At 65.2% G+C, this 53,742-nt stretch carries 62 protein-coding genes, 2 other RNA genes and 1 pseudogene (2 of these 65 cut by a window edge); 39 read left to right on the top strand and 26 right to left on the bottom strand.

Annotated elements, in window-relative coordinates:
• The 3 genes in view from gnd to SMA01S_RS11795 are tightly spaced (each overlapping or abutting the next) and all read left to right on the top strand, a layout consistent with a single transcriptional unit that may run on beyond the window.
• Positions 1–566, top strand: the 3' portion of a protein-coding gene (gene gnd / locus SMA01S_RS11805; protein WP_066821976.1) for a phosphogluconate dehydrogenase (NAD(+)-dependent, decarboxylating). It extends 421 nt beyond the left edge of the window; 566 of the gene's 987 nt are visible here — the last part of the coding sequence; the start codon falls outside the window, past its left edge; the stop codon is at positions 564–566.
• Positions 563–1,387, top strand: a complete 825-nt coding sequence (locus tag SMA01S_RS11800) for a Cof-type HAD-IIB family hydrolase (RefSeq protein ID WP_066821973.1) — start codon at positions 563–565, stop codon at positions 1,385–1,387. The genes gnd and SMA01S_RS11800 overlap by 4 nt, the downstream gene beginning before the upstream one ends.
• Entirely contained in the window at positions 1,384–2,130 is a 747-nt protein-coding gene (locus SMA01S_RS11795) for an HAD-IIB family hydrolase (RefSeq protein WP_066821970.1), read from the top strand. Before SMA01S_RS11800 ends, SMA01S_RS11795 begins: the two co-directional genes overlap by 4 nt.
• A gap of 118 nt (positions 2,131–2,248) precedes the next feature.
• Here SMA01S_RS11795 and SMA01S_RS11790 read toward each other — a convergent pair whose 3' ends face one another.
• Positions 2,249–3,391, bottom strand: coding sequence for an aromatic ring-hydroxylating oxygenase subunit alpha (locus SMA01S_RS11790; RefSeq protein ID WP_066821967.1), 1,143 nt, complete (start codon positions 3,389–3,391; stop codon positions 2,249–2,251).
• A 62-nt stretch (positions 3,392–3,453) separates the two neighbouring features.
• Between SMA01S_RS11790 and SMA01S_RS11785 the strand changes: the two genes are divergently transcribed.
• Both SMA01S_RS11785 and SMA01S_RS11780 read left to right on the top strand, forming a co-directional pair.
• Positions 3,454–4,770 (top strand): AmpG family muropeptide MFS transporter, encoded by a 1,317-nt coding sequence (locus SMA01S_RS11785; protein ID WP_066821965.1) that lies wholly within the window; start codon positions 3,454–3,456, stop codon positions 4,768–4,770.
• A complete protein-coding gene (locus tag SMA01S_RS11780) occupies positions 4,770–5,531 on the top strand; it encodes a tetratricopeptide repeat protein (RefSeq protein WP_066821963.1) in 762 nt (253 codons plus the stop codon). The genes SMA01S_RS11785 and SMA01S_RS11780 overlap by 1 nt, the downstream gene beginning before the upstream one ends.
• A 123-nt stretch (positions 5,532–5,654) precedes the next feature.
• On the opposite strand, the gene SMA01S_RS11775 is transcribed toward SMA01S_RS11780, so the two are convergent.
• The 7 genes from SMA01S_RS11775 to SMA01S_RS11750 form a co-directional block, all read right to left on the bottom strand.
• On the bottom strand, positions 5,655–6,098 hold the full coding sequence (locus tag SMA01S_RS11775) for a DUF6628 family protein (RefSeq protein WP_174543122.1): 444 nt from the start codon (positions 6,096–6,098) through the stop codon (positions 5,655–5,657).
• Between the two features lie 67 nt (positions 6,099–6,165).
• A complete protein-coding gene (locus SMA01S_RS11770) occupies positions 6,166–7,494 on the bottom strand; it encodes a bifunctional folylpolyglutamate synthase/dihydrofolate synthase (protein ID WP_066821959.1) in 1,329 nt (442 codons plus the stop codon).
• 109 nt (positions 7,495–7,603) lie between these two features.
• Positions 7,604–8,461 (bottom strand): acetyl-CoA carboxylase, carboxyltransferase subunit beta, encoded by an 858-nt coding sequence (accD, locus tag SMA01S_RS11765; protein WP_066821957.1) that lies wholly within the window; start codon positions 8,459–8,461, stop codon positions 7,604–7,606.
• Positions 8,458–9,258: a tryptophan synthase subunit alpha gene (gene trpA, locus SMA01S_RS11760; RefSeq protein WP_066821955.1), complete on the bottom strand. Its 801-nt coding sequence runs from the start codon at positions 9,256–9,258 to the stop codon at positions 8,458–8,460. Before trpA ends, accD begins: the two co-directional genes overlap by 4 nt.
• Positions 9,255–9,431 (bottom strand): hypothetical protein, encoded by a 177-nt coding sequence (locus tag SMA01S_RS24570; RefSeq protein ID WP_157093914.1) that lies wholly within the window; start codon positions 9,429–9,431, stop codon positions 9,255–9,257. Before SMA01S_RS24570 ends, trpA begins: the two co-directional genes overlap by 4 nt.
• On the bottom strand, positions 9,428–10,669 hold the full coding sequence (trpB, locus tag SMA01S_RS11755) for a tryptophan synthase subunit beta (protein WP_066821953.1): 1,242 nt from the start codon (positions 10,667–10,669) through the stop codon (positions 9,428–9,430). Before trpB ends, SMA01S_RS24570 begins: the two co-directional genes overlap by 4 nt.
• A gap of 93 nt (positions 10,670–10,762) precedes the next feature.
• The gene (locus SMA01S_RS11750; protein ID WP_066821951.1) at positions 10,763–11,398 is read right to left on the bottom strand and encodes a phosphoribosylanthranilate isomerase; all 636 of its coding nucleotides are present in this window, start codon (positions 11,396–11,398) and stop codon (positions 10,763–10,765) included.
• Positions 11,399–11,427: 29 nt separating this feature from the next.
• Here SMA01S_RS11750 and SMA01S_RS11745 point away from each other — a divergent pair, with 29 nt between their 5' ends.
• The gene (locus SMA01S_RS11745) at positions 11,428–12,030 is read left to right on the top strand and encodes a P-loop NTPase family protein (protein WP_157093913.1); all 603 of its coding nucleotides are present in this window, start codon (positions 11,428–11,430) and stop codon (positions 12,028–12,030) included.
• Here the strand turns inward: SMA01S_RS11745 and SMA01S_RS11740 are convergent.
• The 4 genes from SMA01S_RS11740 to SMA01S_RS11725 all read right to left on the bottom strand — a co-directional run bounded on the left by SMA01S_RS11740 (position 11,997) and on the right by SMA01S_RS11725 (position 14,299).
• A complete protein-coding gene (locus SMA01S_RS11740) occupies positions 11,997–12,503 on the bottom strand; it encodes a GNAT family N-acetyltransferase (RefSeq protein ID WP_157093912.1) in 507 nt (168 codons plus the stop codon). The genes SMA01S_RS11745 and SMA01S_RS11740 overlap by 34 nt on opposite strands.
• Before the next feature lie 11 nt (positions 12,504–12,514).
• Entirely contained in the window at positions 12,515–13,189 is a 675-nt protein-coding gene (gene pyrF / locus SMA01S_RS11735; protein WP_066821948.1) for an orotidine-5'-phosphate decarboxylase, read from the bottom strand.
• A complete protein-coding gene (locus SMA01S_RS11730) occupies positions 13,186–13,548 on the bottom strand; it encodes a hypothetical protein (protein ID WP_066821945.1) in 363 nt (120 codons plus the stop codon). Before SMA01S_RS11730 ends, pyrF begins: the two co-directional genes overlap by 4 nt.
• A gap of 94 nt (positions 13,549–13,642) precedes the next feature.
• Positions 13,643–14,299 carry an alpha/beta hydrolase gene (locus tag SMA01S_RS11725; RefSeq protein WP_066821942.1) on the bottom strand — a complete coding sequence of 219 codons (657 nt, stop codon included), beginning with the start codon at positions 14,297–14,299 and terminating at the stop codon, positions 13,643–13,645.
• A gap of 104 nt (positions 14,300–14,403) precedes the next feature.
• Between SMA01S_RS11725 and SMA01S_RS11720 the strand changes: the two genes are divergently transcribed.
• The 4 genes from SMA01S_RS11720 to ffs all read left to right on the top strand — a co-directional run bounded on the left by SMA01S_RS11720 (position 14,404) and on the right by ffs (position 17,339).
• Entirely contained in the window at positions 14,404–15,477 is a 1,074-nt protein-coding gene (locus SMA01S_RS11720; protein ID WP_157093911.1) for a cysteine desulfurase family protein, read from the top strand.
• The gene (locus SMA01S_RS11715; protein ID WP_066821935.1) at positions 15,474–16,553 is read left to right on the top strand and encodes a cysteine desulfurase family protein; all 1,080 of its coding nucleotides are present in this window, start codon (positions 15,474–15,476) and stop codon (positions 16,551–16,553) included. Before SMA01S_RS11720 ends, SMA01S_RS11715 begins: the two co-directional genes overlap by 4 nt.
• Entirely contained in the window at positions 16,550–16,882 is a 333-nt protein-coding gene (locus SMA01S_RS11710; protein WP_066821933.1) for a 2Fe-2S iron-sulfur cluster-binding protein, read from the top strand. The genes SMA01S_RS11715 and SMA01S_RS11710 overlap by 4 nt, the downstream gene beginning before the upstream one ends.
• A gap of 359 nt (positions 16,883–17,241) precedes the next feature.
• Positions 17,242–17,339, top strand: an RNA gene (ffs, locus tag SMA01S_RS11705) — signal recognition particle sRNA small type.
• A gap of 1 nt (position 17,340) precedes the next feature.
• Here ffs and SMA01S_RS11700 read toward each other — a convergent pair.
• Positions 17,341–17,754, bottom strand: a complete 414-nt coding sequence (locus SMA01S_RS11700) for an NIPSNAP family protein (protein ID WP_218016882.1) — start codon at positions 17,752–17,754, stop codon at positions 17,341–17,343.
• Positions 17,755–17,919: 165 nt separating this feature from the next.
• On the opposite strand from SMA01S_RS11700, the gene SMA01S_RS11695 reads away from it, so the two are divergent.
• From SMA01S_RS11695 to SMA01S_RS11675, 5 genes are all read left to right on the top strand, one after another.
• A complete protein-coding gene (locus SMA01S_RS11695) occupies positions 17,920–18,309 on the top strand; it encodes a hypothetical protein (protein ID WP_157093910.1) in 390 nt (129 codons plus the stop codon).
• A gap of 312 nt (positions 18,310–18,621) precedes the next feature.
• Positions 18,622–20,253 (top strand): DNA polymerase III subunit gamma/tau, encoded by a 1,632-nt coding sequence (locus tag SMA01S_RS11690; protein WP_066821930.1) that lies wholly within the window; start codon positions 18,622–18,624, stop codon positions 20,251–20,253.
• Positions 20,250–20,573 (top strand): YbaB/EbfC family nucleoid-associated protein, encoded by a 324-nt coding sequence (locus tag SMA01S_RS11685; RefSeq protein WP_066589895.1) that lies wholly within the window; start codon positions 20,250–20,252, stop codon positions 20,571–20,573. Before SMA01S_RS11690 ends, SMA01S_RS11685 begins: the two co-directional genes overlap by 4 nt.
• A 207-nt stretch (positions 20,574–20,780) precedes the next feature.
• A complete protein-coding gene (locus tag SMA01S_RS11680) occupies positions 20,781–21,656 on the top strand; it encodes an alpha/beta fold hydrolase (RefSeq protein ID WP_066821922.1) in 876 nt (291 codons plus the stop codon).
• A 145-nt stretch (positions 21,657–21,801) separates the two neighbouring features.
• Positions 21,802–22,548, top strand: coding sequence for a class I SAM-dependent methyltransferase (locus tag SMA01S_RS11675; RefSeq protein ID WP_157093909.1), 747 nt, complete (start codon positions 21,802–21,804; stop codon positions 22,546–22,548).
• 74 nt (positions 22,549–22,622) lie between these two features.
• On the opposite strand, the gene mtgA is transcribed toward SMA01S_RS11675, so the two are convergent.
• From mtgA to SMA01S_RS11655, 5 genes and pseudogenes are all read right to left on the bottom strand, one after another.
• Positions 22,623–23,330: a monofunctional biosynthetic peptidoglycan transglycosylase gene (mtgA, locus tag SMA01S_RS24185; protein ID WP_084250261.1), complete on the bottom strand. Its 708-nt coding sequence runs from the start codon at positions 23,328–23,330 to the stop codon at positions 22,623–22,625.
• A gap of 117 nt (positions 23,331–23,447) precedes the next feature.
• Positions 23,448–24,641, bottom strand: a pseudogene (locus tag SMA01S_RS11670) (flavin monoamine oxidase family protein); the annotation flags it as partial.
• Positions 24,642–24,696: 55 nt separating this feature from the next.
• On the bottom strand, positions 24,697–25,374 hold the full coding sequence (locus SMA01S_RS11665) for a hypothetical protein (protein ID WP_066821920.1): 678 nt from the start codon (positions 25,372–25,374) through the stop codon (positions 24,697–24,699).
• Between the two features lie 116 nt (positions 25,375–25,490).
• Positions 25,491–26,393 carry an RNA polymerase sigma factor RpoH gene (gene rpoH, locus SMA01S_RS11660; protein ID WP_066809596.1) on the bottom strand — a complete coding sequence of 301 codons (903 nt, stop codon included), beginning with the start codon at positions 26,391–26,393 and terminating at the stop codon, positions 25,491–25,493.
• A 69-nt stretch (positions 26,394–26,462) separates the two neighbouring features.
• On the bottom strand, positions 26,463–27,413 hold the full coding sequence (locus SMA01S_RS11655) for an RluA family pseudouridine synthase (protein ID WP_066821917.1): 951 nt from the start codon (positions 27,411–27,413) through the stop codon (positions 26,463–26,465).
• Positions 27,414–27,431: 18 nt separating this feature from the next.
• Here SMA01S_RS11655 and SMA01S_RS11650 point away from each other — a divergent pair, with 18 nt between their 5' ends.
• The 13 genes from SMA01S_RS11650 to SMA01S_RS11590 all read left to right on the top strand — a co-directional run bounded on the left by SMA01S_RS11650 (position 27,432) and on the right by SMA01S_RS11590 (position 38,502).
• Positions 27,432–27,908 (top strand): M67 family metallopeptidase, encoded by a 477-nt coding sequence (locus SMA01S_RS11650; protein WP_084250254.1) that lies wholly within the window; start codon positions 27,432–27,434, stop codon positions 27,906–27,908.
• Positions 27,909–28,029: 121 nt separating this feature from the next.
• Entirely contained in the window at positions 28,030–28,674 is a 645-nt protein-coding gene (locus tag SMA01S_RS11645) for a histidine phosphotransferase family protein (protein ID WP_066821914.1), read from the top strand.
• A 57-nt stretch (positions 28,675–28,731) separates the two neighbouring features.
• Positions 28,732–31,047, top strand: a complete 2,316-nt coding sequence (locus SMA01S_RS11640; RefSeq protein WP_066821911.1) for a chemotaxis protein CheA — start codon at positions 28,732–28,734, stop codon at positions 31,045–31,047.
• The gene (locus tag SMA01S_RS11635) at positions 31,044–31,487 is read left to right on the top strand and encodes a chemotaxis protein CheW (protein WP_066821908.1); all 444 of its coding nucleotides are present in this window, start codon (positions 31,044–31,046) and stop codon (positions 31,485–31,487) included. Before SMA01S_RS11640 ends, SMA01S_RS11635 begins: the two co-directional genes overlap by 4 nt.
• 62 nt (positions 31,488–31,549) lie before the next feature.
• A complete protein-coding gene (locus tag SMA01S_RS11630; RefSeq protein WP_066589882.1) occupies positions 31,550–31,915 on the top strand; it encodes a response regulator in 366 nt (121 codons plus the stop codon).
• A 16-nt stretch (positions 31,916–31,931) separates the two neighbouring features.
• The gene (cheB, locus tag SMA01S_RS11625) at positions 31,932–32,984 is read left to right on the top strand and encodes a chemotaxis-specific protein-glutamate methyltransferase CheB (RefSeq protein WP_066822017.1); all 1,053 of its coding nucleotides are present in this window, start codon (positions 31,932–31,934) and stop codon (positions 32,982–32,984) included.
• Positions 32,978–33,796: a CheR family methyltransferase gene (locus SMA01S_RS11620; protein ID WP_066821905.1), complete on the top strand. Its 819-nt coding sequence runs from the start codon at positions 32,978–32,980 to the stop codon at positions 33,794–33,796. The genes cheB and SMA01S_RS11620 overlap by 7 nt, the downstream gene beginning before the upstream one ends.
• A gap of 54 nt (positions 33,797–33,850) precedes the next feature.
• Complete coding sequence (locus tag SMA01S_RS11615; RefSeq protein WP_066821902.1) at positions 33,851–34,540, top strand: N-acetylmuramoyl-L-alanine amidase; 690 nt, start codon at positions 33,851–33,853, stop codon at positions 34,538–34,540.
• Positions 34,533–35,162, top strand: a complete 630-nt coding sequence (locus SMA01S_RS11610; protein WP_066821899.1) for a class I SAM-dependent methyltransferase — start codon at positions 34,533–34,535, stop codon at positions 35,160–35,162. The genes SMA01S_RS11615 and SMA01S_RS11610 overlap by 8 nt, the downstream gene beginning before the upstream one ends.
• A gap of 10 nt (positions 35,163–35,172) precedes the next feature.
• Positions 35,173–35,540, top strand: an RNA gene (rnpB, locus tag SMA01S_RS11605) — RNase P RNA component class A.
• Positions 35,541–35,591: 51 nt separating this feature from the next.
• Positions 35,592–37,559 carry an energy transducer TonB gene (locus SMA01S_RS11600; RefSeq protein WP_066821896.1) on the top strand — a complete coding sequence of 656 codons (1,968 nt, stop codon included), beginning with the start codon at positions 35,592–35,594 and terminating at the stop codon, positions 37,557–37,559.
• A 41-nt stretch (positions 37,560–37,600) separates the two neighbouring features.
• The gene (locus SMA01S_RS11595) at positions 37,601–38,140 is read left to right on the top strand and encodes a J domain-containing protein (RefSeq protein ID WP_066821893.1); all 540 of its coding nucleotides are present in this window, start codon (positions 37,601–37,603) and stop codon (positions 38,138–38,140) included.
• Positions 38,122–38,502, top strand: coding sequence for a (2Fe-2S) ferredoxin domain-containing protein (locus SMA01S_RS11590; RefSeq protein ID WP_245649247.1), 381 nt, complete (start codon positions 38,122–38,124; stop codon positions 38,500–38,502). Before SMA01S_RS11595 ends, SMA01S_RS11590 begins: the two co-directional genes overlap by 19 nt.
• On the opposite strand, the gene SMA01S_RS11585 is transcribed toward SMA01S_RS11590, so the two are convergent.
• Complete coding sequence (locus SMA01S_RS11585; protein ID WP_066821890.1) at positions 38,466–39,620, bottom strand: glycosyltransferase family 4 protein; 1,155 nt, start codon at positions 39,618–39,620, stop codon at positions 38,466–38,468. The two genes, SMA01S_RS11590 and SMA01S_RS11585, sit on opposite strands and share 37 nt — an antisense overlap.
• A 70-nt stretch (positions 39,621–39,690) precedes the next feature.
• Between SMA01S_RS11585 and SMA01S_RS11580 the strand changes: the two genes are divergently transcribed.
• The 6 genes from SMA01S_RS11580 to SMA01S_RS11555 all read left to right on the top strand — a co-directional run bounded on the left by SMA01S_RS11580 (position 39,691) and on the right by SMA01S_RS11555 (position 45,172).
• Entirely contained in the window at positions 39,691–40,401 is a 711-nt protein-coding gene (locus SMA01S_RS11580) for a glutathione S-transferase N-terminal domain-containing protein (protein ID WP_066821887.1), read from the top strand.
• Between the two features lie 77 nt (positions 40,402–40,478).
• On the top strand, positions 40,479–41,849 hold the full coding sequence (radA, locus tag SMA01S_RS11575) for a DNA repair protein RadA (protein ID WP_066821884.1): 1,371 nt from the start codon (positions 40,479–40,481) through the stop codon (positions 41,847–41,849).
• A gap of 14 nt (positions 41,850–41,863) precedes the next feature.
• Positions 41,864–42,496 carry a CvpA family protein gene (locus tag SMA01S_RS11570; RefSeq protein ID WP_066821881.1) on the top strand — a complete coding sequence of 211 codons (633 nt, stop codon included), beginning with the start codon at positions 41,864–41,866 and terminating at the stop codon, positions 42,494–42,496.
• A gap of 65 nt (positions 42,497–42,561) precedes the next feature.
• A complete protein-coding gene (locus SMA01S_RS11565; RefSeq protein WP_066821879.1) occupies positions 42,562–43,002 on the top strand; it encodes an iron-sulfur cluster assembly scaffold protein in 441 nt (146 codons plus the stop codon).
• 14 nt (positions 43,003–43,016) lie between these two features.
• Positions 43,017–44,837, top strand: coding sequence for a cation:proton antiporter domain-containing protein (locus tag SMA01S_RS11560; RefSeq protein WP_439654308.1), 1,821 nt, complete (start codon positions 43,017–43,019; stop codon positions 44,835–44,837).
• Positions 44,834–45,172, top strand: a complete 339-nt coding sequence (locus SMA01S_RS11555) for a DUF423 domain-containing protein (protein ID WP_066821877.1) — start codon at positions 44,834–44,836, stop codon at positions 45,170–45,172. The genes SMA01S_RS11560 and SMA01S_RS11555 overlap by 4 nt, the downstream gene beginning before the upstream one ends.
• An 18-nt stretch (positions 45,173–45,190) precedes the next feature.
• Here the strand turns inward: SMA01S_RS11555 and SMA01S_RS11550 are convergent, their stop codons facing one another.
• The 4 genes from SMA01S_RS11550 to SMA01S_RS11535 form a co-directional block, all read right to left on the bottom strand.
• Complete coding sequence (locus tag SMA01S_RS11550; RefSeq protein WP_066821875.1) at positions 45,191–45,958, bottom strand: energy transducer TonB; 768 nt, start codon at positions 45,956–45,958, stop codon at positions 45,191–45,193.
• A 42-nt stretch (positions 45,959–46,000) separates the two neighbouring features.
• Positions 46,001–46,366 (bottom strand): hypothetical protein, encoded by a 366-nt coding sequence (locus tag SMA01S_RS11545; protein WP_218016881.1) that lies wholly within the window; start codon positions 46,364–46,366, stop codon positions 46,001–46,003.
• A 62-nt stretch (positions 46,367–46,428) separates the two neighbouring features.
• Positions 46,429–47,526 carry a 3-dehydroquinate synthase gene (gene aroB / locus SMA01S_RS11540; protein WP_066821870.1) on the bottom strand — a complete coding sequence of 366 codons (1,098 nt, stop codon included), beginning with the start codon at positions 47,524–47,526 and terminating at the stop codon, positions 46,429–46,431.
• Complete coding sequence (locus SMA01S_RS11535; RefSeq protein ID WP_066821867.1) at positions 47,523–48,062, bottom strand: shikimate kinase; 540 nt, start codon at positions 48,060–48,062, stop codon at positions 47,523–47,525. The genes aroB and SMA01S_RS11535 overlap by 4 nt, the downstream gene beginning before the upstream one ends.
• A 100-nt stretch (positions 48,063–48,162) precedes the next feature.
• Here SMA01S_RS11535 and SMA01S_RS24840 point away from each other — a divergent pair, with 100 nt between their 5' ends.
• The 4 genes from SMA01S_RS24840 (at position 48,163) to SMA01S_RS11520 (ending at position 52,157) form a co-directional block, all read left to right on the top strand.
• Positions 48,163–48,300 (top strand): hypothetical protein, encoded by a 138-nt coding sequence (locus tag SMA01S_RS24840; protein WP_169804227.1) that lies wholly within the window; start codon positions 48,163–48,165, stop codon positions 48,298–48,300.
• Positions 48,281–50,107, top strand: a complete 1,827-nt coding sequence (locus tag SMA01S_RS11530) for a hypothetical protein (RefSeq protein WP_066821864.1) — start codon at positions 48,281–48,283, stop codon at positions 50,105–50,107. The genes SMA01S_RS24840 and SMA01S_RS11530 overlap by 20 nt, the downstream gene beginning before the upstream one ends.
• A gap of 179 nt (positions 50,108–50,286) precedes the next feature.
• Positions 50,287–51,198, top strand: a complete 912-nt coding sequence (locus SMA01S_RS11525; protein ID WP_066821857.1) for a tyrosine-type recombinase/integrase — start codon at positions 50,287–50,289, stop codon at positions 51,196–51,198.
• 11 nt (positions 51,199–51,209) lie between these two features.
• Positions 51,210–52,157 (top strand): acetyl-CoA carboxylase carboxyltransferase subunit alpha, encoded by a 948-nt coding sequence (locus SMA01S_RS11520; protein ID WP_066821854.1) that lies wholly within the window; start codon positions 51,210–51,212, stop codon positions 52,155–52,157.
• 222 nt (positions 52,158–52,379) lie between these two features.
• Here the strand turns inward: SMA01S_RS11520 and SMA01S_RS11515 are convergent, their stop codons facing one another.
• Both SMA01S_RS11515 and SMA01S_RS11510 read right to left on the bottom strand, forming a co-directional pair.
• Positions 52,380–52,544 carry a Flp family type IVb pilin gene (locus SMA01S_RS11515; RefSeq protein WP_066821851.1) on the bottom strand — a complete coding sequence of 55 codons (165 nt, stop codon included), beginning with the start codon at positions 52,542–52,544 and terminating at the stop codon, positions 52,380–52,382.
• Positions 52,545–52,680: 136 nt separating this feature from the next.
• A complete protein-coding gene (locus SMA01S_RS11510) occupies positions 52,681–52,854 on the bottom strand; it encodes a Flp family type IVb pilin (RefSeq protein ID WP_066821848.1) in 174 nt (57 codons plus the stop codon).
• 93 nt (positions 52,855–52,947) lie between these two features.
• Between SMA01S_RS11510 and SMA01S_RS11505 the strand changes: the two genes are divergently transcribed.
• The gene (locus SMA01S_RS11505) at positions 52,948–53,352 is read left to right on the top strand and encodes a (deoxy)nucleoside triphosphate pyrophosphohydrolase (RefSeq protein WP_066821845.1); all 405 of its coding nucleotides are present in this window, start codon (positions 52,948–52,950) and stop codon (positions 53,350–53,352) included.
• Here SMA01S_RS11505 and SMA01S_RS11500 read toward each other — a convergent pair.
• Positions 53,323–53,742 carry the 3' portion of a class I SAM-dependent methyltransferase gene (locus SMA01S_RS11500; RefSeq protein WP_066822011.1) on the bottom strand. The gene runs 417 nt beyond the window's last position, so 420 of the gene's 837 nt are visible here — the last part of the coding sequence; its start codon lies beyond the right edge, outside the window; it ends in the stop codon at positions 53,323–53,325. The genes SMA01S_RS11505 and SMA01S_RS11500 overlap by 30 nt on opposite strands.

Raw genomic sequence — 53,742 nt, 5'->3', positions numbered from 1 at the left:
TCATGCGTCATCTCGATCCCATCTTCGATACGCTCGCCCCCGGTGTCGGCACGATTCCGCGGACGCCCAACCGGATGGCACGGGAAGGCGAAGATCCGCGGGCGGAGAAGGGGTATATCCATGCCGGCCCTGCCGGCGCGGGGCATTTCGTCAAGATGGTCCATAACGGCATCGAATACGGCCTGATGCAGGCTTATGCCGAGGGCTTCGATATCCTCAAGAGCAAGGTTTCCGACAAGCTGCCTGAGGAAGAGCGCTTCGACCTCAATCTCACCGACATTGCCGAAGTGTGGCGGCGCGGATCGGTGATTTCGTCCTGGCTGCTCGATCTCTGCGCCCAGGCATTGGCCCAGGACATGGCGCTCGATCAATTCTCCGGCCGCGTCGCGGATTCGGGCGAGGGGCATTGGACGATCGAAGCAGCGATGGAAGAGGCTGTGCCCGCGCACGTGCTGACCGCGGCATTGTTCGCGCGTTATCGCAGCCGCGTCGAACATACTTATGGCGACAAATTGCTGTCGGCGATGCGCTTCGGGTTCGGCGGGCATGTGGAGATGCCGCAGTGAACCAGGGCAGCGCGCCCATCCGGCTGGTCATATCGGATGTCGACGGTACGCTGGTTCGCAAGGACAAGTCTCTCAGCCCGCAGGTGGTCGCCGCCGTGCGTCGGCTGCGCGAGGCCGGCGTAGCCTTCACGCTGATCAGTGCGCGGCCGGTGTCGGGGGTGATGCCGCTGATTGCCCCGCTCGGAATCGATAGTCCGGTCGCGGCGATCAACGGTGGGATTATCTTCCGTCCGGACGGCAGCATGATCGCCGAGCATCGCATCGATCCTCATGTGACCCGTGGCGTATTTTCGCTGGCCGAGAATGTCGCGGTCGATCGTTGGGTCTTCGCGGACAACCGCTGGTACGCCTCCAGCTTGGAGGGCGTCCATGTCGAGCACGAACGCGTCGCGTCGAACCAGCAGCCAATCCTGCGGGAGGATTTTGCCGATCTCCACGATCGCGCGGACAAGGTAACGTTCGTCAGCGACGACGCTCCGTTGCTCCGCGACTTCGCGCAGCGCGCCATCGCCGAATTCGGCGCGGGGGCAACGATCGGGCAGAGCCAGACCTATTATCTCGACGTCACCAACGCTCGTGCGAACAAGGGCGACGGCGTCACCGCCCTGGCAGGAATGCTGGGGGTCGACCTCGCCGAGGTCGCGGTTTTCGGGGACATGGATAACGATATCGCCATGTTCGCGCGTGCTGGCGTTTCGGTGGCGATGGGACAAGCGCCCGACGGCGTTAAGGCGGCGGCCAACCACGTATCCACCAGCAACGAGCAAGACGGCGTCGCGCACGCCATCGACACATTCGTCCTGCCGCGTGTCGCGCGATGAAGAAGCTGATCGCGTTCGACCTTGACGGCACCCTTGCCCTCAGCAAGCAGCCGCTCGACGACGACATGGCCTCGCGGATCGCTGATCTGCTCGCGGTTTGTCTGGTCGACATCATCTCGGGTGGCGACTGGCCGCAATTCGAGAAACAGGTCGTGTCGCGGCTGCCAGAGCGCGCCAAGCTGGCCAATTTATTCATTCAGCCGACGACGGGGACCAAGCTCTATCGCTGGTCGGGTGAGTGGAAGCCGGTGTACGCCGAATTGTTCTCGCACGTCGAACGGCGGCAGATCGAGACGGCACTCGACGATGCGGTAAAAGCCGAAGGGCTCGACCAGGGTCAGACCTGGGGCGACCGAATCGAGGATCGTGGCAGCCAGATCACCTTTTCTGGACTGGGTCAGGATGCGCCGCTGGTCGCCAAGAATGCCTGGGACGCCGATCGCTCGAAGCGCGAAGCGCTGCAGATGCGGCTGCGCGAGGCGCTCCCCGATCTGTCGATCAATATCGGTGGATCGACCTCGATCGACATCACTCGCAAGGGCGTCGACAAGCAATATGGGCTGAAGAAGCTGCTCCCCGTTGCCGGCGTCGATGCCGCCGAAGTGCTGTTCATTGGTGATGCGATCTATCCGGGCGGCAACGATTATCCCGCGAAGGAAATGGGGCTCGACACGATCAAAGTCGACGAGATCGAGCAGACGCGATTGGTGATTTCGACCGTTGCGACGGTGCTGAAGGGGTAAGACTTACCTAACTTCCAAACGTCACCCTGGACTTGTTCCGGGGTCCAACGTGCCGCCACGGAAGTCAGCCGTTGTTGCTCATTGGATGCCGGAACAAGTCCGGCATGACGCTGACACCTCAGCCCGCTAGCGCCTTCTCCACCGCATCATGGAACAGGCGAATGCCGCCTTCCATGCTCCCCAACGTCAACCGCTCGATCGCGCCGGACATCAGCCCTTCCTGGCACAGTGCCGCCGCGCGGAAATCCTCGGAGCCGAAGACGCCGCCGTCGAGCAAATTCCAGCTCTTCTCCCAATGGGCGAGCGCCTTCTCCGTCGCAGGCGGCTCGGGGATCAGCATGAAGTCCTCAACCAGCACGCGGTCGACGCCACGCGGCATCAGCGTCATCAGGTTCATGTAGTCTGGGCTGACCACGAGCACGGTCGCCGGGAACATCTGGTAAGTATAGGTGATCGCGCGGCGCAATGTCGGCCAATCCTCGGCCGCGCAGTCATCCGCCGATACGTCGCGCCCGACCGCCGAGCGCTGGTGCGCTCCGATCATGTCGCCTGACGCGACGCCATCCTTGAAGAACGGACCGATCGTCGCGGCGTGGAGGCGCTGGACGTGATAGCTTTCCAGGAAGGCGTCCATGATCTGTTTCCAGTTCGCGGCGACATCGTGCGTGCGGCGGCGGAACAGATGCTGGCCGGCGAGATTGAAGGCATCGAAATCATGGCCGAGCGTCTCGGGCTCGGCAAAATCGGCGCTGTCGTCGAACGCGAACCAGATCAGGCCGCCAGCCTCGCAGGTCGGCAGGCGGCGAAGGCCGAACTCGCTCGTGTCGAGGTCGGGGAAGGCGTCGGTTCGCGGCAGCGCCAGCAGCTTGCCGTCGAGACCATAGGTCCAGGCGTGATAGGGGCAGACAAGCCGCGCCGCGCAGACCGCTTCCTGGCCCTCGACCAGCCGCGTGCCGCGATGGCGGCAGACATTCATGAAGACATGCGCCTTGCCGTCACGGTCGCGCGTGATCAGCAGCGGCTTGCCATAGCCGTCATGCGGGACCGCCATGCCAGGGTCGGGCAGCAGCGCGGAGGGCGCGATCACCAGCGGACGTTTGCCGAATATCTTGCCGCGTTCGGCCTCATACCGCGCCGGATCGGTATAGGCGGCCGCGTCGACATGCGTGATCCCGCCGGCGCGCGCTTCGCCGCCATCTGCAAGCTTCTTCGCCAGCGCGAGCTGCCCCGCGGTTGGCGCGATCCTGGTCGCCACGTTCATGGGCTTCCTCTCCCGATTTTTGCGGCTAGTGTCTGCGTTAAGCACACGGGGAGCAAGACATAATGATCGAGGTGGAGCGGCCGCACAGCTGGGTCGACAGCATCCGGCCGTATCTGGAAAAGGCGCCTCTCGCCGCGCTGGCGCTCGGGGTGTCATCGGGCTTTCCCTTCGCGATGATCGCGGCGACCCTGACCACACGGTTGAAGCAGGATGGCATCACCAAGGCGACGGTGACCGCGTTCAGCCTCGCGATCCTCGTCTACAATTTCAAATGGCTGTGGTCGTGGATGGTCGATGGCGTACGCCTGCCGTTGATTGGCCGGTTGGGTCAGCGCACCTCGTGGATGCTGCTGGCGGGGGTGCTCGTGATCGCCGCAGTGAGCAATCTGGCCTTCGCCGATCCCAAGGCGAGCATCGGCGCGATGGCGCTCGCGGCTGTCCTGGTCGGCATCGCCGGCGCTACGTTCGATACCGTGATCGACGCTTATCGCATCGAATTGCTCGAGCCGCGCCAGCTCGGCGTCGGGTCGGGGATGGCGCAATACGGTTATCGCATCGGCAATGTCGGCGCCGCGTCGCTGGCGCTGCTCGTCGCCGGGGCATCCAACTGGACGGCCGCCTATCTGACCTGCTGTGTACTGGCATTGCCGGCGATGCTGACCGCGGTCATGATCGGCGAACCCGCCCGCCGCCGGGTGTCCGCAGAACGGCGCAGCGTCGGCGAAGTGCTGACGTCGATCTGGGGCCCGTTCGTCGAGTTCTTCAAGCGTCGCGGTGCGCTCATCGTGCTGATCTTCATCCTAGTGCACAAGGTCGGCGACACACTCGCCAACCTGACCTTTCGCCTGCTGTTCGATGACCTGAAGTTCACCAACGCGGAGATCGCCGGCTACGACGTGCTCCTGGGGTTCTGGGCCTATATGATCGGCATCTTCATCGGCGGTATTCTCTACGCGAAGATAGGCATGAAGCGCTCGGTATTGCTATCGCTCGTGCTGATGGCGGTATCGAACCTCAGTTTCGCGGCACTCGCGGCGGCGGGGCATTCGAATCTGGGGATGGCCGGAGCGATCGGATTCGAGAACATCGCGAGTGGCTTCGGCGGCGTGGTCGTGACTGCCTATTTCTCCGCGCTGACTGACCTGCGTTTCACCGCGGCGCAATATGCCCTGATCTCGGCGGCGGCGAGCATTCTCGGGCGGGTGCTTACCGGGACCATGGCTGGCGGGCTGATCGACAGCATGGGCTATGTCGATTTCTACATCCTGACGACGATCATCGCGCTGCCCGGCGTGCTGATCTTCTGGTGGATGATCCGCAGCGGGCTGGTCGACCAGGCGATCGGATCGGCGGCGACAGAGAGTAGCGAGCCTTCCTGATGTTGTTCCTTATCCTCTCCGGCGGGACGATCGTCTGCCAGATCGCGTGCGTGGTGCATTGCGTGCGCAACAGCCGCAACACGTTCTGGATCTGGCCGCTGGTGTTCTTCCCGATGGTCGGCTGCATCGCCTATTTCATCGTCGAAGTGCTGCCGGGCATGCAGGGCAATCGCCATGTCCGCACGATGCGCGCGCAAGCAGCCAAGGCAATCGACCCCGAACGCGAGGTGCGCGCAGCCCGCGACGCATTGGGGCTGGCGGACACGATCGCCAACCGCATCCGGCTGGCCGATGCGCTGTCGGCGGTCAATCGGCCGGCCGAGGCGATCCCGCTCTATCGTGAGGCAATCGCCGCGCAGCCATTGCCCGACACGCGCACCGAGACGAAGCTTGCCCGAGCCTTGTTCGAAGAAGGCAAGATCGACGAAGCGCAGCAGGTGATCGATGCGATCGCCAAACCGTCAGGGCAGAGCGACCGCGACCGCCTCGATCTGCTGAGGGCGCGGATCTACGACCATCTCGAGCGCAAGGACGATGCCCTGGCGATCTATCGCGACATCGTCACGCGCATGCCCGGTGAGGAAGCGCGCTGCCGCTATGCCGCGTTATTGATCGAACTCGGCCGCAAGCGCGAGGCGCTAGGGGTGCTGGAGGAAGTCGAGGACCGGATGAAGCGGCTCGACCGCCACCAGCGCCAGGCGGAAGGCGACATGTACCGCTGGGCGACCGACAAATTGCGCGAGCTACGCGCGGCGGGATAGCGCCTCCCAAGAATCCGTTCGCCCTGAGCTTGTCGAAGGGTGCGCTTGAGGCGCGCGATTTCCGAGTCACTTGGTGCCCTTCGACAAGCTCAGGGCGAACGGTCTATCGTGAGCTAGCCGTTGCTAGTCGCAAGACAACGGCAGCCCGGCATCCGCGAATGCGCCGGACAAGGCCGCCGCCGTCGCCACGATCGCATCGGCGCGGCGCTGCGCCATCAGGTCGGCGAGCAACAGGCGCGCGGTTTCCGGGCGGCGCTCGGCATGACCGATCGCGGTGATCATCGTTTGCTCCGCCCAGGTCATGCGCGCGCAGCAGCATGGCGCGATCGGGATCGTCGTGGTTGAGGTCGCTGCGAGTTCGGCCATGAATGCGCGGGCGAGCAGCAGCGGCCGGCGGAACCCCGCGCCGAATGCGCTCAGTAAGGCATTGGCGGCGACCGCATCGTTGAGCCCGTGCGCGCCCATGCGTCGGATCGCGAGTAGCAGCAGGCGTGCGGCCATGGTTTCTGGCAGATTGTGCGGCAGGGCTTCGCTGACCAGCGACGCAGGCATTGGGGCAGGGGCCATTGGGCGACTCCGTGGTGGGAGCCGCATAGTCGGTAAGTCGCTATTGATAGTCAATCGCAATAATAGATCATTCCGGCGCTTCGCCGTTCGCCGCGAGCACTTCGCCTGCCAGATAGAGCGAGCCGAGAATCATCACGGTCACCGGTTCTTTGGCGTCGCCTGCGATCGCGCGCAGCGCCGCCTCCACCGTCTCCGCTGCCTGGGACACCATGCCGATGTCGCGGGCGACCGCACCCAGCACGTCCGCGCTGTGACATTCATGGCCACCGACCGGAACGGCATGGAAGCTCGCGGCCAGCCCGGCGAACGGTCCCAGCAGTCCGGCGGGGTCCTTGTTGGACAGCATGCCCACGATCATGTGCGCACCGTTGGTGTCGCGATGTCCCAGCACCTCGCGCAATGCGACGGCGACGCTGGCGCCGGCGGCGGCGTTATGGCCGCCATCGAGCCAAATCTCGCTGCCGGGCGGCAACATACGCGTCAGTGGCCCGTCGCCCAGTAACTGCATCCTGGCTGGCCAGGTGGCGTGCTCGGCCGCGGCGACAAAGGCGTCGGGTGGGATGGTCAGCGTCTTTTGATGATGGAGCATGGCGATCGCCAAAGCGAGATTGCCCGGCTGGTGCGGCCCGGCCAGCACTGGCAACGGCGTCTGCACCTTGCCCGCGGCGTCGCGATAGGTGAGCCGGCCGTCATCGGCGGCCCAGAACCAATTCCTGCCCTCGGGCGATACCGGCGCTCCGGCGGTTCGTGCGACCGCACTGACCCGCGCCTCGACCGAAGGCGGGTAGCGCATCGTGACCAGCGGCACTTGCGGTTTGGCGATGCCGGCCTTTTCGGCGGCGATATCCTCGATCGTCGTCCCCAGGAATCGTTCGTGGTCGATCCCCAGTTGCGCGATGCCGGTGACGATCGGCTGCGCGATGACATTGGTGGCGTCGAGCCGCCCGCCGAGCCCGACCTCGACGATACAGGCATCGGCGGGCGTGCGGGCAAAGGCGAGGAACGCTGCGGCAGTCGTCACCTCGAAGAAGCTCGCGCCGATATCGCCACCGGCGTCGAGCACTTCCTCGAGCAGCGGCGCCAGCTCGGCATCCGTGATCAGCGTACCGGCGAGCCGGATGCGCTCGTTGAAGCGAACGAGATGCGGGCTCGAATAGACATGCGTCGTGTAGCCCGCCGCCTCGATCGCCGCGCGCAGGAAGGCGCAGGTCGATCCCTTGCCATTGGTGCCGGCGACATGGAGCACCGGGGGCAAGCGCTCATGTGGGTTGCCGATGCGCTCGAGCAATTCGGTGATGCGCTCCAGACCGAGGATGTCGGCGCCAGGCGAGAGCGCCCATAGCCGGTCGAGTTGCCGCTGCACGGCGGGATCGGACGAGACGGCGTGGTCGGGCATCTCTAATTCCCCTCCCGCTTGCGGGAGGGGTCAGGGGAGGGATTGTTACAAATCACAGGGAGGACATGCCCTCCCCCGACCCCTCCCGCAAGCGGGAGGGGAGATTTGGCTACGCCGCTTTCCGCTGCCCGCCGATATAGTCGATCAGCCGCGCCAGTGTCGGACGCAGTTCCGCGCGCGGCGTGACCATGTCGAGCATGCCGTGGTCGAGCAGATATTCGGCGCGCTGGAACCCCTCGGGCAGCTTTTCGCGGATCGTCTGCTCGATCACCCGCTGACCGGCAAAGCCGATCAGGGCGCCGGGTTCGGAAATCTGCACGTCGCCGAGCATCGCATAGCTCGCGGTGACGCCGCCGGTGGTCGGGTCGGTCAGCACGACGATATACGGCAAGCCGACATCGTGGAGCATCTGGATCGCGACCGTCGCGCGCGGCATCTGCATCAGGCTCAATATGCCTTCCTGCATCCGCGCCCCGCCTGCCGCGGTGAAGATGATATAGGGAGCACCTTCGCTGATCGCCGCTTCGACGCCCCGCACGAAGGCTTCGCCCACCGCGAGTCCCATCGATCCGCCCATGAAGGCGAAATCCTGGACGCCGACCACCGCCTTGCGGCCCTCGATCGTCCCGGTCGCGTTGATCAGCGCGTCGCTCTCGCCGGTGGCGGCGCGCGCCGCCTTGATGCGATCGGTATATTTCTTCTGGTCGCGGAACTTGAGCGGATCGTCCTGGACCTTGGGCGGGGTCAGCGTCGTGAACGAGCCCGCATCGAAAATCTGCGCGAAACGAACATCCGGCCCGATCCGTTCATGAAATGCGCAATTCGGGCAGACATAGAGATTGTCCGCCAGTTCCTTCTCGAACACCATCTGCCCGCACCCTTTGCACTTGTGCCACAGGGTGTCGGGGCTCTCCTTCTTGGGGATGACGTACGACAGCGCATTGCGGACGTTGGTCAGCCAGCTCATGCCATTTCCTTTCTGGCGGCGCGGATCGCGCTTGCGAGGCTCTCGATATAGGCGCGCACCGGCTCGGCTGCATCCTTGCCATACTGGCCGACCAGTTCGACGATCGCCGAGCCGACCACGACGCCATCGGCAACGCGCGCGATCGCCGCGGCCTGATCGGGCGTGCGGACGCCGAAGCCGACCGCCACGGGCAGCTTGGTGGCGGCCTTGAGGCGCGCGACGGCTTCCTCGATCGAGGCTTGCACCGCCTGTTGCTTGCCCGTGATGCCCGCGACCGAGACGTAATAGAGGAAGCCGCTGGCGCCTTCGAGAACGGTCGGCAGTCGCTCGGCGTCGGTGGTCGGGGTAGCGAGGCGGATCAGGTCGATGCCATTGCCGCGCAGCGCCGGACCGAGCGAATCGTCTTCCTCGGGCGGAATGTCGACGCAGATCACGCCATCGACGCCGGCTTCCTTGGCACGCTCGGCAAACCAGTCGGCGCCGCGCCGTGTCATCGGATTGGCATAGCCCATCAGGACCAGCGGCACGGTCGGATGACGCTCACGGAACGCCATCGCGATAGCGAGGATGTCGGCCGTGGTCGTACCCGCCGCGAGACTGCGCAAATTCGCTGCCTGAATGGCGGGGCCGTCCGCCATCGGATCGGTGAATGGCATGCCGAGCTCGATCACATCGGCGCCGCCCTCGACCAGCGCGTCGAGGATCGGTCCGGTCGCGAAACGCCCAGGATCGCCCGCGGTCACGAAGGCGACGAGAGCGGGGTGCCCCTTGGCGAAGGCTTGAGAGAGGCGGGTCATCGCTTCTTCCCAACCTCGACGAGGCGTGAGGCACCGATCGCGAGGCCCAGGATCGCGGCAAAAGTGAACTGGCTTGCGCCGAATACACCGTGATGGAGGACCAAACTGGCCAGGGCGGCTGCGATGCCGCCGACCATCGCGCTGGTGATTGCCTGTCGCAAGTTCAGCTTCATATCCGCACTCCCAACGCTTCGGCGACAGTGAAGATGTCCTTGTCGCCACGCCCGCAGAGGTTCGCCAGGATGATCTGATTCTCGTCCATTTCCCGTGCCTTCTTGGCGACAGCTGCGATCGCGTGCGAAGGTTCTAGCGCGGGAATGATGCCTTCGGTCCGGCAGAGAAGCTGGAAGGCGTCGAGCGCTTCCTCGTCGGTTGCCGAAGTGTAATCGACCCTGCCGATTTCCTTGAGCCAGGCATGCTCGGGACCAATGCCGGGATAGTCGAGCCCCGCCGAGATCGAATGCGCCTCGGCGATCTGGCCGTCGTCATCCTGCAGCAAATAGGTGCGGTTGCCATGAAGAATGCCGGGGAATCCGCCCGCCAGGCTCGCGGCATGCTTGCGCTCTAGCCCTTCGCCCGCCGCCTCGACGCCGAGCATGCGGACGTCGAGGTCATCGAGGAACGGATGAAACAGCCCGATTGCGTTCGAGCCGCCACCGATCGCGGCGACCAGCAAATCGGGCAGGCGGTCGATCCGGGACAGCATCTGCGCGCGCGCTTCCTTGCCGATCACCGACTGAAAGTCGCGGACCAGTTCGGGATAGGGATGCGGGCCCGCCGCGGTGCCGATGATGTAGAACGTGTCGTGGACGTTCGCGACCCAGTCGCGCAGCGCCTCGTTCATCGCGTCCTTGAGCGTGTTCGCGCCGCTGGTGACCGGGATCACCTCGGCGCCGAGCAGCTTCATCCGGAACACGTTGGGCTGCTGCCGCTCGACGTCCTTGGCGCCCATATAGATGACGCAGGGCAGACCGAAGCGCGCGCAGACGGTCGCGGTGGCGACGCCGTGCTGACCGGCGCCGGTCTCGGCGATGATCCGCGTCTTGCCCATGCGGCGCGCGAGCAGGATCTGGCCGATGCAATTGTTGATCTTGTGCGCGCCGGTATGGTTGAGCTCGTCGCGCTTGAACCATACTTGCGCACCTTTGCCCGGTTCCGACCCGGCGCGGATCGCCGCAGTGAGGCGCTCGGCGTAGTAGAGCGGGCTCGGGCGGCCGACATAATGTTCGAGCAGATCCTCGAACTCCTGCGCGAAGGCGGGATCGGCCTTGGCCGCGCGATATTCGCGCTCGAGGTCGAGGATCAGCGGCATCAGCGTCTCGGCGACGAAACGGCCGCCGAACTGACCGAAATGCCCGCGATCGTCGGGCTGGGTGCGATACGAATTCGACAAAAGTGCAGGGTCCGACATTACCGTTATTTCCTCGTCACAACATGGGTCCAATCGCTTCGAACAGCGATCAGCGCCATCGTTGCGGGATGCGCAGGGCAGGGAGGATCGGCATCAGCATTGCGCCACCGCTTTAAGGAACGCGGCGATCTTGTCCACATCCTTGACGCCGGGTGCCGATTCCAGCCCGGATGAGGCGTCAACCAATGTCGCGCCGGTGCGCGCCGCAGCCTCGGCCACGTTGTCGGGCGTGAGTCCCCCCGATAGCGCCCAAGGCATGGCGTGGCGGAACCCATCGAGCAGGCTCCAATCAAACCGAATTCCCATGCCGCCGGGCCGGGTCGCGCCCTCCGGTGTCTTGGCATCGAACAGGATCTTGTCAGCCGCGCCCCGATAGTTGAGCGCGCTGTCCAGATCGGCGCGCGTCTTGACTGCGATGGCCACCCACACCGGAATGCGCGCTTTTATCGCGGCGGCGCGAGCGGGTGTCGTGCTATGCAGCTGGACGGCATCGAGCTTGGCGGCGGCGATGGCGGCTTCGAGCAAGGCATCGTCGGGGTCAACGAAGACGCCTACGCGTGACACGCTTGCCGGTATGCGGGCGGCGAGGCTCGCGGCCGCATCGAACGTCAGATTGCGCGGCGAGGGTGCGAAGAACATCAGCCCGACATGGCTTGCCCCGCCGGCGATCGCGGCATCGAGCGTTTCGGGCGTGCTGAGGCCGCAGATCTTGGCGGTGACGCGAGACATGGCGGCGCTATAGACGCGTCCGGGGCCGAATGACCATGCATGAGCGCAACACTCTATTCCGTCGGATCGCCGTGATTGGCAGCTCGGGATCGGGCAAGTCGACGCTGTCGCGTACGCTGGGCGCGCTGTCGGGATTGCCGATCGTCCATCTCGACAAGGAATATTGGCAACCGGGCTGGGTCGAGCCCGACCGCGACGGATGGAACGCGCGACTCGCCGATCTCGCCGCGCGGCCTGAATGGATCATCGATGGCCAATATGGATCGTCGCTGCTCCCGCGATTGCAGCGTGCCGACCTTGCGATCTTTCTCGATCCGCCGACGCGGGTCTGCCTGTGGCGCATCGCGCGGCGAACGATCGGCACCTATGGCCGCGTGAGGCCGGACATGGGCGAGGGATGCCCTGAAAGAATCAACCTGGAATTCATCCATTTCGTCGCCCCGTTTCGCCGGCTGCAGCGCCCCAAGATCGTTGCGGCGCTCGACGGATCGGGAGTGTCGACGGTCTGGCTGCGGTCGCGGCGCGAACAGGCGGCGTTCGGAGTTACCTTGCGCGAGCAGGGGTTGAGCGCGGCCGTCGCCGCGGCACCAGCCTGGCCTCAGCCGAGCGGCTTTTCCAGCACGACCATGTGAAGCGGCGGGTCGACCACGACCGGAAAATCGCGCGTGCCGACCAGCGTGTATCCACGGCGTTTGTAGAAGGCGATCAACTCGGCTCGCCGGTCGATCACCGTCATTTCGATCCGCTCGGCACCGAAATCGGCGCGCGCGGTCGCTTCGGCTGCGGCGATCAATTGCTTGCCATAACCGCCGGTCTGCAACAGCGGATCGACACACAGCAATCCGAGATAGGCGAGCCCGCCGCCCGAATTGGCGACGCGGACGCACCCGACCATGCGATCATCATCGAACCCGACCAGCAGGCGTTCGGCCGGATCGGCAATCATTGCTTCCAACTCGCCAACCCCGATCCGCTCGCCGTCGAGCAGGTCGGCCTCATGCGTCCAGCCGGCGCGCGCATCGTCGCCGCGATAGGCGCGTTGGATCAGCGGTTGGAGCATCGCGAGGTCATCGCGTCGTGCGACGCGAACCTTCAGATCGGGCATGGCAGAGGAACCTACAGTGTCGCGCCGATCTCGCGCGCCGCGAGGTCGGGGTCTTCCGCCGCGGTGATCGGCCTACCGACCACCAGGATCGAGGCGCCGGCGTCGACTGCCGCACGTGGCGTCACCACGCGCTTCTGATCGCCGATCGCACCATTGGCCGGGCGGACACCCGGCACGACGAAGAAGCCTTTGGGCCACAATTTGTGCGCCGCGCGGACTTCCTCGCCCGAACACACGATGCCATCGACCCCGGCGTCCATCGCCAGTTCGGTCAGCCGCAGCACTTGATCGTGCGACGATCCCTGGACCCCGGTCGCGAGAAGATCGTTCTCGTCCAGACTGGTCAACATCGTCACCGCGACGACCTTGGTAGTGCTCGGCGCGGCTGCCTTGGCATCCTCCAGCATCGCGCGGCCGCCGCTGGCATGGACGGTCAGCACCGCCGGTTCGAGGCCGCGCAACGCCTGGATCGCCTTGCCGACGGTGTTGGGAATGTCGTGCAGCTTGAGGTCGAGAAAGATCGGCAGCCCCAGCTCGTGCATCTCCAGCACGCCGTGACGACCGTTGGCCATGAAGAATTCGAGGCCGAGCTTGATGCCGCCGACATGGTGGCGAACGCGCGCGGCGATCGCCTTCGCTTTGTCGATGTCAGGAGTGTCGAGCGCGACGTAGATGCGGCTGGTCATGGCGTCAGCTCAAGCGGCGGCTGTTTCGGCGGCGTGCGCGGCGCCGGCGGCGCGGTCTCTGCGACCGGCGCGGCAAGCACGGGGCCGGGATCGGCGCCCATCGGTACCACCGGCTTCAGATCCGCGATCACCCGCTCCGCGGTCGTCAGCCGCTGCGTCAGGCGCCAGCGGATCGTCCGGTAATAGAGCCAGGTCGGGATCACCCCGGCGAGAAACATGAACAACATCATGAAGGGAAGGTTCACTTCCGCGACCAACCCACCCCACAGGTTGATCGTCACCCAGCTCCAATTGCCATAAGTGAAGATCGCCGCGACGAAGCTGATCAGGCACCAGAAGAGGATCTTTAGGAACTGCATGGGGCGGGACGCTAGCGGGACCGGTCAGGTTTGGCCAGAGTTCCCGACGATCCTCCCCATTCGCGATGGGGAGGGCCGAAGGTCTCTGTCGAACTCACTGAATCGGCGAGTTGGGATCGAGTCGCATATCCAGATACTTGTCCACGCTGCCCATCAGCTCGCCCATTTCGTGCTCGAAGAAATGGTTCGCCTTGGGAATCGTATCGTGGTGGATCGTGATGTGTTTCTGGGTGCGCAATTTGTCGACCAGCTTCTGCACCGCGATCGGGGTGACGACCTCGTCATTCTCGCCCTGGATGATGATGCCCGACGCGGGGCAGGGCGCGAGGAACGTGAAATCGAACATGTTCGCCGGCGGCGCGATCGAGATGAAGCCGCGGATTTCCGGACGGCGCATCAGCAGCTGCATGCCGATCCAGGCGCCGAACCCGAACCCGGCGACCCAGGTAGTCGACGCCTCGGGGTGGAAGCTCTGCACCCAATCGAGCGCGGAGGCCGCGTCGCTCAATTCGCCGATGCCGTTGTCGAACACGCCCTGGCTCTTGCCGACGCCACGGAAATTGAAGCGCAAGGTCGCGAAGCCGCGCCGCTGAAACGTCTTGTAGAGCTCGATCACGATGCGGTTGTTCATCGTGCCGCCCGACATCGGATGGGGATGCAGGATCATCGCGACCGGTGCGCGCGGCTTGGGCGCGGGGGCGAAACGACCTTCGAGGCGGCCCTCGGGGCCGGGAAAAATGACTTCGGGCATCGTATCCTGTTCTTTTAGCCGCAGAGGCGCCGGTGTGGCGCTAAAGGTTGCGCGCTATATAGGCAGCAGGCCCCAACACGCAATTGGAACGAATCGGACCCATCGTGAGCCAGCGCATCTATCTCGATCATGCCGCGACCACGCCGCTGCTGCCGGCGGCGCGCGAGGCGATGGCCGACGGATTCGCGCACTGGGCCAATCCGTCGTCGCCGCATGCCGAGGGGCGGGCCGCCAAGGCGATGCTGGAGAAGGCACGGACGCAGGTTGCGGCAGCCTATGGCTGGCCGGGCGAAGTATTGTTCACCAGCGGATCAAGCGAGGCGCTGGCGATCGCGCTGACGCGCTCGGCGGTTACGCGCCGGCTGGCGAGCGCGGTCGAGCATGATGCGGTACTCCGCGCGGCCTACGACATCGCGCTGATTCCGGTCGATGCGGCGGGACTAATCGATCGGATAGCGCTTGAGGCGGCGATGGCGGGTGAGGGGCGTGCGGTCGTCGCGATCCAATGGGCCAATAGCGAGACCGGAATCCGTCAGCCGATCGCAGAACTGGCCGAACAGGTCCATGCCGCCGGGCATCTGCTGCTGGTCGATGCCGCGCAGATGCCGGTCGGTACTGATCGGGACGTCGCGCGGCACGCCGATTTCGTCGCCCTGTCGGCGCATAAGCGCGGCGGGCCGATCGGCGTCGGCGCGCTGCTCGTCCGCGACCTCGCGACGCTCGATCCGACCGGGGGGCAGGAGCGGGGATACCGGCCGGGGACAGAGAACATGCCCGGCATCCTCGGCTATGCGGCGGCCCTCGGCGAGCCCGAGGACGTCACTCGCTATCGAGAATTGCGTGCCTATCTGGACAAGGAGATCAAGGCGTCAGGCGGCGAATCGGTGATGGCGGACGCGCTTCGCCATCCGGCGATCGGTTCGTACCGCATGCCTGGGGTCGCGGCGACGACGCAACTGATCCGCTTCGACATGGCCGGGATCGCGGTGTCGGCGGGGAGCGCCTGCGCGAGCGGCAGCATGAAGCCGAGCCATGTGCTGTCGGCGATGGGCTGGGAGATCCAGGCATCGCAGGAAGTGGTGCGGGTGAGCTTCGGACGGTCGACCACACGGGCCGAGCTTGACGCTTTCGTCGCGGTCTGGCGCGAAATCGCGGCATCGCTGGCGCGCGCGGCATGATCTATCTCGATTATCAGGCGACGACGCCGCTCGCGCCCGAGGCGCTGGAGGCGATGTTGCCCTGGTTGCGCGACCAGCATGCCAATCCGCATTCGGCGCACGGGCCCGGGCGTGCGGCCAAGGCGGCGGTCGAGGTCGCACGCGGTCAGGTCGCGGCGTTGCTGCCGGCCGGCGGAACGGTCAGTTTCACCGGCGGCGCGACCGAGGCGCTCAACTGGGCGATCAAGGGGGCCGGCGGCCCGATCGTCACCATCGCCACCGAACATGCCGCGGTGCTCGACACCGTAGCGGCCATTGGCGGGGCAGTGGTGCTGCCGGTGCGGCATGACGGCCTGGTCGATCTCGACGCGGCCCGCGCGGCGATCCGGCCAGGGGTGAAGCTGGTCGCGGCGATGCTGGTCAATAACGAGATCGGCGTGATCCAGCCGATCGCCGACCTGGCCGCGCTGGCGCACCAGGCGGGTGCCTTGTTCCTGTGCGATGCCGTGCAGGGTTATGGTCGGATGGCGATTCCCGAGGGCTGCGACCTCATCGCGCTGTCGGCGCACAAAATCCACGGACCCAAGGGCATCGGCGCGCTGTGGATTCGCCAGGGGATCGCGCTGGAGCCGTTGCTCCATGGCGGCGGGCAGGAAGTGGCGGGGCGCTCGGGCACGCTCAGCCCGGCCCTGTGCGCGGGTTTCGGTGCGGCGGCGGCGCTAATGGCGACGCGGCGCGATCGGGATGCTGCGCATGTCGAGAGGTTATGGTCGGTCGCTCGGGCTGCCCTGAGCGCAGACTGGATCGTCAACGGGTCGATCGAGCACCGCTATCACGGCAATCTCAACATTCGGCGTGACGGGCTGGACGTCGCGCGACTGATGTCCGATCTGCGCGACATCGCCTTTTCGGCGGGCTCGGCCTGTGCCAGCGGGTCGGGGCGGCCGAGCCATGTGCTCGAGGCGATCGGGCTGAGCGACGCGCAGGCCCGCAACAGCATCCGGATCGGTTTCGGGCGCTATACGACCGAGGAGGAATTGGTGAACGCGCTCAAGCGCATCGATGCCGCCGCTCGCGCACAGAGGATCGCGGCGTGACTCGCGTGATCTTCATCGAGCGCGATGGCGCCACGCGTGAAGTCGAGGCGCGGCCCGGCGATCGCCTGCTCGACCTGGCGCAAAATGCCGGCGAGCCGCTCGAAGGGACGTGCGAAGGCCAGATGGCCTGTTCGACCTGTCACGTGATCATCGATGCCGACGATTTCGCGAAATTGCCTCCTGCGGTCGAGGAAGAAGAGGACATGCTCGACCTTGCCGCCGGGGCCACGCGATATAGCCGGCTCGCATGCCAGATCTGGCTGAGCGACGTGCTCGAAACGCTAACCGTGCGCATTCCGTCCGAAGCGAAAAACATGCAGGGTCGCTGACCTAAATTTCCCCCGGATTACTGTGGGTAAGCATTATTCCGTTCGTGGAACGGCATGCGCATGATAGGCGTTTGGACGCGCCGGGGGGTGAAAAGCATGGAGAGACACGCCATGAAATTTCTCGCTGTAGTTGCTGCTGGAGTCCTTGCCGCCTCGGCGCTCACGCCGGTTGCTCCCGCCAGTGCCGCGCCCGCGCCCGAACGCTGGGGCCACGGACATCATGGATGGAAGTGGAAGAAGGTGTGCACCGTGCGCTGGCGTCATGGCCATAAGATTCGGACCTGCCGCAAAGTCCGTGTCCGCTGGTAGCAGCGGTCTTCTAATGGCTTGAAAGCGCCGCCCGATCCCGCCATATGCGCGGCGGGAGTCGGGCGGACGCAATCGTCGCCAACCCGGTCAGGTCCGGAAGGAAGCAGCCGTAACGATTTCGTTGCGGGTCGTTCCGGCTCCCACCCATCTCAATGGAACGGCGGCGAATAGTCCGTTAGCCGCATCGTGCGATCTTCGATCTCGCCCATGATCGGCGCATCGGGGGAAAGCGTATCGCGCTTTATACGGCTCCATTCTTCATCGGCCCGGAACGCTGCCCACGACGCCTTCATCGTCGCGTCGTCCTTCCACCGCAGCAGATAGACGAACTCGGGTTTGCCGTCTCGCGTCGCCTCCCAGGTCGCGACGATGTCGAAGCCATGCCGACGCATGATCGCCATGGCGTGGTCGCGAAACCGGGCGTGGAACACGGCTTTGCTGGGTTCGAATAACTGGTAGGCGCGTAGTTGATAGAGCGGGGCCGGCGCGGTCTCCGCTGCGGCCGCTCGGACGGTCCCGATCGCCAATGCGAGCGACAGGATTAGATTGCGCCGTCGGATCAAGTCTCGTCTCCTTCGCAAAACGCGTCGCGCGGTGGGGCAGATGAGTTGCATCCGGAATGCGGCTAATCAATCGACTAATGCGCCGGTTTTGATACGGTTGCGGAACGCGGCGGCGCCTTCGCGCATTGCGACAGTGCCTCTGACCGACAAGGCAAGGAGTCCTGTATGCGTATTTCTCGAATATTCGCTGTCCTGCTGGCTGTTGCCGGCATGTCCGCGATCGGTCCGGCTTCGGCCGAAACGTCGCTGACGCGGTCGGCGCCGATCGCCGCGCCGATCGCGGCCCCCTCTGGGATCACCGTCGCGGCGAACCAGTGGCGCGATCGCGGCCGCCACAATGGCTGGCGCAACGGTAATCGTGGCTGGCGCGGTGGCGACCGCGGCTGGCGGGGCCGCGGCTATGGCTATCGCGGCGGTTACGGTTATCGCGGCCGCGGCTATTATGGTCCGCGTTATGCCTATGGCCGGCCATATCGTTGGCGCGGGTCGCGCTTGGTGTGCCGCACCTCGTGGCGTTGGGGCCGGCCGCACCGCGTGTGCTTCCGCCGCTGGTAACAGGCTTCGACAATCCGGCTCGCCGACCCGAGGGCCCGGGCCCAGGGTCGGCAATGGCCATGATCGCCCGCAGGCGCCCTTCGGCAAGGAACGCAGCGCAGACGCGTAGCCATAGCTACGCGCAAGCAAGCGACGCTGTCCGAAGGGCGCCTGCGGGCGACCGCGCTGCGGCGGGCGGCTTTTGGCGCACAGCGGCGTCGTTCGTCGATCACGATGCTTCGGCATCGCTCTCTCCTCGCTCCTATCTGTGCGCCAAAAGCCGCTCCGTCCTGGCCGTTGCCGACCCTGGGTCCGGGCCCTAGATAAGGGTTGATGTCCGACTCTTTCGATCTCGGCGAGCCGCCGCAGCCCAAGGAAACCGCGTACCGCGTGCTTGCGCGCAAGTACCGGCCGCAGAATTTCGATCAGCTGATCGGCCAGGACGCGATGGTCCAGACGCTGGGCAACGCGATTCGGCGCGGTCGGCTGGCGCATGCGTTCTTGCTGACCGGCGTACGCGGGGTGGGCAAGACCTCGACAGCGCGGCTGATCGCCAAGGCGCTGAACTGTATCGGACCAGACGGGCAGGGCGGTCCGACAATCGACCCGTGCGGCGTGTGCGACCCCTGCGTGTCGATCGCCGAAGGACGCAATATCGATGTGATCGAGATGGACGCCGCCAGTCATACCGGCGTCGACGACATGCGCGCGGTGATCGACGCCGCGCGGCTCGCCGCGTTCGGTGCGCGGTTCAAGATTTACATCATCGACGAAGTTCACATGCTGTCGAAGAACGCGTTCAACGCGCTTCTGAAGACATTGGAAGAACCCCCTGAACATGTGAAGTTTCTGCTGGCGACGACCGAGGTGCAGAAGGTTCCGGTGACCGTCTTGTCGCGATGCCAGCGATTCGATCTCAGGCGCATTCCGGCGGACAAGCTGGCCGCTCATTTCACGCAGATCGTCGAATTCGAAGGCGCGGAAGCCGAACCCGAAGCGCTGGCGCTGATCGCGCGCGCCGCCGACGGATCGGCACGTGACGGCCTGTCGATCCTCGACCAGGCGATTGCGCATGCCGGCATGGAGGGCGGCGGGGTGACGGCGGTCGCGGTACGCGCGATGCTCGGCCTGTCCGATCGTTCGGCGATCCGCGATCTGTTCGCGCTGTTGCTCGACAGCGACGCGCCCGGCGCGCTCGCGGCGTTGCGCCGGCAATATGATCTCGGCGTCGACCCGCAATCGGTGCTGCGTGGTCTGCTGGAAACGGTGCATGCGGTGACCCTGGCCAAGCTGGGCGGCGATGCCGATCCGGCGCAATCGGCAGAAGAGCGAGAGGCCTATCAGGGCTGGGCGCGGTTGCTGTCTTTCCCGGCGCTCCATCGGTTGTGGCAGCTAATGCTCAAAGGGCATGAGGAAGTCGCGCGCGCCGCCTTGCCGATCGAGGCTGGCGAAATGGCGTTGCTCCGCGTCGTCCATGCCTCCAGTCTGCCCGATCCCGGCGAACTCGCGCGGCAGATCGCGGCGGGGGGCGCGCCAACCATGGCGCCGCCCGCCGCGGGCGCGGCGCCGGCGTCTGCTCCGGCAACCGTCCAGACGCTGCCGGCCAGTTTCAAAGCGATGGTCGAGTTGGTGCGCGCCAATGGCGGCGGCGCGTTGCTGTCGCATCTGACCGCAAATGCTCGGGTCGTGCGCTATGAGGCGCCCGAACTGGTGCTCAGCACCTCGCGGCCCTTGCCCGCCGATTTGCCGGCGACACTTGCCGCACGCCTAGGTGAGCTGACCGGCGCGAAATGGAAAGTGACGACCGAGGACGCCGAGGGCGAGGCAACGCTTGCCGAACGCCGCAAGGCCGAGGAAGAGGCCGAACGCGCCGCGGTCATGGAAACCCCCATCGTGAAAGCAGCGTTGGAGACATTCCCCGACGCGGTGCTCGAACGCATCAACAAGGAAGCACAGGCATTATGAAAAGCCTCGAAGACATCATGGCGATGGCGCAGAACGTCCAGGCCGAACTGGCCAAGGCACAGGACGGGCTCGACCAGATCGAGGTCGAAGGCGCGTCAGGCGGCGGCATGGTCAAGGTCAAGGCGTCGGCCAAGGGCCGCATCATCGGCGTCGATATCGATCCGTCGCTGCTCCAGCCGTCCGAGAAGCAGATGCTCGAGGATTTGATCGTCGCGGCGTTCAACGACGCGCGGGCGAAGGCGGATGCGGCATCGAACGCCGAAATGGCCAAGATGACGCAGGGCCTGCCGCTCCCGCCGGGGTTCAAGCTGCCGTTCTGAACGAATTGCCGCGGATTGCCGCAGCGAGCCCGCCGCGCCGCCGATAGCGCCAGTTTGGCGCGCATCATGCTGCTTGCTGTCGGACAGGGCGCCCCAAGCCGCCAGCGCGATGTCCGCTGGCCCGGACCGGCTTGAACCCCGTCAGCGCCGACGCGTTTCCCGATGATGACGCCAAGCGGAATAAAAGGGTTCGCCGGCCGGGAGGTGATGACCGATCGCGGTATGGTCTTCTGCCACGAAGGTGGGGCGGGCCCGCCGATTCTGCTCCTCCATGGCTTTCCGGAAACGAGCCTCATGTGGCACAGCATCGCGCCATTGTTGGCGAGCGATTTCACTGTCGTGGCAGCCGACCTGCCCGGTTATGGCTGCAGCGATTGCCCGGTCGACGGCGAAGGCCATAGCGCGATGTCCAAGCGGGCGCTCGCATCGACCTTGGTCGAGGCGATGAAGGCGCTTGGTCATGAAACCTTCGCGATTATCGGCCATGATCGTGGCGGCCGCGTCGCTTATCGCGCGGCACTGGATCATCCCGACAAAGTGACTGCCGCTGCGGTGCTGGACGTCATTCCCACCTATGAGGTTTGGGAAAGGGCCGATGCGCGGCTCACGCTCTCCTTCTGGCCGTTCTCCCTGCTTGCCCAATCCGCTCCCTTGCCAGAGCGGCTCCTGCTTGCAGCACCGGAGGCGGTCATCGACAACGCCCTGTCCGAATGGGGGTCCCCGCCCGACACATTTCCCTCGTGGTTGCGCCAGGCCTATGTCGGGGCGCTCAGTGATCCCGTCCATGTCCACGCGATCTGCGAAGAATATAGAGCCGCGGCCGGGATCGATCGGGAAATCGATCGCGCTGATAGGGAGACGGGCCGCCGCATCCGATGCCCTTTACTGGCGTTGTGGAGCGACAAGGGCGGGTTAGCAGAATGGTACGGCGATGCCGGCGGACCATTGGGCATTTGGCGCCGTTGGTCGGAGAACGTTCGCGGGCAGGCTGTATTGGGCGGACACTTCTTTCCCGAGGAACAGCCAGACGCGACCGCCGACGCCATAACCACATTTCTGCGCGCTGGCGTTAATCGGCATTGAACGAGCGTTTCTCGATCGGCTCCGGCGGTGATCGCCATCCTGGGCGTCGCAAGCCGAGTTGCGCGCGTCTCATTTCCCATCCAGGCCATCAGACGTGACAGCCCTTTCGACATCGCAGGACTTGGGCGATCAGGCGCGAGCCGAGTTGGCCGATCTGATCGACCTGCAAATGTCTCCGCTGGGCATGACGGCGATAGACGCACTGGCTCCAGCGGAGGGGCAGACGGTGTTGGATATCGGCTGCGGCGCGGGCCAAACGATCCTGCAGTTGATGGACAGGGTCGGCCCCACCGGCCGCGTGATCGGCGTCGATTTGGCGCCACGCGTTCTGGCGATAGCGCGGGCCAGGACGAGCCATCTGTCCCAAGTGACGTTGCTGCAAGAGGACGCCGCCGGCCTGCCGCTGTCTGACCAGAGCGTCGATGCCATTTTCTCCCGGTTCGGAACGATGTTCTTCGCCGATCCGATCAAGGCCTTCGCCAACATGCATCGAATGCTCAGGCGTGGCGGTCGGATCGCCTTCGTCTGTTGGCGATCGCTGAACGAGAATGAGCTGGATTACTTTCCCGTCGAGGCAGCCGGCCTCACGGCGGCGATCGACGTTACGCCTTTCAGTTTCGAGAAAGCTGGAACGGTCGATCGCGTCCTTCGTTCGGCGGGGTTCGACCTTATCGAGATTCGGGCGCTCGATGTTCAGGTTTCGAGTGGTGACGCCGAGGCGATGTTGAAAGTGATCACGCGGGTCGGCGCGCTGGGAAAGATCTTGAGGGAAAGACCTGCATTACTGCCCAAAGCTGAGCACCGCGTGCGCGCCGCGCTGTCGATGCGTGAGCGCTCTGGCAAGGTAAGTTTGAGCGCCGCGGCCTGGGTTGTCACCGCCACGCGCGCATGAATGCCCCGGCCAGGCGCGGGCCATTCATTGTCCGATTGCCGAGCCGCTATCGCCCAGCCAGCGGTCTATCCGCGCTACCGCACGCAACTGTCGAGCCCGTTGCCTCGCACCACATTGACGTATTTCGCTAGCGCATTGCCGTGGCGGCGGACGAAGCCGCGCGGGTCGATTGCGGCGCGCTTCTTGGGGAGCGGCAGGACCGCCGCGATCCGTCCGGCCTCGGTCGACGACATGGTCGACGCGTCGTGGCCGAAATAGCGGATCGACCCGGCATTGGCGCCATAGGTACCGATCCCCGTCTCGGCGACATTGAGATAGACTTCCATGATCCGGCGCTTGCCCCACAGATGCTCGATCAGGAAGGTGAACCACGCCTCGAAGCCCTTGCGGACATAGCCGCCGCCCTGGATCAGGAAGACGTTCTTGGCGGTCTGCTGGCTGATCGTCGATCCGCCGCGGATGCGACCGCCTTTCTGGTTGCGCTGATAGGCCTGCCACAGCGCGCTGAAATCGAACCCGTCGTGCAGGCAGAAACGCGCATCCTCGCCGGCGATCGCGGCGCGCGGCATGTTGGGATCCATGCGGTCGATCGACATCCACTGTTTGGTGATCAACTGGCCGTGCAGCACGTCGCCCAGCATCGTGAAGGTGAAGGGCGGATTGATGAAGCGGTAGATGCCGACCCACAGCACGCTGACGATCACGAAGGCGAGGGCGCCTTTCCAGATCCAGCCGAACAGGCGGCGGAGGAAGGGGCGGCGGGGTTTGGCTCTTGCGGGCATGGGGTCGGGATCGGCCTGTGTCGTCGCGATGTCGGTGGGATGGGGCGAGGGTGCCGTCATCAACGGCATGCTCGCCACTATCCGCGGTCGGCGGTCGGCGGCAAGAGCCTCTTCGGCGGCGATAATACCTGTCTCATATGCACCATGGGCGGTTGAGAAGTCGCTCGCCGAGCAGGCTTCGCCGGCAAAGAAGATGCGGTCGTCATGGGGCTGGGCAAGCACGCGGCGCTGTCCGGCCTGGCCGATCCGGGCGTGCGAATAGCTGCCACGAATGAAGCGTTCGGCGCGCCAGCGTGTCCGCGCGAGCGGCTGGAGCCGCAATCGCCAGTCGTTGCCGAGCAGGCGCGCGAGCTCGCCGATCGCGAAATCGGCGGCGCCGAGGTCGCTTTCGCGCTCGATCGCCTCGGCACAATCGCCGCCAAAGAATGCCTCGACGACCGGGCGTCCGAGATAGCCGAGTTGATAGCTGGCGGTGCACGCATTGTGCGGATTGCCGATCAAATGCGCATTGTGCGGATAATCGTCGCCGCGAATGCCCAGGAAGATCTTGTCGGCGAGCCCAAGCGGGAGCGCGGCGGCGGCCTCCCGCTTGGCGTCGAGCGGCGGGTCGAATGTCAGATCGCCATCGGCGATGATCGGCGTCGGCACCGCGACGATCACGCGATCGGCTTCGACCAGCCCGTGCGGTGTGACGAGGCGCATGCGCGGGCCGCGATGGTCGATCATCGAAACGGGGCAATCGAGCCGGACGGGCAGGCGCTTGCCGTAAGCGGCGATCAGCGTTCCATAGCCCTCGACCAGCCGCCAATTGTCGTCGCCAGCGGCGTCTTCATACGCCGCCCAATCGTGCAGCGAGACGGCGCCGAGACTGGCGCCGTTGGCATAACCCGAAATCGCATCGATCAGCGGGCGCCACGGATGGTCGGGCTGGATGAAGTCCGACAACGGTCGATCGGGGCCGTTGCGATAGGCCAAAGCGCGCTCGGAGAATTGCTGATAGGCTGCCTGAAACGCCTCCTGGTCGGCGGCCGGGAACCCGAGATCGCGCCATTGTTCGCGCCAATGCGCCGGCGTGCGGTCGATCTGAAACCCTTCGGCCAGCGCGATCCGCGTCCAGGGATTGCGATCGGCCGAATGCAGCCAGGAACAGCCCAGGTCGAGCGCTTCGCGGCCGACGCGCACAGTGTGCGCCCGCCCGCCGATCCGCCCGCTCGCTTCCAGCAGCAACACGTCGGCGCCCGAATCGACAAGGCGCCGCACGGCAGCGATGCCGGCGGCGCCTCCTCCGATGACGACGAACTTGCTGCTCATGGTCGCTCTATAGAGCGAATCGGGCAGCGGTCAGCCCGCAACCCGACGGGCGGCATCAGAGTGTCAGGCCAGCGACATTGAAGGTCATTTGAACGTTGCCGCGCTGGAACACCTCAGCCTCGATCATCATGCGCTTCGCGCTGCGCATTTTGGCGACCACGCCGTCTCCCTTGGAGAAGAACGCCAAACCGAACTTACTCCCCTCCGAGTCAGTGCAGTTGTAATGGTCGATCGGGCCGTCGTCGAACTTCACCGCAAACTGCTTCGTTACGAGCGAGCTGCAGGTGAATTGCAGATTGGGATTATTGATGCTGACGTCATAGCCTTTGGCAAGCTTCTGCACTTCGAGAACGGTATTCTGCTCGCCCATGCCGAGGCTGTTCTGGAACTTCTCGTCGCTTTGCGTCTGGGCGTATTTCATCGTCGTGCCCCGCATCGCGTCCTTGTTCTCATTATATGTCCACGGCGACGCGGGCGCGGCTGCTGCGACCTCGCTGTTGCCGTCCGTCGTGCCACCGGCACCGGCAGCCCTCACCTTGGGGAGAGTGGGGCCCGGAACGCTGGAAATGCCGACGATCGCTGCGACGATAGGCAGGCCAATGAAAATCGCCGCTCCGGTCGCGATCGCGCGGCCCCGCGTGGCATATATCGGCAGAGACGATAACGGCCGAATGATGAACCAGATCGACGCGACGGTTCCGATCAGCCAGATGATTGTAATTAAAGCGCTCATGCTATCCCTCCGTAATTCCGGGGGAATATTCGCTAGTGCCGAGAACGCGTCAAGAACATCGGTCTATTATGGAGCAATCTCCCGGCCGCCGCGCGAAGCGGCCGGGAGTAGCACAATCAGGCTGCGATCAGCCGCTTTTCGCCGGCCAGCCGCATCATTACCTTTTGCAGCTTCTCGAACGCGCGAACCTCGATCTGGCGAACGCGCTCGCGCGACACGCCATAGACCTGGCTAAGTTCTTCCAAGGTCTTGGGATCGTCAGTCAACCGGCGCTCGGTCAGGATGTGACGCTCACGCTCGTTCAGGCCATCCATCGCTTCGGTCAGCAGACTGTGGCGGACATCCGCCTCCTGCGCCTCGGCGACGACCGAATCCTGCAAGGGCGCATCGTCCTGCAGCCAATCCTGCCACTGACCTTCACCATCCTCACGCATCGAGACGTTCAGCGACGTATCGCCGCCCATCGCCATGCGACGGTTCATCGAGGTGACCTCGTCCTCGGTCACGCCGAGGTCCTTGGCGATCTTGGCCACGTTCTCGGGGCTCAGATCACCGTCCTCGAACGCGTCGAGCTTCGACTTCATCCGGCGCAGGTTGAAGAACAGCTTCTTCTGCGCCGCGGTGGTGCCCATCTTCACCAGGCTCCACGAGCGCAGGATGAATTCCTGGATCGAGGCGCGGATCCACCACATCGCATAGGTAGCGAGGCGGAAGCCGCGATCGGGCTCGAACTTCTTCACGCCCTGCATCAGGCCGATATTGCCTTCGCTGATCAGTTCCGAGACGGGCAGGCCGTAGCCGCGATAGCCCATCGCGATCTTGGCCACGAGACGCAGGTGCGAAGTGACGAGCTGCGCCGCCGCCTCGGTATCGCCATGCTCCGAGAAGCGCTTGGCGAGCATATATTCCTGTTCCGGGGTCAGGATCGGGAACTTCTTGATCTCGGCCAGATAGCGGTTGAGGCTTGCCTCTCCACCGAGAGCAGGAATCGTCGCGGGGACGTTGCTGCGATTTGCCATGATCTAGTCTCCCTTACCTTTCAGACGGCCTGCCCCTTGAAAAGGCGGCATGCCGCACTGCAACAAAACTCAATCGCTGAGTGTATCGAAGAGTTCCCGCATGTCCGCTGGGATTTCGCTATCGAACGACAAAGCGTTTCTTGTGATGGGGTGGATGAACCCGAGATGCGCCGCGTGCAATGCCTGGCGGCGGAAATTCAGGGTTTCCAGAACCTTCCTGTGAACCTGTTTTGTTCTACCATAAACCGGGTCTCCAATCAAGGGGTGACCGATCGACGCCATGTGCACGCGCACCTGATGAGTGCGGCCGGTCTCCAGCTTGCATTCGACCAGGTCGGCTTCGTGCAAGCTCTTGATCTTGCGCCAATGCGTCACCGCGCGCTTGCCGGTTCGGACGATCGCGACTTTCTTGCGGTTCTGTGGACTGCGCGCGAGCGGGGCGTCAACCGTACCGCTGGCGGTCGCCAGATGACCCGAGACCAGCGCGCGATAGCGGCGGTCGATCGAATGGTCGGCGAACTGCTTGGCGAGACCCTCATGCGCGCGATCGGTCTTGGCCGCGACCATCAGGCCGGACGTATCCTTGTCGATGCGATGGACGATCCCGGGCCGTGCGACGCCGCCGATCCCCGACAGGCTGCCGCCGCAATGATGAAGCAGGGCGTTGACCAACGTGCCGTCGAAATTGCCGGCCGCGGGATGGACGACGAGCCCGGCGGGCTTGTCGATCACGATCAGATGCTCATCCTCGAACGCGATGTCGAGCGGGATGTCCTGCGCTTCGTTATGCGCGGGCCGGGGAACTGGCACGGTAACGGTGAAGGTTTCGCCGCCGACGAGCTTGCGGGCAGGGTCGCGCATCAGCGCGCCCGACGGATCGCTGACCGCGCCCGACGAGATCAGCGCCTTCAGCCGCTCGCGTGACAATGTGGGCACGGCATCCGCCAGCGCCCGATCGAGCCGCCAGCCTTTGGCCGCGCCCGAAACCACTGCTTCGATGATGGAAACCCCCGGAACCATTCGTGTAGGAAGATGGGAATGAGGTTGGAAATTTCAAGTGCGGCGCTGCTGACAGTCCTGCGATCGGTATGGATCGCATCGCATATTGACGGTCAATTCGGGCCCCCCGATGAGAAATGCGGCATTCTGCTGGGACGGGGCAACCGAGTCACGCGTATCGACCATACAGCGAACGTCGCCGGCGACCCTTTCACGACCTTCGAGATCGACCCGGCGGCGTTGATAGCTGCCTATCGCAATTCCCGTCGGAAAGGCGGGCTCGAAGTTCTAGGTTTCTTCCACACCCACCCGCAAGGGCCGTCGACGCCGTCCGAGCGCGATGCTGCGATGGCGGCGCCCGATGGCAAATTGTGGTTGATCGCGGGGCGCGAGGGAGCACTGCTCTGGCGCGCTGTCGAGGGTGGCGAGATCCATGGCAGGTTCGATCCAGTGAGGTTCGACCTACGTATCGGTAAGCGGATCGAACCAGACCAAACGGGCGTTCGACTCAAGTGATTGACCAGTCGGCTTTTGGGGCTTGCGGACAACCGCCCCTGCCCGATGTGGCGGAAGGGGTGTTGCGGGCAGCGCCCCGCTACGTCAGAAGGCAAGTAACGATAGGAAAGAAACGTCCCTAATGACCATGACCTCGGTCGATTTCGCCAGCTTGTTATGCTCGCGTTTGTGCCACGATCTGCTGAGCCCGGTGGGCGCGCTCAATAACGGCCTCGAATTGCTCGCCGACGAGCATGACCCGGAAATGCGCGCGCGCTGCCTGGAACTGCTCAACGAAAGCGCGCGAGCGTCGGCCAACAAGCTCAAATTCTTCCGTCTTGCCTTCGGGGCGGCGGGTGGCTTCGGCGAGAAGGTCGATACGCGCGAGACGCGGTCGGCGATCGAGGGATTATTTGGCGATAACGCCAAGCTGACGATCGGCTGGATGGTCGAGGAAGCGACTCTGCCCAAGCCCGCGACCAAGGTGCTGCTCAACCTGGCGCTGATTGCCGGCGACGCGCTGGTGCGCGGTGGGCAGCTCGATATCGGTGCCGAGGAGAATGCGGGCAATATCGAGATCGTGGTGCGCGCCGAAGGGCCACGACTGGTGCTCGACCAGGAATTGCGCACCACCTTGCTCGGGCAACAGGGCGATACGGTTATCACTCCACGCGCCGCGGCCGCCTATCTGATCCATTCGTTGGTCAGCGATGGCGACGGTAGTGTGCAGATTTCCGAGCCCGATGCCCCCGTGCTGCTGTTCGGCGTGACAATTCGCGCCGGGTAAACGTCTCCTTTACCACTGCTCGTCCAAGGTCGGCCCGCGCATCAAGCCCGGGGACCCATGGACGATCTGCTCCAGGAATTCATTGCCGAAACGCGCGAGACGCTAGATGCGCTCTCGGGCGAGATCGTCGCGTGGGAAGCCGATCCGGCTGACCGCGCGCGACTCGATGCCATTTTCCGTTTCGTCCATACCGTGAAGGGAAGCTGCGGCTTCCTCGATCTACCGCGCCTGGCGCGTCTCAGCCACGCCGCGGAGGACGTCCTTGCCGCAGTACGCTCGGGCGAGCGGAGCCCCGATCAGAAACTGGTGACTGCGGTGCTGGCGATCGTCGACCGCATCGGCGAGATCGTCGAGGCGATCGACGCAGGTGCCGCGCTCGACGATAGCGGTGAGGAATTGCTGATCGCGGCGCTCAACGCGGGCGCGGAAGCGGTCGCCCCCGCCGCGCAACAGGCACCCACCGGTCAGCGCGTCGCCAATCGCAGCGTCCGGCTGTCGACCGATCTGCTCGACCGCATGATGTCGGGCATGTCCGATATGGTGCTGGCGCGTAACGAACTCGCGCGCCGCATGCGCGACCAGAATGTCGACCCGACGATCGAAGCCGCGCTCGACCGCCTGTCGCTGACAGTGGCGGAGATGCGCGATACCGTTACGCGGACGCGCATGCAGAAGGTCGATGCGCTGTTCTCTGCCTTGCCGCGCATGGTGCGCGACACCGCGGCCGAAGTCGGCAAGTCGGTGCAGCTCCAGATCGAGGGATCCGACGTCGAACTCGATCGCGAGATGATCGAGATGATGCGCGACCCGCTCGTCCATATCATCCGCAATTCGATCGACCACGGTATCGAAAGCGCCGCGGAACGACGCGCCCTGGGTAAGCGCGAAGTCGGCCGGCTGGTCGTTTCCGCGCGCCAGTCGGGTAATCAGATCATCCTGGAAGTCGCTGACGACGGTCGCGGGATCGATACCGATCGGCTGGTTCAGAAACTCACCGCGTCGGGCCAGTCGCGCGGTCGCGATCTGTCGATCCTGAGCGAACGCGCCAAGCTCGACCTGATCTTCGAACCCGGGCTGTCGACCAAGGACGAGGTTACCGCGATTTCCGGCCGAGGCGTCGGGATGGACGTCGTGCGCGCCAATATCGAACAAATTGGCGGGCGAATCGATCTGGTCAACGCCAAGGACCGCGGCCTGCGGATCCTGATCCACGTGCCACTGACGCTGTCGATCATCCCCGCGATCGTCATCGGCATCGCCGGCCAGCGTTTCGCGGTCACGCGCCAGGCGATCGAGGAGATCGTCCATGTCTCCGGCCATACGATCCGCGTCGACCTGCTGGGCGATACGCCCGCTGCGACGGTGCGCGATCGCCGGATGCCGCTGGTCGATCTCGCCGCATTGCTGGGTTTGCGCGCCACCGATCCGATGTCGGCCGACATGCTGGCGATCATCAGCGCCAGCGGCGGCAGTTTCGCGGTCGCGGTCGATTCGGTGCTCGATCACGAGGAATTGGTGATCAAGCCAGCCTCGCCGGCGGTGATGGCGACAGGCATCTATGCCGGCCAGACCTTGCCCGACAGCGGCTCGCCGATGCTGTTGCTCGATTGCGCCGGGGTCGCCGCGGCGGCCGGGATCAATTTTTCACGCGATACGACGGTCGAACAGGATGAGGAGGCGATCGAGCCCGAGGCGATCTCGGCCGACGCGCTGCTGTTCGACGATCTCGATGGTCGCCGCCGTGCGGTACCGCTGGCGATCGTCGACCGTGTCGAGACGATCGACGCTTCCAACGTGCGGTTCAGCGGTGGCCGGATGCGCTTGCTGGTCGACGATCGGATCGTGCCGCTCGCCGCGCTCGGCGAGATCGAAGGACATGCCCAACTCGCGGTGTTGAGGATCAAGGATGGCGATGCCGAGATCGCCTATGCGATCGCCGAGCCGGTCGATATCGTCGCCATTCCGGCCGACATCTCCCCGTCGGCGCAGCCGGGGCCGATCCTCGGCGTCGTCGTGATCGGCGACGAACAGGTCGAACTGATCGATCCGCAATGGCTGCTTGGTCCCGATGCGCTGGATATCGTCCGGCCAGGGGCGCCGCTCTGCCTGATCGATAGCCAGTCCGACAGCTGGATCGCGACGTTCCTGAAGCCGGTACTCGAGCAAGCCGGATATCGTGTTTCGACCAAGGCGAGCGCGGATGAGCAGCCCGTCGTGATACTGACCACCGACGCGACGCCGGCCGCGGCACGCGACGGTCGGGTGCTTCGTCTCAGTAATGACCGGCGCGACACCGGCGGCGACGACCGCGTCTATCGCTACGATCGCGCCGGATTGCTCGCGGCGGTCGCCAAACGGGTGAATGTGGCATGAGCGAACAGCTTTTCCTGATCGCGCATATCGCCGGCCGCGGGGTCGCGATCGATTCGGCCCAGGTCGAATCGGTGGTCGATATCGGTGCGGTCGTCCCGACGCCGCGTGCAGCACCCCACATTCGCGGGCTGGCCGCGTTGCGCAGCCGGGTGGTGACGGTCATCGATACGCATGCCGCGCTCGGCCTGCCCAAGCTCGCGATCGCCGGATCGCGGGCGGTCATCACGGTGGTCGACGGGCATCATTATGCCGTGCTGGTCGATAGCCTGGAGGACGTCGCGCCGTTCGTCGCCGCGCCGTTGCCGTCGGGGATCGGGCTCGACGCCGGGTGGCGCCAGGCCGGTTGCGGCGCGGTCGAGCGCGATGGCGAGCCGATTCTGGCAATCGATCTCACCGCGCTCGTCCACGGACCATCAAACGACGCGAATGCAATCAATTAACCCGGTGATCACGGTTTGGCGGGTAAGCCCTGCAATGGGCCTAGTAATGGGGTGTTTCGGTCATGAAGACGTGTCTGGTTGTCGATGATTCCAAGGTGATCCGCAAGGTCGCCCGCCATATCCTCGAGACGTTGAATTTCGAGGTGAGCGAGGCCGCCGACGGCAAGGAGGCGCTCGACAGCTGCATGGCCTCGGTTCCCGACGTGATCCTGCTCGACTGGAACATGCCCGTGATGAGCGGGATGGATTTCCTGCGTGCGCTTCGCGACACCGCGCTGTCGAGCCGGCCCAAGGTGGTGTTTTGCACGACCGAGAACGGCATGGCCTATATCCGCGCCGCGATCGAAGCGGGCGCCGACGAATATGTGATGAAGCCGTTCGATCGCGAAACGCTGGAATCGAAGCTCCAAATCGTCGGCCTGGCGTAAGCGCCTCGGTGCCGTGGTGGCGAGCAAGCCTTTTCCCGATTTTGAGGCACCGCCCTCGGTCCTGATCGTCGACGATTCGGTGGTTGCGCGCGCCGTGATCTCGCGCGCGATTGACGGCGGGGGCCGCTTCCTGGTGGCTGGCGCCGTGCAGGACGCCAAGGCGGCGCTGGCGTTCCTGGCGCGGCATCGCGTCGACGTGATCCTGCTCGACATCGAAATGCCCGGGGTCGACGGTTTGACCGCCTTGCCCGACCTGATCGCGGCGGGGCAGGGTGCCCGCGTGCTGATCGTGTCCTCGGCCTGCGCCGACGGCGCCGCGTCTACCATCCAGGCATTGGCGTTGGGCGCGGCGGATACGCTGGTCAAACCCGAGGTCGGCGCCTTTGCCGGGCGCTTCGGCGATCAACTCAACGAACGCCTTGTCCGATTGGTCGAGGCCGATGAGGTCGTTGCGCCGCGGACCCCGGCGGCGGCCAGCGCGCCGGGGAACGACTATGATATTGTCGCGATCGGCGCCTCGACCGGTGGCATCCATGCGCTCAGCCAATTGCTTCGGGCGATCCCTGCCGAGTTCCGTTTGCCGATCCTGATCACCCAGCATCTGCCCGAATCGTTCATGCCCTATTTCGCGGCGCAGGTCGCGGTGCTGGCCAATCGCCCTTGCGAGGTGGCGGAGGATCGCGTCCGCGTGCGTCCCGGCCGCATCCTGATCGCGCCGGGTCGCGCCCATATGCGGTGCGTCGCGATGGGCGATGGCGTGGTGATCCGTCTATCGACCACGGCATCGGTCAGTGGCTGTCTGCCGTCGGTCGACCCGATGCTGCAGTCAGTGGCCGAGGTTTATGGCGCGCGAGCGCTCGGCGTGATGCTGAGCGGGATGGGCCGCGATGGCGCGATCGGGGCGGGGCAGCTGTCCGCCGCCGGCGGCAGCGTCGTCGTGCAGGACCGCGCCTCCTCGGTGGTCTGGGGTATGCCTGGCGCCGTGGTTTCCGGTGGAGTGGCGGACGCGATCCTGCCGCCGGACGAGATCGGCCAATTGATCGCGCGCCGCCGGCGGCCTTCATGCTGACCCCGCGCCCTGCCGGCGCGGTAGCGGAATTCATCGCGCTCCTTGAGATGCGGACCGGGCAGCAGATGGGCGCCAACCGCAACTGGCGCGTTGAAACCGCGCTGAAGCCCGTCATGCGGGATACCGGGCACGAGACGCTGGAGAAGCTTGCCGCTGCGATCCGCGCGGATCGCAGCGGGCCGCTCGCCGACCGGGTGGTCGACGAATTGCTCAACCAGGAGAGTTCGTTCTTCCGTGACGCGGCGGTGTTCGACATCGTCGAACAGGCGGTGTCGGCGATTCCTGATACGCGACGCCCTCGAATCTGGTCGGCGGGGTGCTCGACCGGGCAGGAGCCGCTCAGCCTGGCGATGTTGTTCGCCGAAAAGCTCGACCATCAAATGCCGGAGATCCTGGCCACCGACGTCTCCGAATCGGCGCTGAACAAGGCGCGCGCCGGGCATTACACCCAATTCGAAATCCAGCGCGGCTTGCCGATCCGGCGGATGATGCAGTGGTTCGATTCGAGCGATGGCGACTGGATCGCCAATCCGGGGCTGACGCGGATGGTCTCGTTCCGCCGAATGAACCTGGTCGCCGATTCGCTGCCGATCGGCCGCTTCGACGTCATCCTGTGCCGCAACGTCCTGTTGTATTTCTCGCTCGACATCCGGCGCGCGGTACTCGGGCGGCTCGCGCAAGTGCTGCGTCCCGACGGGGTTTTGGTGCTCGGCGCGGGTGAGACGGTGATCGGCCAGACCGACGCCTTCCGCCCCAGCCAACGCTATCGCGGACTGTACGAGCCGAACTGGGCCGCCGCCGCGGCTGCCTGATTCCGGAAGCGGGGACGGTTTACTTTCGGGCGCATTCGCCGCAATCCAGCGGGCGTGAGCATCGTCGAAACCCCGTCGCCCAATTTCAACGAGCGGCAGCTGCCGGTTTCCATGATCGTGCTGCATTATACCGGCATGCAAAGCGCGGAGGCCGCGCTGGCGCGCTTGACCGATCCGGCGACCGAGGTGTCGGCGCATTATCTGATCGACGAAGAAGGGACGATCCACCGCCTGGTCGCCGAGGACAAGCGCGCCTGGCACGCCGGCCAGTCGCACTGGCGCGGGATCACCGACGTCAATTCGGCCTCGATCGGAATCGAGTTGGTCAATCCCGGCCATGAATTCGGCTATCGCGAGTTCGCGCCCGCGCAGATCGAAGCGCTGATCCCGCTGCTCGCCGAGATCAAGGATCGTTACGAGATCACCCGCGGCAACATTGTCGGCCATTCGGACATCGCGCCGACCAGGAAACAGGATCCCGGCGAGCTCTTTCCCTGGGCTCAGTTGGCGCGCCTGCGCCTCGCGCTGCCACGCCCGACCAAGAACCTGATGGACCCGTTGTGGAGCGACGCCGGCTTCCTGCTCGCGCTCGAACGGTTCGGCTATGAAGTCACCGACAAGCTCGCTGCGGTGGTCGCGTTCCAGCGCCGCTTCCGTCCCGAATTGATCGATGGGGAGATCGACGGCGAGTGCCGGTGTCTGCTGCTGGCGCTGCTGCTGCCCAAGCCGCAAGGCGATGAGTAAGCGATCGATCGAGCGCGTGCTCGACGAGTACGCCGCCGCCACGACGGGTTCGTTCGTCGAGCGCTCAGAAGCGGTGTCGAGCGAAAAGTTGCTCGAACCCTTCCTCGATATGTTTCCACCGCCGCCCGCGCGCATCGTCGATATCGCCGCCGGCACCGGCCGGGACGCGGCCTGGCTCAGCCAGCGCGGATATGAGGTGACCGCGGTCGAACCCGTTGCGGCGCTGCGCGAGGTCGGGATGACCCTACACGCGACCGACAGGATCGACTGGTGCGATGGCACGCTGCCCGATCTTGCCATTTCGCCGGCACCGGCGCGCAGATTCGACGTCGTCCTGCTGTCCGCTGTGTGGCAGCACCTCGACGATCCCGACCGTGCGCGATCGATGCCCAATATCGCCGATCTGGCGGTGGTCGGTGGCCTGATCCTGATCTCGCTGCGACAAGGGCCGAGTGCGCCGAGCCAAACCCTGCACGAGGCATCGGTGCCCGCGACCATCGATCTGGCGAGTGCGAACGGCTTGCAGATGGAACGCGAGGTGCGAATCGAATCGATGCAGGCGGCTGATCGTGCGGCGGGCATTTATTGGACGTGGCTGGCCTTTCGGCGATTGGCGCGCTAGGCCGCGACTGCCAGAGGGTCGGGCGGCCGCGTGGATGCTTGCATCCCCGAGGAAAGTCCGGGCTCCGCGGAACGACGGTGGCGGGTAACGCCCGCCGGGGGTAACCCCAGGGAAAGTGCCACAGAGAGCAGACCGCCAACCCGGTTCGCCGGGAGGTAAGGGTGAAAGGGTGCGGCAAGAGCGCACCGCGCGGCTGGTGACAGCGGCGGCATGGCAAACCCCACCGGGAGCAAGACCGAATAGGGGCGGCATATGGGTGTGTTCCCACCCGTCGCCCGGGTTGGTTGCTGGAGGCGGCGCGCAAGCGTCGTCCTAGAGGAATGGTCGCCCATCCGCGCAAGCGGTGGACAGAACCCGGCTTACAGACCCTCTGGCGCTCTTTTCCTGATGTCGAATGTCGGCTAACCTGCGCCAAAAGCAGGGGGAAATATGCGGGGACTGCTTCTCGGCGCGGCTGTGCTTGCGATGGTTCCGATGCTCGCGCTGGCGGATACCACCCCGCCGCCGCCCACCATTCAACAAGCATTCGACGCCGCCACGGTGCTGCAGGATAGCGGCAAGTATTTCGAAGCGTTGGCCGCCTGGGAAAAGCTGGAACCGCGCGTCGCGAACAAGCCGCGCAGCCTGGCCATCGTCCGGCTGCGCAAGGGGCTTGCGCTCTATCGGCTCGATCGCCGTGACGAAGCGGTGATAGCAACGCGCGCTGCACTCGAGGTTTTGCCGGCAACCGAGCCGGCGCTGCGCGACGATCGTATTCAGGGCTATAATGTCCTCGCCAAGGTGGCCGAAGCGTCGCTGGACTATGCGACCGCAGCCGACAATTACCGCCGCGCCGAAGCACTGGCGATTACGCCGATCGAGCATCTCGGTGCGCTGCGCGGGATAGTCGAAACGGAGACGTTTTTCGACTCTGACGCGGCTGTCGCCGATCTCGCTCGCGTCCAGCCTTGGCTCGCCGACAAGTCGGTCGACAATGTGTCGCGGGCGGCGCTCAAGCGTGTCGAAAGCCAGTTGCTCCTCAATCGCGGCGATTTCGCGGGCGCGCGGACTGCTGCCGGAGAGGCGGTCAAACTGCTTGGCGGACTGACCAGCAGAACCGACTTGAACGATGTCGCCGCGCGATCGAATTACGCGATCGCGGCGATGATGCTGGGCGACCGTGACGATGCCCGCAAATATATGGCCTATACCGGTGCGGGGCGCGTTCAAGCCGGGTCGTTCGACCCCGCTGTACAGATGACGCCCCCCGATTGCGGCGGCGACTCGGATCTGCGGCCCGACGACACCGCGGTGGTCGAATTCTCGATCGCCGACGATGGCGCGGTCAGCTATGCAGCGCCCGTTTATTCGTCACGCGGGGGAAAGGTCGCGCTGCCCTTTGCCCGGGCGGTGCGCAACTGGTCTTGGACGCCGGAGCAGGTCAAAGCGCTTCCTGCCTTCTTCCGCTATCGCGCACGCGTTGAACTGCGCTGTTCGACCGAATTCCCCAAGCCGTCGCTGCTCGATTATCTCGACAAGAGGCTGTCGAAATGGCTCGATGAACGCGGGATCGATACGCCGTTGAAGCGTGACGGTGCCGATGCCGCCTTGCTGGCCGAGGAACGCAAGGAATTGGCCGATCTCGAAAAGGCCAAAGGTGCCGACGCTCTCGCTTTGGTGCCGGTCCTACACGTGCTGTCGCGCAACTCGGTGCTGCAAATCGAGGAGGCCGCAGGGTTGGCGCAGCGCGAGGCCGCGATTCTGACGGCCAACAAGGCGCCGGCGATCGCGCGGCTGGCGGCCGATTTGAAAGGTTGGCAGAGTAAGAACTCCGACAGTTGGGGTGGCCGGCGCTATTTCCGCAGTCTTGAAGCGGCCGCCACGAGCGGACCCTATGCCAACGATCCCGAAGCTCGCGCGGTGCTACGCCTGATGATGTCCGACGTGTCGCGCGGATTCGACAAGGAGCGTAGCTTGGCGCTGCTCGATCAAGTCGCAGCCGATGCGGCGTTGCCCGCGGAGAATGGCTTCAAGGTCGGCGCGCTGATCCGCAAGGCGTCGATCTATACCCAGCGCGGCGATCTCGCTGCCGCCAAGGCTGCTTATACCCAGACCGGCACCACGGCGGAGCAATGCTCGCTGATAGATTCGGCGCCGCGCTTACTCGGTGTCGGCGGGACTTTCCCCGACGAAGCCAAGCTGTGGGGGTTCGAGGGCTGGGTGTCGGTGCAGTTCGACGTCGGTGCCGATGGCCGAACAGTTAACCAGCGGGCAGTCATCTCCTATCCGCCATTCATTTTCACCAAGGCGGGTGACGACACGCTCAAGACCGCGCGCTATGAAAAGGCCTTCCGCCCAGATGGCGAGATCGGATGTGGCGGGATCACCCAACGCGTGAGGTTCACGATGCGCAACTGAGCGCGCTTGCACTCGGGCGCTCAGTCCTTATGTCCCGCGGGATGGCGCGTCCGACCCGATCCGACAACTGGGGCTTTCCCCGCTGGGGCAGTTACGGCTCGACGCGCGAGGCAACGCGCGTGCGGATGTGCGATCGTCATGGCTGCGATCAGCCCGGCAATTGCCCCGCGCCCAAATCACCCAACAGCCCGGAGCGCTGGTATTTCTGCCAGGACCACGCCGCCGAGTATAATCGCGGCTGGAACTATTTTGAGGGGCTGAGCGCGGAAGAAGCGGCCGAACGCGAGGCGGCGGAGACGCGCACGGCGAACGGTTATGCCGAGGCGCGGCATTATGGTTGGGGCGGATCGGGCGACGGCAGCCGGTCGCGCGACGAAATGCGCGCGCTTGACGTGCTCGAACTCGATTCGGACGCCGATTTCGACGCGGTCCGAACCGCGTGGCGCAAGCTGGCCAAGGAATGGCATCCCGACGTGCGCCAGGGAGACGAGGAAGCCGCGAAGCGCTTTCAGGCGATCCAGGCTGCCTATGACGTCTTGCGCGCCGCCGAGGAAAACCGGGCGTGGCGTCCGACGAGTTAATCACCCAGGAACTGGGCGCGTTGGGTCGCGGACTCGAGAGCCGCTGGGCGGGTGCGATCCTGGTCTGCTCCAAATGCTCGAAGAAGCTCGACGGCGGGTTCGGGCGCAAGGGCAGGACCAGCCTAGGCAAGGCGCTGCGCAAGCGCTTCGGGCTCAAGAAGGGACGCAAATCGCCGGTCGGCCTGATCGAGGTCAAATGCCTGGGCGTCTGTCCAAAAGGCGCGGTGACGTTGATCGATACCAGGCGTCCCGGCACGTGGCGCCTGGTGCCCGCTGGCGCCGATATCGAGGCGATCGGGCGGGATCTCGGACTCGATCCCGGGGTTCAGGCGCCGTCGCGCCGCGCCATCACGTCGAGATAGGTCTGTAGCACCACTTCGTTGACCGGACCCCAGACATAGGCCTGGGCCTTGGCATGTCCCGATGCGCCGGCCGATGCGCGCAGCGAATCGTCCTCGATCAGCCGTTGGATCGCGTCGGCATAGGCATTGACGTCGCGTGGCGGGACCAGGAAGCCGTTGACTCCCTCCTCGACCAGGTCGACCGCGCCGGTTGCGCGCGCCGCGACCACCGCAACGCCCGCCGCCATCGCTTCCGAGGTGACGTTGCCGAACGTCTCGGTGACCGAGGGATTGAAGAACACGTCCATCCCGGCCACCGCGCGGCCGAGGTCGTCGCCGCTCTGGAAGCCGGCGAACACCGCGTCGGGCACGCGATCGGCGAACCAGTCGCGCGCGGGGCCGTCGCCGACGACCAGGACTTTGTGGCGAACACCGCGTCGGCTGAGCTCGTTGACCACGTCAGCGAAAATATCGAGCCCCTTTTCGAGCACCAGCCGGCCGAGAAAGCCGACTGCCACTTCATCGTCGGCGATGCCCAGCGCGCGACGCCAGGCGAGATCGCGGCGGCCGGGGTTGAAACGGTCATGGTTGACCCCGCGCGACCAGATGCTGACCGGCGTACTCACGCCCCATGATCGGATCAGGTCGGCGACAGAGTTCGACGGCGCCACCACTTCGTCGAAGCGGTTGTAGAAGCGCGTCATCATCTTGATCAGCAGCGGCTCCAAAAAGCCGATATGATAATATCGCGGATAGGTATCGAACCGCGTGTGGAACGAGGCGACCGAGGCGATGTTGTGCCGGCGCGCCCAGGTAACCGCGCGATGGCCGAGGATTTCAGGCGCGGAAACGTGGACGAGGTTGGGGGCGAATGCCTCCAGGTCGGCGCGCACCTTTTTCGGCAAGCCGCGCGCCAACTTATATTCCGCGCGGCCGGCCGGCATCGGGATTGCAGGCACGCTGACCAAGTCGCCGGTCGGCGCAAAGGCGGGCTCGTCGACGGTCGGCGAATAGACGCGCACCCGCACCCCGCGATCGAGCAAATGCCCGACTAGCAGATTGAGCGCCTGATTGGCGCCGTCCCGCGTGTAATTGTAGTTACCGCTGAACAGCGCGACACGAAGATCGCCTGGTTGCATCCCATGCCCATAGCGGTGCGCGGGCGGCTTGCCTATCTACTCGCCAATCGTCAGCCCGAGGAGGTGCCGCGTGCCCAATCTTTCGTCCTTCCCGATCACCCGGAAATGGCCCGCGGCCGACCCGAATGTTATCCAATATTATGGCCTGCCGACGCCAAACGGGGTCAAGGTGACGATCATGCTCGAGGAAATCGGGCTGCCTTATGAGGCGCATTTGGTCGATTTCGCGACCGACGATCAGAAGTCGCCCGAGTTCGAAAGCCTCAATCCCAACGGCAAGATTCCGGCGATCATCGATCCCGATGGTCCCGGCGGCGAGCCGATGGGGTTGTTCGAAACCGGCGCGATCCTGCTCTATCTCGCCGACAAGACCGGCAAGTTCATCCCCCCTGATCCCGCCGCGCGATGGGAGACGACCGCCTGGCTGATGTGGCAGATGGGCGGCGTCGGACCGATGTTCGGCCAACTCGGCTTTTTCAACAAATTCGCCGGCAAGGACTATGAGGATAAGCGCCCGCGCGACCGGTACGTCGCGGAAAGCAAGCGGCTGCTCGGCGTGCTCGATGGGCGACTGGAGGGTCGCGCCTGGATCATGGGCGACGACTATACGATCGCCGACATCGCGACCTTGGGGTGGGTGCGGAACCTGATCGGTTTCTACGAAGCGCGCGATCTCGTCGAATTCGACACCTTCAAGAATGTCGCGGCGTGGCTCGATCGCGGGCTGGCCCGACCGGCAGTGCAGAAGGGTCTGACGATCCCGGCGCGGCCAGCAAGCTAATCGCCAGGCAACGAACCTTTTAAGGGCAGGGGAATATCGATGTTCCCTAATCGTTCCGTTTCGGATAAGCATCCCGCATGGCCAAACCCCAGAAGCGTTACGTCTGTCAGGCTTGCGGATCGGTCGCGACCCGCTGGCAGGGGCAATGTGTCGATTGCAGCGAGTGGAATACGTTGGTCGAGGAGGTCGGCGGCAATGTCACGCCGTTCCAGGCCAAGCACAACCTGCAATCGGGCGGGCGCGCAATCGCGCTGATCGGGCTCGATGCCGAGGTCAAGCTACCCGATCGCCTGGTGACGGGGATCGCCGAACTTGATCGTGCGCTGGGCGGCGGGTTCGTCGAAGGATCGGCGACCCTGATCGGTGGCGATCCGGGGATCGGCAAGTCGACGCTGTTGCTGCAGGCGGCGGCGTGTCTGGCGCGGCGTGAAGAGCGCGTCGTCTATGTGTCGGGAGAGGAAGCGGCCGATCAGGTGCGGCTGCGCGCACGACGGCTCGGGCTGGGCGACGCCCCGGTCGAACTGGGCGCCGCGACCTCGACTCGCGATATCCTGACGACCCTCGGGCAGGGGCTGCGGCCGGCCTTGCTGGTGATCGATTCGATTCAGACGATGCATTCGGACTTGATCGAGGGCGCGCCGGGCACGGTCAGTCAGGTGCGCGCGTCGGCGCAGGAACTGATCCGCTTCGCCAAGGAACGCGGCAGCGCGGTAGTGCTGGTCGGACATGTCACCAAGGACGGCAGCATCGCCGGTCCGCGCGTGCTCGAACATATGGTCGATACCGTGCTGAGCTTCGAGGGCGAGCGCAGCCACCAATATCGCATCCTTCGCGCGATCAAGAACCGCTTCGGCGGGACGGACGAGATCGGCGTGTTCTCGATGGAGACGTCCGGCCTGAACGAAGTCGCCAACCCGTCGGCCTTGTTCCTGACGCATCGCGAGGAGGGAATGACCGGCGCGACGGTCTTCCCGGCACTGGAGGGCACGCGGCCGGTTCTGGTCGAGATTCAGGCGCTGGTCGTCCGGCTCGCCTCGGGCGCGACGCCGCGGCGCGCGGTCGTTGGATGGGATTCGGGCCGTTTGGCGATGATCCTGGCGGTGCTCGAGGCGCGCTGCGGACTCAGCTTCTCGACCTGCGAAGTCTATCTCAACATTGCCGGCGGCTATCGCGTACAGGATCCGGCGGCGGATCTCGCGGTCGCGGCGGCGTTGATCTCCGCCTTGAGCGAGCGGCCGGTGCCGGCCGATGCGGTCGCGTTCGGTGAGATCGCGCTATCGGGAGAAGTGCGACCGGTCGCGCACGCGCCGCTCAGGATGAAGGAGGCCGCCAAGCTGGGGTTCGACCGCGCGCTGGGTCCCGCGTCGACCAAAAGCGAGAGCGGAATCAAGATCAGTGGTTTCCGCACGCTCGGTCAACTCGTTGACCATATGCTGGGTCGGGGCTAGCTGTCGGGCCGGGTATGGGGCTGACTGGATTAGATATCGCCGTCCTTCTGGGCGTCGGCGCGGCCGCGGCGCTCGGCTGGTGGCGCGGTTTCGTGACCGAGGTGCTGTCGCTGCTTGCCTGGGTGCTTGTGGTGTTCGCGCTGAAGGCGCTGCACACACCCCTGACGACGGCGCTGACCGCGATCGTCGGGACGAGTTCGGGCGCGGCGATTCTCGCCTTCGCGCTGATCGCGGGCATCGCCTATTTCGGCGGGCGGATGCTGGCGCGGGCGATGGGCAGGCGGACCAAGCAATCGATCCTGGGCCCGCTCGACCGCGCGATGGGATTCGGGTTCGGCGCGCTCAAGGGCCTGATCCTCGCCAGCCTCGCCTTTCTGTTGCTGGTCTTGGTCTATGATACGATTGACGGCGGGCCCAAGCAGCGCCCGAGCTGGCTGACGAAGTCCCGCACCTATCCGTTGCTCAATGCGACCAGTGCGTTCGTCGCCGATTTCGTCGCCAAGCGCCGCAAGGGGCAGCCGATGTTCGGCAGCGACAATGCCAGCGACGCCACCGGAAACGCCGACGATGCCGGAAACGCGAACGATGCTCCGGTTCCTGTTAAGACCGGCAAGGCCGGACCGCATCGTTCACGTCCTCCGCGTTAAAACCAGCGCGCCAACCGCCCCGAAGGGGTCGCGCTTTTCGTTACGCTAGCCTACATGCTGGTGCGATGAACGCGCCGCTCTACAACACCCAAATTTTGCGGCTCGCAGCGTCGATCCCGCATCACCAGCGCCTCGTCGAACCGATGGGATCGAGCGAAAAACGCTCGCCGATTTGCGGCAGCCGGGTGACCGTCGACGTCAATCTGGCCGATGGCCGCGTCAGCGAGGTTGGGATGCTGGTGCGTGCCTGCGCGCTGGGCCAGGCATCGTCCTCGCTGCTAGCCGCCAATATCCTTGGAAAGACACCGGCTGATCTCGCAACGGCACGCGACGAACTCACGGCGTGGCTGGCGGGAGAGGGGCCGGCCCCGGGTTGGCCAGACCTCGACATCTTCACCCCGGCGCTGACGGTCACCGCGCGCCACCCGTCGATTCGCCTGGCGTTTGAAGCCGCGGCGGAAGCGGCGACCATCGCTGCGGCGTCGACGACCGGACACGACGCCTGATGCACGGCGCATCGATGCTCCGCGATGGCGTCGTCATGCTCGGCGTCGGGATGGTATTCGTCCTGTTGTTTCGCCGTCTTGGTCTTGGCGCGACCCTGGGCTTCCTCGTCGCCGGTGCGCTGATCGGGCCACAGGCGCTCAATCTGATCGGTGACGCGCAAGGAAAGATCAGCGTCGCCGAACTTGGCATCACGCTGCTGCTGTTCATCGTCGGGCTCGAACTCAATTTATCGCGCCTGTGGAAGATGAAGCAGGATATCTTCGCGATCGGTCTGATCCAGGTGCTGACCTGCGGGCTCGCGGTCACGTTGATCGTCCACGGCGTCGCCGGATTTTCGTGGCAGGCCGCCTTGGTCCTCGGCCTGCCATTGGCTCTGTCCTCGACGGCACAGGTGCTGCCGATGCTGCAATCGGCCGGGCGGCTGCGCACGCCGTTCGGCGAACGCGCCTTCGCCGTCCTGCTGTTCCAGGACTTGTCGATCGTGCCGCTGATCACGCTGGTGACGATCCTGTCGCGCAATCCGGCGGATCAGCAGGGGCCGCCGGGCTATCTGCTGTTCATTTATACCGTGCTGGCGATTACCGGGCTGGTTCTCGCGGGCCGGTATCTGTTGCGGCCGTTATTCCGCGTGATCGGCAATCTCGGCGAGCGCGAGATGTTCGTCTTCGCCGCCTTGTTCACGGTCACCGCATCGGCAGCGGTGATGGAATATCTGCATTTGTCGACCGCTTTGGGCGCGTTTGTCGCCGGCGTGATGCTGGCCGATTCGCCGTATCGCCATGAGCTCGAAGCCGATGTCGAGCCGTTCCGATCGATCCTGCTCGGGCTGTTCTTCCTGGCGGTCGGCATGTTGCTCGATCTCCACGTGATTGCCGATCGCCCGTTCTTCGTCATCGGCATGGCGCTCGCGCTGATCGCGACCAAGGCGGCGATCATCTTTGCGATAGGCATGGCGTTCCGCATGAACTGGCGGGGTGCGCTGGCGCTCGGCCTGTTGCTCAGCCAGGGCGGCGAATTCGGCTTCGTCCTATTCGCGCAGGCGCAACGCGCGTTCCTGATCGAGCCTGCGGCCGTCAGCGTGTTCAGCGCGGTGGTCACCTTGTCGATGGCGACGACGCCGTTCCTGATGATGGTGACCGCGCGATTCCGCGAGGCGCCCCAAGTGACCGGCGACCGCGAGGGCCCGCGCGCCGACGGCGCCAATGCGCTGGTGGTTGGCTATGGCCGGTTCGGCCAGACCGTGTCGCAGATGCTGATCGCCGCCGGCGTGCCGGTGACGCTGATCGACACCGATATCGAGATGATCGACGTCGCCGCCGATTTCGGCGCCAAGGTCTATTATGGCGACGGTACCCGGCTCGATCTGTTGCGCCAGGCGGGCGCGAGCGAGGCCGAACTTATCCTGTTCTGCATCGACGGGGACCAGCTCGACGCCGATTTGATCGAGGGGGTGCATGAAGCTTTCCCCAAGGCGGCGATCTTCGCGCGCACCTATGACCGGCGCGCGCTGATCAAGCTCAAGGGCTCGCCGGTCGCCGGGGTGGTACGCGAGGTGATGGAGTCGGCGATCAAGATGGGGCGGATGGCGATGGCGGCGATCGATATCGATCCCGCCGAGGCCGAGCGCGCCGAGGACATGTACCGCGCCCGCGACAAGGAGCGGTTGAAGCTCCAATACGAAACCGGCGACGTTCGCGCCGCGCGCGACCGCATCATCACCAGTGACGAGCGCGAGGAGATTTTCGCCGCGACCCGCCGTGAGCTTGCGGTCGATGCCGACGCCGCGTCCGAACCGGTGGGTGCCGAGGAATTGGGACGAGGTCAGGAACCATGAACTGGATCGCGATTTTGGCCGCCTTGTCGGGTGCGTTGGCAGTCGGTGCAGGCGCTTTCGGTGCGCATGGCGCGACCGGGCAGGCGGCGGAGTGGCTCAAGACCGGCGGGCAATATCAGCTCGTTCACGCAGTTGCCGCGTTGGTCGCGTTGAAGATGGCGGCCAAGGGGCCGGCGGCGCTGTTCGTGATCGGCGGACTGATCTTTGCCGGCACCCTCTATTTGATGGCGCTCGGCGCGCCGCGTTGGTTCGGCGCGATCACGCCATTGGGTGGGCTTGCGTTGATCGCGGGTTGGCTGTGGCTGGCGTGGAGCGTGGTCCGCAACGGCACGTGATGCCAAATATCGCGCAGGTTATCGCCAAGCGGGTAGCACCCAATGGACTCCTAGAACCGAAAAACGGTCTCCCCCGTCCTTGCGGACATAACGGGCGTGTGTCCTGGCGCGCTCACAGGTCCCGTCGTCGAGATCCGGGGCACCCGTGGTGGCCACGATGCGGCACCCCTTTACCCTACCGTCGGGGTCGACCGTCAGGACGATTACCGCATTCCCCTGAACGTGCCGCCGGGCCGCTGCGGGAGGATAGTCATTATCGGTAAACCACTCGCCAGGATTGCCTACCGGCGCGGCCCTGGCCGCCAAATCGACTCCCCAGCTTCGCATGAGGTCATCATTGCACTTCTCGGCCGCGTCGATCACCGGCTGAAGCTTCCCCGTCTCCAGCGTGACGGATTCCTTCCCGGCATCGATTGCCAAGCTCGTCGCTTGGCCGATCTGAGCCATCAAATCGGGATCCAGCGACATTTCATAGCTTCTCGCCCCATCTGGTTGGGGCTGGCGGCTGATATAGTCCAGCGTCTTTGTCGTGCCCGTAGGTCGCAGTGAGATCTTCGCCTTTCCGTTTTGGACGCCACCTCCCTCGGTGTCGGGCGCGACGACGATCAGCGTCGCGCCCTTGATATCTAGCGACACGAATGGCTGGAGTGTCAGATAGGTGATGGGTTCGGTGCCGAATGGACGGGATGCCACGCACTTGTCGGCGCGGTAGTCGACGGTCCATTTTCCTGAGGGGGCCAATACAGCATCGGTGCCGGCAAATGCGAGCAAACTGGCCAGAAGCATGCACTCTCCCCCCTATGACATTACGGCGATGATACCCGGTAATCAGCGATGTGTATCGCGCTTCGGTGATGGAGCGGGCGGGGCATAAACCGGGCGAAGTCGCCCCTGGCGGTCGCGGTAGAGGTAGCGATCCTCGTCTTCCTCGATCGCATGCGGAGAGACGCGCTCGGGCGCGGTGTCGAAATGGCTGGCGATCGCTTCGGCCTCGCGATCGGAGCGTCGCCCTCGACGCACCCAGATAATGCCGATCCAGGCCAGCACCGGCCCGGTGACAATGATCGGCGCGATCTGGATTGCCGTCGCCAGCACGTTCCAACCGTCGCAATCGCTGACGCAGCGTCCGGTCAGCCAGTCGAACAGCGCCTGGAGCTCGATCGGTCCCGCCACGCGGATGGTCATCAAGACCATCGCTGGCAGATAAACGACGCACCCCAGCGTCAGCAACGCAACGCGAACGAGGTGCTTTCTGGTCACCGCTCGGCGTCGAGAAACGCCTCGACATCGGCGAGGTCGACCGAATGGTCGAGATAGGTCCGGCCGATCCCGCGCGCGAGCAGGAAGGGCAGGGTGCCCGCGTCCATCTTCTTGTCGTGGCGCATATGGTCTACCAAGGTCGCGCCGCTTGCTGAGATGCCTGCCGCCTTGATCCCGTCGGGCAGGCCGACCGCGCGCAGATGCGCGGCGACGCGCTCGGCGTCCTGGCCCGGACACAGCCCACGCCGCGCCGAATAGGCGAAGGCCAACGCCATGCCGGCGGCAACGCCTTCGCCATGGAGCAGGCGATCGGAAAAGCCCGTCTCGGCTTCCAGCGCATGGCCGAACGTATGGCCGAGATTGAGCAAGGCGCGCTTGCCCGTCGTTTCGCGTTCGTCCTCGGCAACGATGCGTGCCTTGGCGCCGACCGAATGCGCGATGGCATATTCGCGTGCCTCGGGATCACCGGCGAGCAGCTTGCCGCCATTGGTCTCGCACCACTCGAAGAAGGCGAAATCGTCGATCAGCCCGTATTTGACGACTTCGGCATAGCCGGCGCGGGTTTCCCTGGCGGGCAAGGTGTCGAGCACGTCGGGATCGATCAGCACCAGCCCGGGCTGGTGGAACGCGCCGATCAGATTCTTGCCGGCGCGCGTGTTGATCGCCGTCTTGCCGCCGACCGAACTGTCGACCTGGGCGAGCAAGGTGGTCGGTATCTGGACGAAGCCGCAGCCGCGCTTGACGATCGAACTGGCGAATCCGACCAGATCGCCGACTACGCCGCCGCCCAGCGCGATGACATGATCGCCGCGCTCGACGCCGTGTGCGAGCAACTGGTCGGTTACCGCCTCAAGCTGTGCCCAGCTCTTGGTGCCTTCGCCGGGCGGCAGCACGATCGCCTCGCTCGCAACGCCCGCGGCGGCGAGCGCGGCCTGCAGCGTGGCGAGATGCGGCGCGACATTGGCGTCGCCGACGATCGCCATCGACCGCCCACGCGACAATGGCTTCAAATGCTCGGCCGCGCGGCCGAGCAGCCCGCGCTCGATCACGATGTCATAACTGCGCGAACCGAGCGAAACGGGGACGATGGTCACAGATCGAGGGCTTTCAGGATGGCGTTGACGGCCGATTCGTGCGGCGCCTGGTCGCTGGCGATCCGAATCGGAGCCTGGGCATAGATCGGATTCCGGACGGCGGCGAGTTCGTCGAGCACCTCGCGCGGATTGCGGTTGCGCAGCAAGGGGCGGGTATCGCGGCGGCCGACGCGTTCGGCCAGGATCCGGGTCGGCGCGTCGAGCCAGATCGCGATCGACTGATCCAGGATCAGCGCGCGGGTCTCGTCGTTGATGAACGCGCCGCCCCCGGTGGCGATTACCTTGGGTTTGCCGTCGACCAGGCGGGCGATGACGCGGCGTTCGCCGTCGCGGAAATACGCTTCACCGAATTTTTCGAAGATCTCGCTGACGGTCATGCCGGCGGCTTCCTCGATCTCGGTATCGGCGTCGGCGAAGGGCAAATGCAGCCGCGCCGCGAGGCGACGGCCGACGGTCGACTTGCCGACGCCCATCAACCCGACGAGCACGATCGGCTTGCCGGTCCAGGAAAGAAAGGGAGGAGCGCTTTGCAACATGGGTTTGGGGGCTATACAGCGCACCGCACGCTCGGGCACAAGCGCCGAGCCGGGCGGCGTGCCGGATTGAACGCCGAAAGTCTGTAGAGGTTATTGTCGCATGTCGCGAATGTTGGTGGTGCTGATCGTCGTGCTGGTGCTGTTGGTGGGGGGAATGTTCTTCCTGTCGGGGCGGGCGCACGAGACGCAGCAGACCCGGGTGGAAAAGGCGGTCTCGCTTGCGAATCTCCAGGGCTAGCGTCGGCGCGTCAGCGCTGGCGATAGCGCTGCTCGCCGCGGGTGGCGTCGCGCTCGCGCAGAAAAAGCCCGAATCGATCCTGCCGCCAGGGTTCGACCAACCGGTCGCGCCTGTTTCGGCGCCGCGCCCATCGCCGCGCGCCTCGACTCCTGCGCCGACACCGGCTCCGGCCCCTGCGCCCGCGCCGGTGACGTCTCCTGCCGTCGGCGTGGCGCCGACGGCCAATACGGCCGCTCCGGCGTTGCCACTACCCGCGCCCGCCGCCATCGATCCGCTGACCGGGCTGCCGATCGCGGCGCCGACACCGGCCGCGACACCCGGCCAGGTGCATTACACCTTACCCGAATCGTCGCGCCGCGATCTGGCGATGATCGGCATCCTGCCGACCGCCGAGCGGATGATGAATCCCGGCGCGTTCGGCAATGCCGATGGCCGCTATATCGAGCGGCTGATGCGCGACACGCGCGCGCCGATCGCGTCGCGCTGGGTGTCGATAGCACTGCGCCGCCTGTTGCTGCAGCCGATCTCGACGCCGCGAAACGTCAACGGTGCCGATTTCGCCGCCGAGCGCGCCTGGCTGTTGCTGCGCATGGGCGAATCGGTCGGCGCGCGCGCGATGGTGCAGTCGGTCGACCCGCAGGATTACACGCCCAAACTCTATCAGGTCGCGATGCAGGCCGCGTTGGCGACCGGCGATGTCGGTGCGATGTGTCCGCTGGCCAACGATGCGGTCAAGGTATCGAGCGAACCAAGCTGGGTGCTGGCGCGCGCGATGTGCGCGTCCCTGTCCTCGACGCCGAGCCTGGCGACGCCATTGATGAACCAGGCCAAGCGCGTCGCCGCGGGGGTCGATCTGGCACTGGCGCAGAAGATCGCCGGACGCGGGTCGAGCAAGGGCGACGTGGTGATCGAATGGGACGGCGTCAGCAATATCAATACATGGCGCTACGGGCTGGCGATGGCGGCGGGCGAAAAGATTCCCGATCCGTTGTTCGAAGGTACCGGCCCGCAGATGCGCTATTGGCAAGTGCTGGCGCCGCAGGAGACGCCGGTCGAGCGCTCGCAATTCGCCGATCAGGCGGCCGCCCAGGGCGTTCTCTCCAACCTGGCCTTGGTCGATCTCTACGGCCTGATCGATGCGGGCGACGATCAGGGCAATCCGGCGAACGGCGTCGCGAGCGATTTGCGCACCGCCTATACAGGCGGATCGCGCGACGCGCGGCTCGGCGCGCTGCGTGGGCTTTGGGGCCAGAATAATAACGGCCTGGCCGGCTATGGCCGGCTGGTCCTGACGGCGCGCGCGGCAAAACGCATTCCGGTTGCAGCCAAGACCGATGGCAGCGACCAGCTGGTCGCCTCGATGCTCAGCGCCGGGCTCGATCGATCCGCGGCGCGATGGCGCAATGCGGTGGCGCGGGGCAGCCTGGGTTGGGCGCTGATCCTGGTATCCGATCCCGACAGCAATGCGCGTTATGGCTCGGGAGATGTCGGCGCCTTTTCGGGTGACGCCGCCAAACAGCGGATGTTCGCGGCCGCGCTTGCCGGCCTGGCCAGGCTCGATCCGGCGGTGGCGCAAAGCTATGGCGCCGATGTGCAAAGCGACAATGTCTGGACCCGCGCGATCGATCGCGCCGCGGCGCAAGGCCGTCCGGGCGAAGTGCTGGTGCTGAGCGCGGTCGGTTTACAGACGCAGGATTGGCGCGGCGTATCTCCCGCGGCGTTGTTCCACATCGTCAATGCGTTGCGGATCGTGGGCCTCGGTAGCACCGCGCGGATGGTTGCGGCCGAGGCCGTGACCCGGGCCTAGGGTGCAGACCCATTACTAATGAGGATCGAGACAGCCATGTCCGGGATGCTGTGGGAGGAGGGGCGCGAAGAACGGGGGTTTCCCCCCGTTCGAGTGCTCCGACGCGCCACAGCGCCCGGACATGGCTGCCGCGAAGCGGTGGGACGTCTCGACCTCATTAGTAACGGGTCTGCACCCTAATGGCCGCGACCGGCCTTGACGACCGCGCGCTGATCGAGCGCTTTCTCGAAATGCTGGTGGCGGAGGTCGGCGCCGCCAAGAACACGGTCGCCGCCTACGCCAGCGACTTGCGGCTGGCCTCCGAGGTGCTGGCCGGGCGGTTGGCGTCCGCGGAGGTGAAGGACGTCGAACGGCTGGGGAACAGCTGGCGCGATCTTTCGCACGCGACGGTCGCGCGCAAGGCTGCGGCGTTGCGCCGGTTCTTCGCGTTCCTGGCCGATGAAGGACATCGCGCCGACGATCCGGGTGCCGCCTTGCCGCGGCCCGGCGCGCGGCGACCGCTGCCCAAGGTGCTCAGTCATCAGGATATCGATCGCCTGTTCGCCGCGATCGCCGAGCGGCAAGCACGGATTCCGCCGGACCCCAACGACCTGCGCCTCTCCGCGTTGATCGAATTGCTCTATGGATCGGGGCTGCGCGCAACCGAACTCGTCTCGCTGCCGCGCAATGCCATTCAGCCCGACCGGCCCTATATCATCCTGAAGGGCAAAGGCGGTCGTGAGCGGCTGGCGCCGGTTTCCGATCGGGCGCGCGCTGCGGTGGCTGCGTGGCGTGCACACGTCGCCAGCGACCGGCCGTGGCTGTTTCCCTCCGGCAAGACGCATTTGTCGCGCATCCGACTCTATCAGTTGATCAAGGCGCTTGCCGCCGATGCCGGCATTCCGCCCGACCGCGTCAGCCCGCACGTGCTGCGCCACGCCTTCGCCACCCATCTCCTCGAAGGCGGTGCGGATCTGCGCGCGCTCCAGGCGATGCTGGGGCATGCCGACATCGCGACGACCGAAATCTACACGCATGTCGACAGCAAACGGCTGATCGAGTTGGTCAACACCCGTCACCCGCTCGTTGACGTTGCCCCGAGGCGGGCCTAACCCGCCCGGCCATGGCTACCTTTCTTGATTTCGAGAAGCCGATCGCTGAGCTGCAGGGTCGGATCGATGAACTTCGCGACACCGCTTCGGACGGCGCGATCGACATCGATTCCGAGGTCAAGCGGCTGCAGACCAAGTCGGATGCCTTGCTCAAGGCGACCTATGCCAAGCTGACCCCGTGGCAGAAGACCCAGGTCGCTCGCCATCCGGATCGTCCGCATTTCGGGGATTATATCGCCGGCCTGTTCGAGGATTTCATGCCGCTGGCCGGTGACCGCGCGTTCGCCGACGATCAGGCGATCCTCGGCGGTTTCGCAACCTTCCGCGAGCAGAAAGTAATGGTGATCGGCCACGAAAAGGGCGACGATACCGCCAGCCGGCTCAAGCACAATTTCGGCATGGGCAAGCCCGAAGGCTATCGCAAGGCGATCCGCTTGATGGAACTCGCCGACCGGTTCGGCCTCCCGGTGCTGACCCTGGTCGACACGTCGGGCGCCTTTCCCGGCGTTCAAGCCGAGGAGCGCGGCCAGGCCGAAGCGATTGCGCGCTCGACCGAGGCGTGCCTGAAGCTCGGCGTACCGATGATCGCAGCAGTGGTCGGCGAGGGCGGATCGGGCGGCGCGATCGCGCTGGCGGCGGGCAATCGCGTGCTGATGTTCGAACATGCGGTCTATTCGGTGATCTCGCCCGAAGGCTGTGCATCGATCCTGTGGCGCACTGCCGACAAGGCACCCGACGCAGCCGAGGCGATGAAGGTCACCGCGCAAGATCTGAAAGCATTGGGCGTGATCGACACGATCGTGTCCGAGCCGCTGGGCGGTGCGCATCGCGATCCTGACAAGGCGATCGCGGCGCTGGGCGATGCTATGGAGGACGCACTAAGCGGGTTGCACAATCTCGGTCCGGACGATCTGCGCCGCGACCGCCGCGACAAATTCCTTGCGATGGGCCGGCTCTGAGAGTGACTACGCCTCTCGCGCCTGCGGGAGAGGGAGGGGCCCACCGCGAAGCGCTGGGAGGGTGAGGGTCTTCTCACTTCTTTTTTGGATTTGAGCGACCTGGAAGAAGAAAGAAGACCCTCACCCGATCTCTCCCGCAAGCGGGAGAGGAGTTCGCAACAAAGAAAGGGCGGCGGAACCGAAGTTCCGCCGCCCCTCTTTTTCAGCTCCTAGCGTTGGAGCTTAACCCTTCATGCCAGACGACACGTTGTTGAACGTGGTCTTCAGCTGGTTGCCCAGGCCCTGCATCGCGGCAATCGCGGCGACGGCGATGAGCGCGGCGATCAGGCCGTACTCGATGGCGGTGGCACCCTTCTTGTTGGTGAAAATCTTGCGAACGGTCTTCATATCCGGTCTCCAGTGGTTCGAACTACTTCAGTCACCCGGCTGAACCAGGATATGCCCCCGTCCAGCAGTCCGAATCAGTAGGCCAGGTCGGTTGAGAAAAGCTTAAAGCCGAAACGAAATATTCCGGATCTCCGACTCAATGTGCGTTCTGAACCTTGTCGGACACGTTATTCCACATGCCGGTTGTCGTGCTGGCCACCCCCTGCAAGGCGGCGATCATCGCCAGGACGACCAGCGACAGTATCAGGCCATACTCGATGGCGGTCGCGCCTCTTCGATTCCTGGCCAATCGGCATAAGATATGGATCATCGCTTTTTGCCGCGTACGGCTCCCCAATCTAAACGTGGATGGTAGGCACGTTTCGTTAACGAATGACCAACAGCGCGAAGGGATGGCGCCGAAATGGACTTGTTGCCCGTGGTCGCCGTCGCGCTGACCGATGCCCAGGGTCGCGTGCTGATCGCCCAGCGCCCGTTCGACAAGGAGCATGGTGGGCTGTGGGAATTTCCCGGCGGCAAGATCGAGCCGGAAGAGTCCCCCGAGGCGGCGCTGGTGCGCGAGTTGCGGGAGGAGCTGGGCGTGACGATCGCCCCCGAGTGGCTCGAACCGCTGACGTTCAGCAGCGCTGGCCGGGGAGCACGGCATCTGGTCTTGCTGCTCTACCGATGCACTGCCTGGCAGGGTGAGCCGCGCGCTCTCGATGCCGCGGCGATCCGCTGGGTCCTGCCTGCCGCGCTGGCGGATTATGACATGCCGCCCGCTGATCGTCCGTTCGTGTCAGTCCTTGCGGCCGAGCGTGGCGGCTAGCGACACGGTAGCGCTGCCGCGTCGCGCCGGCTTGGGCTGGTCGGGCGAAGGAGCCCAGCCAGTCAGGAAGATCAGGTCGAACCGCTCCGCCGTGCGGCCGTCCGGGTCGGCACGATCGGCGAACGCCGCCGCGGCGGCGGCCAGTGTGGTCCGAGCGAGCGGTACGCGGCCCCGAAGCACGTTCGTCGCCGCCATGCCGCGCAGGTCGCCGATCAGCCGGAACAGGTCGGGATAGCGGACGCTGAGCGTCTCGCTGTCGGCGACCGGCAAGGCGAAGCCGGCGCGCACCAACAAGTCTCCGGCCGATCGGACGTCGATCATCGGGTGAAAGCGGGCGGCGGGGCGATCGGCCTCGGCCTGAAGAAAGCAGGCGCGCATCGTCGGCAGGGA

This window comes from Sphingomonas mali NBRC 15500, from assembly GCF_001598415.1.
Classification (GTDB): domain Bacteria; phylum Pseudomonadota; class Alphaproteobacteria; order Sphingomonadales; family Sphingomonadaceae; genus Sphingomonas; species Sphingomonas mali.
This window is presented reverse-complemented; position numbering and strand designations above follow the sequence as displayed.

Excerpts from the sequence above, each read along its gene's own strand:
- SMA01S_RS11640 (WP_066821911.1), top strand. The coding sequence starts at position 28,732 with ATGGACGATCTGCTCCAGGAATTCATTGCCGAAACGCGCGAGACGCTA.
- SMA01S_RS11570 (WP_066821881.1), top strand. The coding sequence starts at position 41,864 with ATGGGGCTGACTGGATTAGATATCGCCGTCCTTCTGGGCGTCGGCGCG.
- SMA01S_RS11780 (WP_066821963.1), top strand. The coding sequence starts at position 4,770 with ATGTTGTTCCTTATCCTCTCCGGCGGGACGATCGTCTGCCAGATCGCG.
- SMA01S_RS11555 (WP_066821877.1), top strand. The coding sequence starts at position 44,834 with ATGAACTGGATCGCGATTTTGGCCGCCTTGTCGGGTGCGTTGGCAGTC.
- SMA01S_RS11750 (WP_066821951.1), bottom strand. The coding sequence starts at position 11,398 with ATGTCTCGCGTCACCGCCAAGATCTGCGGCCTCAGCACGCCCGAAACG.
- SMA01S_RS11620 (WP_066821905.1), top strand. The coding sequence starts at position 32,978 with ATGCTGACCCCGCGCCCTGCCGGCGCGGTAGCGGAATTCATCGCGCTC.
- SMA01S_RS11525 (WP_066821857.1), top strand. The coding sequence starts at position 50,287 with ATGGCCGCGACCGGCCTTGACGACCGCGCGCTGATCGAGCGCTTTCTC.
- SMA01S_RS11655 (WP_066821917.1), bottom strand. The coding sequence starts at position 27,413 with ATGGTTCCGGGGGTTTCCATCATCGAAGCAGTGGTTTCGGGCGCGGCC.
- SMA01S_RS11595 (WP_066821893.1), top strand. The coding sequence starts at position 37,601 with ATGGCGCGTCCGACCCGATCCGACAACTGGGGCTTTCCCCGCTGGGGC.
- rpoH (WP_066809596.1), bottom strand. The coding sequence starts at position 26,393 with ATGGCAAATCGCAGCAACGTCCCCGCGACGATTCCTGCTCTCGGTGGA.
- SMA01S_RS24570 (WP_157093914.1), bottom strand. The coding sequence starts at position 9,431 with ATGAAGCTGAACTTGCGACAGGCAATCACCAGCGCGATGGTCGGCGGC.
- SMA01S_RS11730 (WP_066821945.1), bottom strand. The coding sequence starts at position 13,548 with ATGCAGTTCCTAAAGATCCTCTTCTGGTGCCTGATCAGCTTCGTCGCG.
- SMA01S_RS11680 (WP_066821922.1), top strand. The coding sequence starts at position 20,781 with ATGACCGATCGCGGTATGGTCTTCTGCCACGAAGGTGGGGCGGGCCCG.
- SMA01S_RS11520 (WP_066821854.1), top strand. The coding sequence starts at position 51,210 with ATGGCTACCTTTCTTGATTTCGAGAAGCCGATCGCTGAGCTGCAGGGT.
- SMA01S_RS11635 (WP_066821908.1), top strand. The coding sequence starts at position 31,044 with ATGAGCGAACAGCTTTTCCTGATCGCGCATATCGCCGGCCGCGGGGTC.
- accD (WP_066821957.1), bottom strand. The coding sequence starts at position 8,461 with ATGAGCTGGCTGACCAACGTCCGCAATGCGCTGTCGTACGTCATCCCC.
- SMA01S_RS11790 (WP_066821967.1), bottom strand. The coding sequence starts at position 3,391 with ATGAACGTGGCGACCAGGATCGCGCCAACCGCGGGGCAGCTCGCGCTG.
- SMA01S_RS11645 (WP_066821914.1), top strand. The coding sequence starts at position 28,030 with ATGACCATGACCTCGGTCGATTTCGCCAGCTTGTTATGCTCGCGTTTG.
- SMA01S_RS11725 (WP_066821942.1), bottom strand. The coding sequence starts at position 14,299 with ATGCCCGAAGTCATTTTTCCCGGCCCCGAGGGCCGCCTCGAAGGTCGT.
- SMA01S_RS24840 (WP_169804227.1), top strand. The coding sequence starts at position 48,163 with ATGTCGCGAATGTTGGTGGTGCTGATCGTCGTGCTGGTGCTGTTGGTG.
- mtgA (WP_084250261.1), bottom strand. The coding sequence starts at position 23,330 with ATGCCCGCAAGAGCCAAACCCCGCCGCCCCTTCCTCCGCCGCCTGTTC.
- SMA01S_RS11565 (WP_066821879.1), top strand. The coding sequence starts at position 42,562 with ATGAACGCGCCGCTCTACAACACCCAAATTTTGCGGCTCGCAGCGTCG.
- SMA01S_RS11740 (WP_157093912.1), bottom strand. The coding sequence starts at position 12,503 with ATGCCCGATCTGAAGGTTCGCGTCGCACGACGCGATGACCTCGCGATG.
- SMA01S_RS11685 (WP_066589895.1), top strand. The coding sequence starts at position 20,250 with ATGAAAAGCCTCGAAGACATCATGGCGATGGCGCAGAACGTCCAGGCC.
- SMA01S_RS11510 (WP_066821848.1), bottom strand. The coding sequence starts at position 52,854 with ATGATCCATATCTTATGCCGATTGGCCAGGAATCGAAGAGGCGCGACC.
- SMA01S_RS11610 (WP_066821899.1), top strand. The coding sequence starts at position 34,533 with ATGAGTAAGCGATCGATCGAGCGCGTGCTCGACGAGTACGCCGCCGCC.
- SMA01S_RS11695 (WP_157093910.1), top strand. The coding sequence starts at position 17,920 with ATGCGTATTTCTCGAATATTCGCTGTCCTGCTGGCTGTTGCCGGCATG.
- SMA01S_RS11745 (WP_157093913.1), top strand. The coding sequence starts at position 11,428 with ATGACCATGCATGAGCGCAACACTCTATTCCGTCGGATCGCCGTGATT.
- SMA01S_RS11550 (WP_066821875.1), bottom strand. The coding sequence starts at position 45,958 with ATGCTTCTGGCCAGTTTGCTCGCATTTGCCGGCACCGATGCTGTATTG.
- SMA01S_RS11585 (WP_066821890.1), bottom strand. The coding sequence starts at position 39,620 with ATGCAACCAGGCGATCTTCGTGTCGCGCTGTTCAGCGGTAACTACAAT.
- SMA01S_RS11630 (WP_066589882.1), top strand. The coding sequence starts at position 31,550 with ATGAAGACGTGTCTGGTTGTCGATGATTCCAAGGTGATCCGCAAGGTC.
- SMA01S_RS11665 (WP_066821920.1), bottom strand. The coding sequence starts at position 25,374 with ATGAGCGCTTTAATTACAATCATCTGGCTGATCGGAACCGTCGCGTCG.
- trpA (WP_066821955.1), bottom strand. The coding sequence starts at position 9,258 with ATGACCCGCCTCTCTCAAGCCTTCGCCAAGGGGCACCCCGCTCTCGTC.
- SMA01S_RS11795 (WP_066821970.1), top strand. The coding sequence starts at position 1,384 with ATGAAGAAGCTGATCGCGTTCGACCTTGACGGCACCCTTGCCCTCAGC.
- SMA01S_RS11535 (WP_066821867.1), bottom strand. The coding sequence starts at position 48,062 with ATGTTGCAAAGCGCTCCTCCCTTTCTTTCCTGGACCGGCAAGCCGATC.
- SMA01S_RS11690 (WP_066821930.1), top strand. The coding sequence starts at position 18,622 with ATGTCCGACTCTTTCGATCTCGGCGAGCCGCCGCAGCCCAAGGAAACC.
- SMA01S_RS11560 (WP_439654308.1), top strand. The coding sequence starts at position 43,017 with ATGCTCCGCGATGGCGTCGTCATGCTCGGCGTCGGGATGGTATTCGTC.
- pyrF (WP_066821948.1), bottom strand. The coding sequence starts at position 13,189 with ATGACCAGCCGCATCTACGTCGCGCTCGACACTCCTGACATCGACAAA.
- SMA01S_RS11600 (WP_066821896.1), top strand. The coding sequence starts at position 35,592 with ATGCGGGGACTGCTTCTCGGCGCGGCTGTGCTTGCGATGGTTCCGATG.
- trpB (WP_066821953.1), bottom strand. The coding sequence starts at position 10,669 with ATGTCGGACCCTGCACTTTTGTCGAATTCGTATCGCACCCAGCCCGAC.
- SMA01S_RS11505 (WP_066821845.1), top strand. The coding sequence starts at position 52,948 with ATGGACTTGTTGCCCGTGGTCGCCGTCGCGCTGACCGATGCCCAGGGT.
- SMA01S_RS11715 (WP_066821935.1), top strand. The coding sequence starts at position 15,474 with ATGATCTATCTCGATTATCAGGCGACGACGCCGCTCGCGCCCGAGGCG.
- SMA01S_RS11775 (WP_174543122.1), bottom strand. The coding sequence starts at position 6,098 with ATGGCCCCTGCCCCAATGCCTGCGTCGCTGGTCAGCGAAGCCCTGCCG.
- SMA01S_RS11515 (WP_066821851.1), bottom strand. The coding sequence starts at position 52,544 with ATGAAGACCGTTCGCAAGATTTTCACCAACAAGAAGGGTGCCACCGCC.
- SMA01S_RS11650 (WP_084250254.1), top strand. The coding sequence starts at position 27,432 with ATGAGGTTGGAAATTTCAAGTGCGGCGCTGCTGACAGTCCTGCGATCG.
- radA (WP_066821884.1), top strand. The coding sequence starts at position 40,479 with ATGGCCAAACCCCAGAAGCGTTACGTCTGTCAGGCTTGCGGATCGGTC.
- SMA01S_RS11785 (WP_066821965.1), top strand. The coding sequence starts at position 3,454 with ATGATCGAGGTGGAGCGGCCGCACAGCTGGGTCGACAGCATCCGGCCG.
- SMA01S_RS11770 (WP_066821959.1), bottom strand. The coding sequence starts at position 7,494 with ATGCCCGACCACGCCGTCTCGTCCGATCCCGCCGTGCAGCGGCAACTC.
- SMA01S_RS11545 (WP_218016881.1), bottom strand. The coding sequence starts at position 46,366 with ATGGTCTTGATGACCATCCGCGTGGCGGGACCGATCGAGCTCCAGGCG.